The organism is Citrobacter sp. Cpo089 (genome assembly GCF_030332695.1).
Taxonomy (GTDB): Bacteria; Pseudomonadota; Gammaproteobacteria; order Enterobacterales; family Enterobacteriaceae; genus Citrobacter; species Citrobacter portucalensis.
In genome coordinates this window covers 172407-230077 of record NZ_JAOWHJ010000067.1, presented here as the reverse complement: position 1 = coordinate 230077, position 57671 = coordinate 172407, and the positions used below count along the sequence as shown (strand labels likewise).

Here is a 57671-nt window from a genome sequence, read left to right as displayed (position 1 = left end):
TCGTCAATCGCTTCATCAATTAACTTCTGTTCTGAAACAGGCGGTTTGCCTAAAACAAATCCGACAACTTTGTTTTTATCGCCCGGATGGCCAATTCCAACGCGTAAACGATGAAAGTTGGGGTTATTACCTAACTTGCTAATGATGTCTTTCAGGCCATTATGTCCGCCATGACCGCCGCCAAGCTTAAATTTGGCCACGCCAGGTGGCAGGTCTAATTCGTCGTGTGCGACCAAAATTTCATCGGGGTTAATACGATAAAAACTGGCCATCGCACCGACAGCCTTGCCGCTCAGATTCATAAATGTGGTTGGCACCAGCAGACGGACGTCTTCACCTTCAAGCGTAACTCTGGAGGTGTAGCCGAAGAATTTCGGCTCATCGCGCAGGGGAGCGCGTAATCTTTCTGCCAGCAGATCGACATACCATGCGCCTGCATTGTGTCGCGTTGCCGCATACTCTGCGCCGGGGTTCGCCAGGCCGACAATCAATTTAATCGCCACGTGTTTTGTCCTGAGTGTTTCGATAAACGACGTGTAGTTTACTGTCTGACGATGCTGTTGACAAAAAACTGCGTGCTTATCGCCAAAAGCTGAATAATTGCACAAATGGACTATTAGAAAATGAGTATGTTCAGTGGCTTATTTGTAAAGTTATGTTGCATGAGTATTTGTAATTGTGATCGTTCCCGCACTTGCGAACGGCAGTGTTGTCTATACTTTACACATAAGGATTAGGGGTATTCCCTGTAACAACCCAAAGTTCCGGAGGTGACACATGAAACGCAAAAACGCTTCGTTACTCGGTAACGTGCTCATGGCTTTAGGGTTGGTGGTGATGGTGGGTGGTGTTGGTTACTCTATTTTAAACCAACTGCCGCAATTTAATCTGCCACAGTTTTTCGCACATGGTGCCGTGCTCAGTATTTTTGTTGGTGGTGTCCTTTGGTTGGCGGGTGCCAGAGTGGGGGGGCACGAACAAATCAGTGATCGTTACTGGTGGGTGCGCCACTATGACAAACGCTGCCGTCGCGGTGATACCAATCATCGGCATAACTAAATAGCTCTCCCAACTCGGAATGCGGTTGTTTGAACACAAAGTCCTGGTTTAAAAACCAGGGCTCTGCTTTTTCGTCAGTACTGGATTAAACGACTTCTACCTTTGGTGGCATACTACAAAGAAACGTTATTCGAATAACCGATAATGTAACGCTTTGATCGCGCTGTCTGCATTGTCAGCCGGTAACAGGATGCTCAGGTTGTCGTTTGACGCCCCATGGCAAATCATTCGTACCGTATGCTCTTCAAGCCAGGCAAAAACGTCTTTGCAAACTCCCGCAGCCTGTGTGAGTTGATTCCCCACCAAAGTGACCAACGCCAGCCCGGTTTCCACTTCCACACGACAGTGGGAGGACAAGGCGGTAAACAATGCGGTGGTCAGCACATGGTCTTCACCTGAGGTTGCATGAGTGGCGTCCAGCGCCAGCGCAATACTATTCTCTGAGGTTGTAACCAAATCCACCGCGACCGCATGGCGAGCTAAAATGGCGAAGGACTGCGCCAGGAAAGAACAGGAAGGTTGTTTCTCCAGACTGTGTAACCGCAACAGCGTCTGTTTACGACGCACAGCGAGCGCACGATAGCGAGGTGGATTATCGGTGGTGTTGTGCACCAGCGTACCTCCGGCGGCAGTATCCTTACTTGAGCCAACAAAGACCGGAATGCTTTTACGCATTGCCGGGAGCAGTGTCGCCGGGTGGAGGACCTTCGCACCGTAGGCGGCCATATCGCTGGCCTCGGAAAATGAGATATGGTCGATTCGTTTGGCCCGCGGCGCAATGCGTGGGTCGGTGGTGTAGATCCCTGCGACGTCGGTCCAGATGTCAACGCGTGCGGCGTGAAGTGCCTCACCGAGAAGCGTAGCCGTGTAATCACTACCGCCGCGTCCAAGCGTTGTGGTGTGTCCTGCGGCATCACGCCCGATAAATCCCTGAGTCACCATAATCGCTTGCTCAAGACGAGGACGCAGGTGAGTCTCCACCTGGTGGTGCAGTGTGCCAAGCTCGGGTTCGGCACAGCCGAAGTTCGAGTTAGTACGCATCACACTACGGGCGTCAAACCACCCAGCCTCGGCATGCCGTTCACGTAAGACTTCAGTAAAAAGTAGCGAGGACATCAGCTCGCCATGGCTGACTAATTCATCGCTTAACGCATCAGACGGCGAAACCATCGCCGTTTGTGCAAGACGACGTATGTTGTTGAGAAGATTATCGATTTCCGTGCTGATAACGGACGGCTGCTTCAGGCGGGAAATAATGTTGTATTGAATGGCGCGTAAAGTCTCAATCTTATCTAATTGTTGATGTGTTTCCAGACCTTCAGAAAGCTCAACCAGTAAGTTTGTCACGCCTGCTGAAGCAGACAAAACGACTAAACGGACATCTTGATCAGCAAGGACAATGCTGGCGCTTCGATTCATCGCATCAAAATCAGCGACGCTGGTGCCGCCAAATTTGGCAACGACGGATGGTGGATAAATGCGAGTCATAACAATCTCATATCAGGGCGCCATAAAAGTATGGCTAGAAAATTTTCATTCTCGGCATAAGGGAACGAAGTTCGCCTTACGAAATGTCCGCCCGCGAACATTTCTGCTGACAACCCAGGGAATACCTGTTGTCGATAACGCGTGTCGCCTGTACGCGTTATCGGGTGCTGCGCATTAATTTTATCTACATAGCCTGTAAATAAGCGCGCCATACTAAGTGATTTATATTTAGGGATCGACTTTTTTATTCGATTTATCGACAAATAAGTGAAAAATCATGTCATCACAAGATATCGCGAGCATCATTAATGGTAAAAACGTGTAAAAAAATAATAAAAACACGAAAATCTCATGGTTTTTATTAGATTGTCTGCGTTGCAATTAGCTACAACATTGTTAATTAAATAGATATATTTCTTTAGGATTTAGTAATGGCAAATGGTTGTTACGCTTTGAATTTTAAGGGGAAAGTTGTTATTTTTAATGCCGAAAAATAAATGATTGAGTCCTAAGCTAAAACAACATATATTAGCCGCGCTTTTTTACAGGTAATCCTTATAACCATTTATTCAATCAGGTGTTAATCTACACCTGGTTGTAGGAGTGATATGATGACGGATAAAGTCCGTATTGATACTTTAAGTGCTAATTCATTACCACAGAGCAATGATACCTTTTTAGCAAGACAGGCTGAGTTTGAATCTAATGTCCGCAGCTATCCACGTAAACTGCCATTAGCGATCGCTAAAGCGCAGGGCGTCTGGATTACTGATGTAGAAAATAATCAATATCTTGATTGCCTGGCAGGTGCCGGAACCCTGGCGCTTGGTCATAACCATCCTGAAGTGCTGCAGAGCATTCAAAGTGTCATCACAAGCGGCTTACCGTTACATACGCTTGACCTTACCACGCCGTTAAAAGATGAATTCTCATCATATTTACTTTCTTTATTACCGGGTCAGGGCAAAGAATATTGCCTGCAGTTTACCGGTCCCTCCGGCGCAGATGCTGTTGAAGCGGCGCTGAAGCTGGCGAAGAAAGTCACCGGCCGTTCCAGCATCATCAGTTTCTCCGGCGGCTACCACGGGATGACCCACGGCGCGCTGTCCGTGACCGGCAACCTGTCGCCGAAAGAAGCGGTCAGCAACATGATGGCGGAAGTGCAGTTTATGCCGTATCCGCATCAGTACCGTTGCCCGCTGGGTATCGGCGGCGACGCTGGCGTCAAAGCATTAACCTACTACTTCGAAAACCTGATCAACGACGTTGAAAGCGGCGTGCGTAAACCGGCTGCCGTGATCCTCGAAGCGGTGCAGGGTGAAGGTGGCGTGAACCCGGCTCCGGTCGAGTGGCTGCAGCGCATTCGTAAAGTGACGCAGGAGCACGGCATTCTGCTGATCATCGATGAAGTTCAGGCGGGCTTTGCACGTACCGGTAAACTGTTCGCCTTCGAACACGCCGGTATTGAGCCAGATATCATCGTGATGTCCAAAGCGGTTGGCGGCGGTCTGCCACTGGCGGTGCTGGGCATTAAAAAGCAGTTCGATGCGTGGGCTCCGGGCCACCACACTGGTACTTTCCGCGGCAACCAGTTGGCGATGGCGACCGGTCTGACAACGCTGAAGATCCTCAAAGACGACAAGATTGCCGATAAAGTTGCTGCCCAGGGCGAGTGGCTGAAAGGCAAACTGGCTGACCTGCAGAAACGCTACCCGGTTATCGGCCAGGTGCGCGGTCTGGGTCTGATGATCGGCCTGGAAATCGTGAAGCCGAACGAAGCGCAGGATCACATGGGCTGCTACCCGGCCGATGGCGAGCTGTCCGCGTTGTTGCAGAAAAAATGCTTCGAAAATGGGCTGATTCTGGAGCGTGGTGGCCGCAATGGTTGCGTGCTGCGCCTGTTGCCGTCACTGCTGATCACCAACGCTGAGCTGGAAATCTTCCTCGATAAATTCGAAAACGCCCTGCTGGGCGCTGGCGTGAAGCCGGTTTAAACGGAGTTGGATCGAATGTCAGACGTAAACCCGATTCTGTCCGGCTCGGCGCAAAGCATTGCAGCTTATCAGGACGCTATCGAGCAGAGTACGCAAGCGGTCGTTGAATGGTTGAAGCAGCCTGAGATGTATAAGGGTAAAACCGTTGAGCAACTGCGTGAACGTATCAACCTGAATTTTACGTCTCAGGGCCTGGGCAACCAGGCCGCTATTGAGCGTGCGGTTGAATACTTTCTCAAAGACAGCTTGTTGGTTCACCATGCGCAGTGCGTGGCGCATCTGCACTGCCCGAGCCTGGTAATAAGCCAGGCGGCGGAAGTGCTGATCAACGCCACCAACCAGAGTATGGACTCCTGGGACCAGAGCCCGTCGGCCACCATCATAGAGATCAAGCTGATCGAGTGGTTGCGTGAGCAGGTTGGATACCCGGCAGGCGATGCGGGCGTATTCACCAGCGGCGGTACACAGAGTAACCTGATGGGCCTGATGCTGGCGCGTGATGCTTTCTTCGCTCGCCAGGGGCACTCCATTCAGCAGGATGGTCTGACCGGTGATCTGAGTAAAATCAAAGTGTTCTGCTCTGAAAGCGCGCACTTCTCTGTGCAGAAGAACATGGCGCTGATGGGGCTGGGCTACCGTTCCGTCACCCAGGTGAAGACCGATGCGTTTTCACGCATGGATCTGGCTGACCTGAAAGACAAGCTGGCCCAGGCGAAAGCCAACGGCGAGCAGGTGATGGCAATTGTCGCCACTGCCGGTACTACCGATGCGGGCGCAATCGATCCGTTAGCGGATATTGCAGCGCTGGCGGCAGAACATCAGATCTGGATGCACGTGGATGCAGCATGGGGCGGGGCGTTACTGCTTTCTGAGAAGTACCGTGACTTCCTGAACGGCCTTGAGCTGGCCGATTCCGTGACGCTGGATTTCCACAAGCAGTTCTTCCAGACCATCAGCTGCGGTGCGTTCCTGTTAAAAGATGCGCGCCACTACGAGCTGATGCGTTACCAGGCGGCGTATCTGAACTCTGATTTCGATGAAGAGGCTGGCGTACCAAACCTGGTATCGAAGTCGCTGCAGACCACGCGTCGTTTCGATGCGCTTAAGCTGTGGATGGGCCTCGAAGCGCTGGGCAAAAAGCAGTATGCCGAGATCATTGATAACGGTGTGACGCTGGCGCGTGATGTTGCTGAGTTTGTCAAAACCCAGCCGCATCTTGAACTGGTGATGGAACCACAGCTGGCAAGCGTGCTGTTCCGCTTCCGCCCGCAAAGTGACGACGTGGCATTTGTCGCGCTGCTGAACCAGCGTATTGGCGACGTTCTACTGGCTTCTGGTAGCGCCAACGTCGGCGTGACCGAAGCCGATGGTGTCACCTGCCTGAAGCTAACGCTGCTCAATCCGACGGTATGTCTGGAGGATGTCAAAGTCCTGCTGGCAAGCGTGAAGGCAACGGCTGAGCAACTGCTGAACGCGTAAGCAATAAGCTTGTTATAAAAATGGCTCCCACGTACGGGAGCCATTTTTTTGTCTGTCATTTGTAATCCGGCGGCGTTTCGCCTGGCCGGGCTACACGTTAGCGGATATCTGCTAGCGCAGCATCTTTATTCGGGAAGAACGTCAGACGCCCGGCAATCGGCTGAATACCCGCGCGCGCCATGGTACGTAGCGGCTGGAATTCCAGATTACTGATGCGTAATTCACAACCTTCCGGCAGACGTTTTACAAAGCGCTGGAAAGCGTCCAGACCACCGGCATCCAGTACCGGGACCGCGTCCCACTTCAAGACTACGATGCGTTTACCTTCAATACGCGACTCGAGATCGGTAAATAATCCTTCCGCCGCGGCAAAGAACAGCGGACCAATAACGCGCAGCACCAGCACATCGTCCGGTACGTCTACGTTGACCGGCGCCAGACGCGTCATGCGCGCAATACGACGCATAAACAGCAGAGAAGCGAGAACGATACCGACGCTGATGGCAATAACCATGTCGAACAGCACCGTCAGCGACATACACATCAGCATGACAATGATGTCGTCTTTCGGCGCATGACGCAGCAAATCCACCACTTTATGCGCTTCACTCATGTTCCATGCCACCATCAGCAGTAGGGCGGCCATGGCGGAAAGCGGTAACCAGGAAAGCAGCGGTGCAAGTACCAGCAGGGCGAGGATCACCAGAATCGCGTGGATAACCGCAGAGATTGGCGAGGTCGCCCCAGCGCGGACGTTTGCCGCAGAGCGGGCAATTGCTGCTGTGGCGGTGATACCGCCAAAGAACGGTGCCACGATGTTACCCAGCCCCTGGCCAATCAACTCGCTGTTAGCTTTATGCTTGGTGCCGGTCATCCCATCGAGTACGACGGCGCACAGCAGAGATTCAATTGCCCCCAGCATCGCCATCGAGAAGGCTGCCGGTAACAGCGCCTGTAACGAGCTCCAGCTCAGGGTAAAGTTTGATTCCGGCATATTCCACGGCAGAACCAACTGCGGCAGCAGTTGTGGGATACCGTTACCCTGTGAGCCGTCAGCCAGAATGTAGTGGAACTGCGAACCAATGGTGGCGACATGGCCGCCGGTCAGGTTCACGATACCCATTACCGCACAGCCAGCCAGCAGCGCGGGAAGGTGGCCCGGCAGTCGGATCCCCAGGCGCGGCCAGAAAATCAAGATCCCTAGCGTCACTACGCCAATGGCGGCATCACCGAAGTTAATGGTTGGCAAGGCCATAAACAGCGCGCCAACCTTCTGCAGATAGTGCTCCGGGACATGGGCCATCTGCAGGCCAAGAAAATCTTTAATCTGCATGGTACCGATGGTGATACCAATACCCGATGTAAAACCTAACGTTACCGACACGGGGATATATTCGATCAGGCGGCCAAAACGAGCGAGGCCGAAAAGGATCAGGAATATCCCGGACATCAGCGTGGCAACCAGCAGGCCTGCCAGCCCAAACTGTTGCGACACCGGATACAGAATGACCACGAAGGCGGCGGTCGGGCCAGATACGCTAAAGCGTGAACCGCCGGTAAGGGCGATAACAATCCCAGCGACGGCTGAGGTATACAGGCCGTACTGTGGCGCAACGCCACTGCCTATTGCCAGGGCCATCGCCAGCGGAATGGCAATGATCCCAACGGTAATCCCGGCGATCAGGTCGCGGGTAAAGCGAGAAGCGGTATATTTTTCTTTCCAACAAGCGTCGATGAGGGCGCGGAAAGGCATCACATGTGAGGAAAATAATCTGTTCACAATAATGTTTCATCCATGAGCGCATCATCTGTCAACTAAATGGCAGGTGAAGGAGGCATAAGTCATACAAATAAGTATTGCAGATAAAAAAACCCGCCGCAGCGGGTTTTTGAGCCGGGCTCGATTAATGCTCGAACATAGCAGAGATGGATTCTTCGTTGCTGATACGACGAATCGCTTCGGCCAGCATACCCGACAGGGTCAATGTACGCACGTTTGGCAGTGCTTTGATTTCGTCAGTCAGTGGAATAGTGTCACAGACAACGACTTCATCAATCACTGAGTTGCGCAGGTTGTTTGCCGCATTACCTGAGAAGATCGGGTGAGTAGCGTAAGCAAATACGCGTTTAGCACCACGTTCTTTCAGTGCTTCTGCTGCTTTGCACAGCGTACCGCCGGTATCGATCATGTCATCAACCAGAACACAGTCACGACCTGCAACGTCACCAATAATGTGCATCACCTGAGAAACGTTCGCACGCGGGCGACGTTTGTCGATGATAGCCATGTCGGTATCGTTCAGCAGTTTAGCGATAGCGCGGGCACGCACGACGCCACCGATATCCGGAGAAACCACAATCGGGTTATCCAGGTTCAGCTGCAGCATGTCTTCTAACAGGATCGGGCTACCGAATACGTTATCAACCGGTACGTCAAAGAAGCCCTGGATCTGTTCAGCATGCAGGTCAACGGTGAGGACGCGGTCAACGCCAACGCTGGACAGGAAATCAGCGACGACTTTAGCGGTAATCGGTACACGAGCGGAACGTACGCGACGATCCTGACGTGCATAGCCGAAGTAAGGAATAACGGCGGTGATACGGCCTGCGGAAGCACGGCGCAGCGCATCAACCATAACGACCAATTCCATCAGGTTGTCGTTAGTAGGGGCACAAGTGGACTGGATGATGAAAATATCACCACCGCGTACATTTTCATTAATTTGTACGCTGACTTCGCCGTCGCTAAAGCGACCTACAGCGGCGTCGCCGAGTGAAGTGTACAGGCGGTTGGCAATACGTTGTGCTAGTTCCGGGGTGGCGTTACCAGCAAAAAGCTTCATATCAGGCACGAGAAGAACCTCAGGCATGCGTCCATTGGTGGAAAGAATCTGCCGAAAACTGTGCGGGCCAGGCAGTATCCTCTCCATGCGGTGTATTAAAGAGCGCGATGCAACGTCTGGAACAGGGTGACGTTGTCACCGCAACTCAGCTTGCCCGGCTTACTCTTTATCTTTCGCGTTTCATTTGCGCTGGCATCAATTCCTCACACCAGTTACATACTGAAGTTGTATGCACCTGGCGATTCGTCGTTTCGCCATTTTCCTGAAACCCGAAGGATTTAGAGTAACGCTCTGTGCAATGGGGAGAGGTTGACGCCTTTCGCCACAAAGCCTTTGAGCCATTCCGGGGCTTGCTCAAGCACCTGGCGAGCACGAGACTCAGTGTCAAATTCAGCAAAGACACAAGCCCCTGTACCAGTCAGGCGCGACGGCGCGTATTCTAACAGCCAGGAAAGCGCCGCATCAACCTCGCGAAAACGTTTTCTTGCGATAACCTCGCAATCATTGCCGAATTCACATTTTAGTAACGTTTTTATTGACCTTTTTGGCGTGTTGCGGGGGAGGTCGGGATCGTTAAAAATCACCGGTGTCGGAATACTGACTCCCGGATGTGCAACCAGATACCACTTTTCCTCAGGCTCGACCGGCGTCAGAATTTCGCCAACACCTTCGGCAAAGGCCGCATGGCCGCGCACGAATACGGGAACATCCGCCCCCAGCGTTAAGCCGAGTGCCGCCAGTTCATCAACCGAAAGTCCGCACTGCCAGAGATGATTCAGCGCCACCAGAACGGTTGCCGCATTAGACGAACCTCCGCCAAGACCGCCGCCCATCGGCAGGCGTTTGTCGATACTGATGTCCGCACCACTCCCTTTGGGAAGGCGATTGCTTTCAGATGCCGCTTTCATCAGCGAACGTGCCGCACGGACGATCAGATTGTCTTCATGCGCAACGCCTTCCACTGGGGTTAACAGGTGAATTTCGCCGTCGCTACGCGGTGTAATATCTATCGTGTCGCCATAATCAAGAAACTGAAATAAGGTCTGCAGCGTGTGGTAACCGTCCGCACGCTGTCCGGTGATGTATAAAAACAAATTCAGTTTTGCCGGAGAGGGCCAATGGGTCATCATTTCACAATCCAGTTATCCATTTTCAGCTTAATACGCTGGGAACCGTCGGACAGCTCCATGTTTGCTGGCATCGCAGGCTGGGTTTTGCTGTCGTAGGCGCTATAGACCACTTTCCAGTTTTTACCGTCTTTGCTGTAGTTCACTTCACTCAGACGATATTGGTCGTCGAGCTTATAATCGGTGGCGTCACCTGGCAGACCAAGGATCCACTGGCGCAAGCTGTTTAATGGGATAGGCATGCCGGTCAGTTTGCCAATCATCTCTTCAGCGTCGTCGGCGGTGTAATGCTTGCCTTTGTTATCGACCAGTTCGACGTTGCCAGGCTGCGCATTAAGTTCCAGTTCCGTGCTGCCCAGTGGGTTGGTCAGCAGGAGACGATAGCGATCCTGACCGGTTTGCTGCCAGAAAAAGCGGGCATACACTTTCTGTTGATCGGAAATATAGGCAAACGCACCACGCGTCTGATACTGGTTCAGGGCGCGAACTTCCTGTTGGTGCTGGCGCCACTGCGGAGAATCGGGGCTTTTACCGGGACCTTTAGGCGCGTTGAGCGTACAGGCAGTAAGAACCAGGGCCGCCAGCGGCAGCAGGCGAATCAGGCGAAAATCAGGCAGGGTCATAATGATGACAAATCCTTGAGATACGTTGCAGTTATAACTCTTAATGCTAGCGCCGCCATCAGACATCGTCTACGTTCAAGTTATCTTAAATCGCTTAAATTTGTGCACTAAGCTATTACTCCAAAAGGGGTCAGTCTCTTTTATTGACCGCACGCATCCTGTATGATGCACCCAGTCTAACCTTATCAACGCTGGTACTATTCCCGCACACATGACCCTTTTAGCGCTTGGTATTAACCATAAAACGGCACCTGTATCGCTGCGAGAACGCGTAACGTTTTCGCCGGATACGCTCGATCAGGCGCTGGACAGCCTGCTCGCGCAGCCAATGGTGCAGGGCGGGGTAGTGCTGTCGACGTGTAACCGCACGGAGCTGTATCTCAGCGTTGAAGAGCAGGATAACCTGCAAGAAGCGCTGGTTCGCTGGCTGTGTGAATACCATAACCTCAATGAAGAAGATCTGCGCAACAGCTTGTACTGGCACCAGGACAACGACGCAGTCAGTCATTTGATGCGTGTTGCCAGCGGTCTGGATTCACTGGTGCTCGGTGAACCGCAAATTCTGGGGCAGGTGAAAAAAGCGTTTGCGGATTCGCAAAAAGGTCACCTGAACGCCAGTGCGCTGGAACGCATGTTCCAGAAATCATTCTCTGTCGCAAAACGTGTACGTACAGAAACTGACATCGGCGCCAGCGCCGTGTCGGTGGCGTTTGCCGCCTGTACCCTGGCGCGGCAGATATTTGAATCGCTCTCCACGGTAACCGTGCTGTTAGTCGGTGCGGGCGAAACCATTGAGCTGGTAGCGCGACATCTGCGCGAGCACAAAGTCAAGAAGATGATCATCGCCAACCGCACTCGCGAGCGTGCGCAGGTGCTGGCGGATGAAGTCGGCGCCGAGGTGATTTCACTGAGTGATATAGACGCGCGTTTACAGGATGCCGATATCATTATCAGTTCTACCGCCAGTCCGCTGCCGATTATCGGCAAAGGAATGGTGGAACGTGCGCTTAAAAACCGCCGCAATCAGCCTATGTTGCTGGTGGATATCGCCGTACCGCGCGATGTCGAGCCGGAAGTGGGTAAATTGTCTAACGCCTATCTGTACAGCGTTGATGACCTGCAAAGCATTATTTCGCATAACCTGGCCCAGCGCAAAGCGGCGGCGGTGGAAGCCGAAACGATAGTGGAGCAGGAAGCCAGCGAGTTTATGGCCTGGCTACGCGCCCAGGGCGCAAGCGACACTATCCGCGAGTATCGCAGTCAGTCAGAACAGATCCGTGATGAACTGACCGCCAAAGCGTTGGCCGCTCTTCAACAGGGCGGTGATGCGCAAGCCATTATGCAGGATCTGGCCTGGAAACTGACCAATCGCCTGATTCATGCACCAACCAAATCACTTCAACAGGCCGCCCGTGACGGGGATAGTGAACGCCTGAATATTCTGCGCGACAGCCTCGGGCTGGAGTAGCAGCACACCAATCTTATTTTTTACAGGGTGCATTTACGCCTATGAAGCCTTCTATCGTTGCCAAACTGGAAGCCCTGCATGAACGCCATGAAGAAGTTCAGGCGCTGCTCGGTGATGCGGGTACTATCGCAGACCAGGATCGCTTTCGTGCGCTGTCGCGCGAATATGCGCAATTAAGCGATGTATCTCGCTGTTTTACGGACTGGCAACAGGTTCAGGAAGATATCGAGACGGCTCAGATGATGCTCGACGATCCTGAAATGCGTGAAATGGCGCAGGATGAACTGCGCGAAGCAAAAGAGAAATGTGAGCAGCTGGAACAGCATCTGCAGGTCCTGCTATTACCTAAAGATCCCGATGACGAACGTAACGCCTTCCTCGAAGTGCGCGCGGGAACCGGTGGTGATGAAGCGGCGCTGTTTGCCGGCGATCTGTTCCGCATGTACAGCCGCTACGCTGAATCGCGTCGCTGGCGGGTTGAGATCATGAGCGCCAGCGAAGGCGAACATGGCGGGTTTAAAGAAGTCATTGCCAAGATTAGCGGCGAAGGCGTTTACGGGCGACTGAAGTTTGAGTCTGGCGGCCATCGCGTGCAGCGCGTACCTGCGACGGAATCGCAGGGGCGTATTCATACCTCTGCCTGTACGGTCGCGGTTATGCCGGAACTGCCGGATGCCGAACTGCCGGATATCAACCCGGCCGATCTGCGTATTGACACCTTCCGTTCATCAGGCGCGGGCGGTCAGCACGTTAACACCACCGACTCCGCAATCCGTATTACCCACTTACCGACCGGTATTGTAGTGGAATGCCAGGACGAACGTTCACAGCATAAAAACAAAGCCAAAGCGATGTCGGTGCTGGGGGCGCGAATTCGTGCCGCCGAAGTGGCAAGACGTCAACAGGCGGAAGCCTCTGAACGTCGTAACCTGTTGGGCAGTGGCGATCGCAGCGATCGTAACCGTACCTATAACTTCCCGCAGGGTCGTGTGACCGATCACCGCATTAACCTGACGCTCTACCGTCTGGATGAAGCGATGGAAGGCAAACTGGATATGCTCATTGAGCCGATTGTCCAGGAATACCAGGCCGACCAACTGGCGGCGTTGTCCGAGCAGGATTAATGGATTATCAGCACTGGCTGCGTGAAGCAATTAGCCAATTACAGGCAAGCGAAAGCCCGCGCCGTGACGCCGAGATTTTACTCGAGTTTGTTACTGGCAAAGGGCGCACCTTTATTCTGGCTTTCGGCGAAACGGAGTTAACCGAGGCGCAGCGTCAACAGCTTGATACGTTACTGGAGCGGCGTCAGCGGGGAGAGCCGGTGGCGCACTTAACCGGCGTGCGTGAGTTCTGGTCGCTGCCGCTATTTGTGTCTCCAGCCACGCTTATTCCGCGTCCGGATACCGAGTGTCTGGTGGAGCAGGCGCTGGCTCGCCTGCCGGCCTCAGCGTGTCGTATTCTTGATTTAGGAACCGGCACGGGTGCCATTGCGCTGGCGCTGGCAACCGAGCGTCCGGATTGTGCAGTGACTGCTGTAGACCGCATGCCTGATGCCGTGGCACTGGCTATTCGCAACAAGCAGCAACTGGGCATCGACAATGTTTGCGTGCTGCAAAGCAACTGGTTCAGCGCATTGCAGGGACAGCAGTTTGACATGATTGTCAGCAATCCGCCGTATATCGACGAGCAGGATCCGCACCTGGCACAAGGCGACGTTCGCTTTGAACCGCTGTCGGCACTGGTGGCGAGCGATCAGGGGCTGGCGGATATCGTGCATATCATTGACCAGTCTCAGCGCGTATTAACGCCCGGCGGCTATCTGTTGTTGGAACATGGTTGGCAACAGGGCGAGGCCGTCCGTGACGCTTTTACTCGTGCAGGTTACCTGGCGGTTGAAACCTGTCGTGACTATGGCGGCAACGAGCGAATTACGCTTGGACGCATCCCATCATGAGTACCTTCGGTGTGTTACTCAACGTCCATCTCATCAGCATTGCGCTTTCGGTTGGTTTGCTGACGCTGCGATTTTGGTGGCGTTACACCGACTCGCGCCTTGCCTGCGCGCGCTGGACGCGCATCGTGCCGCCGGTTGTCGATACCGTTTTATTACTCAGCGGCGTAGCGTTAATGGTTAAAGCGCACGTCCTGCCATTCACTGAGCACGGGACATGGCTGACTGAAAAGCTGTTTGGGGTTATCATTTACATCGTTTTGGGTTTTATTGCGCTCGATTATCGTCGGGCGCGCAGTCAGCAGGCGCGATTAATCGCTTTTCCGCTGGCGCTGGTGGTGCTGTACATCATCATTAAACTCGCCACCACAAAATACCGTTACTGGGGTAAGCATGAGGTCGTTAGCTGATTTCGAATTTAATAAAGCGCCATTGTGTGATGGGATGATCCTGGCGTCGGAGTCTATCCGTCTGGATTTTCCAACACAAACTGTCTATGACGAACTGGAACGTCTGGTCAGTCTGGCGCAAGAAGAAATTAGCCAGCTCCTGTCTCAGGATGAGCAACTGGAAAAACTGCTGGCACTTTTTTACGGCGAATGGGGGTTTACGGATACCCACGGCGTCTATCGTCTTTCTGATGCACTATGGCTTGATCAGGTACTGAAAAATCGTCAGGGCAGTGCCGTATCCCTGGGCGCGATCTTATTGTGGATTGCCAACCGACTGGAACTGCCGCTGGTGCCGGTGATTTTCCCGACACAACTCATCCTGCGTATTGAATCGCTCGATGGCGAAATGTGGCTAATCAATCCGTTCAATGGCGAAACGTTAAATGAGCACACGCTGGAAGTGTGGCTGAAGGGGAATATCAGCCCGGTCGCGGAGCTGTTTAACGAAGACCTGGATGAGGCGGATAATGCAGAAGTAATTCGAAAGCTGCTCGATACGCTGAAATCATCGCTGATGGAAGAGCGACAAATGGAGCTGGCGCTGCGTGCCAGCGAAGCACTATTACAGTTTAATCCTGAAGATCCGTATGAAATACGCGATCGTGGATTAATTTACGCGCAACTGGAGTGTGAACATGTTGCGCTGACCGATTTAAGTTATTTCGTTGAACAGTGTCCGGAAGACCCGATCAGCGAAATGATTCGTGCGCAGATTAATACTATTTCGCACAAGCAAATTGTATTGCATTGATTAATGACACTTTACCTACCGTTTAAGGCGATCCTATGAAACAAAAAGTGGTTAGCATTGGCGACATCAACGTGGCAAATGACCTGCCGTTCGTGCTGTTTGGCGGAATGAACGTGCTGGAATCCCGCGATCTGGCGATGCGCATTTGTGAGCACTACGTAACCGTTACTCAAAAGCTGGGTATCCCTTACGTGTTCAAAGCCTCCTTTGATAAAGCCAACCGTTCTTCCATCCACTCTTACCGTGGACCGGGCCTTGAAGAAGGGATGAAAATCTTCCAGGAACTGAAGCAGACTTTTGGCGTAAAAGTGATCACCGACGTTCACGAAGCCAGCCAGGCTCAGCCTGTTGCTGACGTGGTGGATGTGATTCAGCTGCCGGCCTTCCTCGCTCGTCAGACCGATCTGGTGGAAGCGATGGCGAAAACCGGTGCCGTTATCAACGTGAAAAAACCGCAGTTCGTAAGCCCGGGCCAGATGGGCAATATCGTGGATAAATTCCATGAAGGCGGCAACGACAAAGTAATTCTGTGCGACCGTGGCGCGAACTTTGGTTATGACAACCTGGTTGTGGATATGCTGGGCTTCAGCGTGATGAAGAAAGTTTCTGGCAACTCGCCGGTGATTTTTGACGTTACCCATGCGCTGCAATGCCGTGACCCGTTTGGAGCAGCAAGCGGCGGTCGTCGTGCGCAGGTTACCGAACTGGCGCGCGCAGGTATGGCGGTAGGTCTGGCCGGTCTGTTTATTGAAGCGCATCCGGATCCAGCCAATGCGAAATGCGATGGTCCATCCGCGCTGCCGCTGGCGAAACTGGAACAGTTCCTGACCCAGATTAAAGCGATTGATGACCTGGTAAAAAGCTTCGACGAGCTGGATACCGAGAACTAAGAAAGTATTGCAGTCCGGAGAGATATCTCTTCGGACTGCTGTTTGAGAAAAGTGTTAAGGGTGACCGTCAGGCGCCAAACGCACCGTCAATTGTATGCATTGCCCCCGTCACAAACCCAGCCTCAGGGCCTGCAAGCCAGGCAACCATTCCCGCAACTTCCTCTGGACGGCCATGTCGTTTTAGCGCCATAAAACTGTGCATCACCTCTTTCAGTGGGCCATCTTCCGGGTTGGCATCGGTATCAATAGGACCCGGTTGAACCACGTTTACCGTAATACCGCGCGGGCCAAAATCACGTGCCAGCCCCCGGGCCAGCCCTTGCAGCGCTGATTTGCTCACTGCATAAGAGGCCAGGCCAGCAAGAGGCATACGGTCGCCATTCACAGAGCCAATAATGATAATGCGTCCGCCGTCAGGCATCTGTCGTGCCGCTTCCACGGCCGCATAGTATGGGGAGTGAATGTTAATTCGGAACAGGCGCTCAACGTCATCCGGATCCTGCTCCAGCGCATCACCAAACAGAATAATGCCTGCATTAACTACCAGCACGTCCAGCGGGCCGCTTTCGCGTACCCGGTTGATGACGGCGTTACGATCGGCGCTATCGGTTTGCGCTGTCTGGGTACCCGTCTCATCAGCAAGCGCTTTGGCAGCGTCAGGGGAGCCTGAATAGGTAAAGGTAACCGATGCGCCATCCGCGGCAAAACGGCGCACGATAGCCGCGCCAATCCCACGACTGCCGCCAAGAACCAGAACTGACTTGCCGTTAAAAGAAGACATGAGGTACTCCTTGAACAATTATGTAGTGATCGATATATAATAGGTGCACAGTTTTCTGTCAATGGATTTGTAATGAGCACTACAAAATGCACTCGTGCACCTGGACGCCCACGTAATTTTGATCCAGAAATGGCCGTTGCCAAAGTACAACCCTTGTTTCACGCACATGGCTATGACGCAGTTAGCGTGGCGGATGTCACCGCGGCGTTGTCGATCAAGCCCCCCAGTTTCTATGCTGCTTTTGGGAACAAAATCGGTCTTTATAAACGTGTTCTTGACCGCTACGTACAAACTGAGGCAATCCCTTTTGATGACATTCTGCGTCCCGACAAACCGGTTTCTGAATGTCTTACCGATCTGCTTGAAGAGGCGGCGCGACGTTATGCCGCAGATCCGCATGCGCCGGGATGTTTGGTCCTGGAGGGCACGCACAGTAACGATCCGCAGGCGAGGAAGGTCGCGCGGAATTTCTACTCGGCTGCCGAATATAAAATTCACGACTTTATCGCACAGCGGCATCCTAAAGAGGCTGACAGCCTGACTGATTACGTCAGTACCACAATGCTTGGCCTGTCGGGAAAAGCGCGTTGCGGGCATTCGTTCGAACGTCTGCTAGCCAGCGCGCGAATCGCCAGCGTAGCGGTGCGGCATCAGCTTTCCAGATGATCATCACATGATAAGGTAGATAAATATGATGGGGAAAATGGGAACTTAATCAGGCAGGGCCTCATTTCAACCCGCATCAGAGCAGGAGGTTATCGTTGTAGGTGGTACTGATGCGACGCGGATTGGCGTTGCAGGAGTATGGCATGCCATTGAATATCATGTAACAGCTAAAGCGCTCGACGGCACGGTACGCCATAATGCGCGTCAGTTAAGCCGAGAAGATGCGTTAAAAATGTATACTCTAAATGCCGCCTGGATAGCTTTTGCAGAACAGCAGAGGGTAGTTTGCGGGTAGGTAAGCTCGCCGATTTTGCGGTGCTTAATCAGGATATTATGGCTATTCCGGCAGATAAATTGCACCAAACGGAGTCGTTATTAATGTTTGTCGATGGCCAACAGGTTTATCCGGAGCAGTGAGCGGTAAAAGAAAACGGCCCTGCGAAGGGCCGTGGGTTCTACCAGAAAAACTAATCAGGCAAATATCGTCATCAGATAGGCGATAAACAGCGCCAGATGCGCCGCACCGTTAAGCACGTTGGTGCGTCCGGTGGAGAAAGAGATGTGGCACAGTACCAGTGATGAAACCATCACAATCATCTCTGGCGCGCCCAGCGCAAAGACCAAATCATTCCCGGTTGCCCATGCGATCAGGGTCACTACCGGAACGGTCAGTGAAATGGTGGCTAATACTGAACCGAAGAACAAATTCATCGCCCGCTGTACCTGGTTGCTCAGAACCGCTTTCAGCGCACCCAGACCTTCAGGGGAGAGGATCAGCAATGCGACCAGGAAACCGGTAAATGCCACTGGGGCATTCAGTTCAGTCAGCAATGTCTCCAGCGGGCTGGCGTTCATTTTGGTCACGGCAATAACAGCGATCAGATGAATGATAAGCCAGGCGGCATGCCACATATTGCTGTGGGCTGACGGTTTACCGTGATGCGGATCGTCATCGTCACCCTCGTCTTCATGCTCATAAATGAACAGGCTCTGATGCGTTTTAGTTTGTATCAGCAAAAATACGCCGTACATCGCCGCAGAAATTAATGCCACTAATAGCGCCTGCGCGGTAGTGAAATTTGCACCCGGTAAAGCCATCGGGAAAACCAGTACAATAATGGCCAGCGGAAACAGGGCGATTAAATACTGCTTAATACCAAACAGATTCATATACTGAGTGGCAAATTTACGGCCACCTAACAGTAATGAAAAACCGACCAGGCCGCCGGTTACGATCATAATGATTGAATATAGCGTATCGCGCATGAGCGTAGGCGCTGCATCGCCGGTCGCCATTAATGCGGAGATTAAGCTGACTTCAAGAATAACAACGGACAGGCTGAGGATCAGCGACCCGTAGGGTTCGCCAAGTCGATGTGCTAATACATCCGCATGACGGACAACGCTGAATGCGCTGCTTAATATACCAATAAGGGCCAGCGCATTAATACCGATGACCACTGGTAGTGACTGACTGCTCCCCCAGAAGAACAGTACTACCAGCGCCAAAATCGGGAAGACGAGAGAGGTCTCCTTGTGGCGGGTTTTTACCGCCTCATGTACGTGTGTCATTGAACTAATTCTCCATCTCTGCAGGTATTTATAATTGTAAAAGTATTAAAGTATGTAAAAAATAACAGAACTTTCGGTATTTCCGATCTGATTTTACGTAATTTTACGGCATGGACCATTTTTTGCATCCGAGCGAATGAAATTGCATATCTTGTTTAGAGAATATTTAAATAACAACACATTAGATTTTAGCATCCACAAAAATTGATGATCGTACTGATACAAATGATAGTGCAGGACGTACCACCGCGAGAGGATATAAAGTGCCGTTGACACTTTGTTCCCTTGCAAGCGAGCGGTGAATTGCCTATTGTCCAGCTATTGGTTTCAAAATGAGCAGTAAAAAAGCCCGGAAGGCGTCAAAAAAGTTGTCGCAGGGAAGCAGCAGTGGCGGAGGTGTAAGGTGTTAACGCGTAATTTTTTATTGAATGCCGACTGTAAGACGGCATTTGGTGCTATTGAAGAATCACTACTCTGGTCAGCGGAACAACGTGCAGCCTCACTGGCTGCCACGCTCGCTTGCCGACCAGATGATGGACCGGTGTGGATCTTCGGTTATGGATCATTGATGTGGAACCCGGCCTTAGAATTTGAAGAGTCTTGTACCGGGACGTTAGTCGGCTGGCACCGTGCCTTTTGCCTGCGTCTGACGGCGGGGCGAGGAACGGCGTGTCAGCCAGGACGTATGCTGGCCCTGAAAGAAGGCGGACGCACCACCGGTGTGGCCTACCGTTTGCCGGACGCGTCCCTGGATCAAGAGCTTTCACTGCTGTGGAAGCGAGAAATGATCACCGGCTGTTATCTGCCGACCTGGTGTCAGTTGGCGCTTGATGACGGCAGGACGGTGAACGCACTGGTCTTTATTATGGATCCGCGTCATCCGCTGTTTGAGTCAGACACGCGCGCGCAGGTGATTGCGCCGCTTATCGCCACGGCGAGCGGACCTTTAGGCACCAACGCCCAGTATCTGTTCTCACTGGAACAAGAGCTGGTCAAGTTGGGGATGCAGGATGATTGTCTTAACGATCTGGTGATCACGGTCAAACGATTGTTGGGAGAGAATCTGCCGGAAGGTGTTATGCGTCCAGGGTTTGCCTGAATCCAGCCAGGAACTGAATGCCCGAAAGCCAGGCGCTTTTCGGGCAATTAACGCTTAGGCTGCAATATAACTTATTGAATGCTCGAGCGACTGGCTATGGCTGTCGATCAGCACATTCCATACGCCGGTATACGGTACGGTTAACCATGCGTTATCACGATCCTGCACGCTTAAAATGTCGGACTGCGTGTCTTTGACGTGATTTTTCTCGCTCATCAGATGGATGTGACAGCGCTCGGAACAGCGCACAACCACCGTATCGCCACCAAATAACTTTAAACTCGCCTTCACTAATGCCATTTTTCACCCCGTTCTTGAAAACAACGTACTTTCTGTCGAAAGTGCTGCGTGATGTTGTTCACATTTCACTCATTGCATAACACCAAAGGGGGAGCAACAGGATGCTGATTTTGATCAAAAAATGGCATAACGATTAAACAAAAGTGACAAAATCCCTCAAAAGGGTTGAAAGGGCGTGCTAACGTTCAACGAAACCGCGCCCATCTACGATTAAATCCGGAAATTATCGACACTTTCAGTGAGCTTGCCTGAAGCGGTGTATCAGAAGGTCAGCACTTTATCTGCAGCCAGCGTCCATTGAGCCAGTTCTACCAGCGTGCCGACGGCTACTCCGTCAATTAACGGCAGCGTCGTGATCCCACGGCCATCGGTGCAGGTTTTGCACAGTTTGACCGGCACATTTTGCGCCGTCAGGATCTCCAGCATTTGCTGAATATTGTATCCTTCTGCAGGTTTCTGACCTCGTAATCCCGCGGTTACCGCGTCCGACATTAAAAACAGACGCAGGTCGAGATCCGCTTCCTGTTCTCGCAGGGCGATGGCCAGACGCAGGCTGTTAAATAACGATTCGCTTCCATAGGCCGCACCGTTCGCGACGATCACTATCTTTTGCATTTTTACTCCTGTTGTCAGGGGGGCATGGATATTGCTTGTCCTCAGGGATAACCCGTTATCGGTGAGGGCAGAGATGATGACAAATGCACAAAATTCCGGCGCGACGCAATGGTTTCGCCATGCCCGCCAGCTTGAGAACACCCAGCTTCGCCAACTGGCACAGTCCGGTAAGTTGGTGATGCGCATTAGCCATCTGGTGCATATGCTACAGTGCGAACGCGGTGCATCCAATATCTGGTTGTGTTCTCAAGGTACGCTTTATGATCGGGAGGTCCGTGCCAGTCGGGCGCTGGTGGATGAAGAGTGTCGGCAACTGCATATCCTTTTCCAGCACATTATGCCGGTGGCGGGCAGTGCGTTGTGCCACCGTATTGCTGGCACCGTCTGGTGCCTCGATCAGCTAACGACGCTGCGTGAGTCTGTCAGCGGGCAGACTATCGATGCACAACAGGCGATGGAGCAGTACAGCCGGACGTTACGCCATCTGCTGGGTATTGTGCCGCAGCTTAACGACAGCATTGATTATCCCCATGTCGCAGGTGGGCTGGTGGCGCTGTACAGTTTTATGCAGGGTAAAGAGCTGGTAGGACAAGAGCGGGCGTTAGGGGCCATTGGCTTTACCCAGGGCGAATTTAACCCTCAAATGCGCCAGGAACTGGTGGACAGAATAGACGGGCAGCTGCCGTGCTTTGATACCTTTATCTCCCTGGCTTCGCCTGTACTGGTGCAGCATTTTCGTCAGCAATGCGAGGCATCGGGCGCCATCGAACAACTACGACGCCAGGCCTGTACGCGACAACCCCAACTCGATAACGGTGAACGCGCGCTACGCTGGTTTACCCTGCAAACGCAGCGGCTTGAACAATTACGACATCTCGAAGAGATGTTGATTACCGAATTGCTGAATGTCGTGGCGCGTCGGCTGGCGGAAGAAACCTACGCTTTGCCGCTCGACAACTGGCTTGACGACCGTGCTGACGAACCCCTCTCGCTGCGCCGGGATAAACAATTATTGCGGGTTGTTCGCCAGCAGGCTCGCCAGCTGGAGCAAATGAGCGCCCAACTTGCCTCATTGCAGGACGCCTTAGAGGAGCGCAAGGTGATTGATAAAGCAAAAAGCATCCTGATGAATCACCAGCAGGTCAGCGAAGAACAGGCGTGGCAGCTATTGCGAAAAATGGCGATGGATAAAAACCAACGGATGGTCGATATCGCCCGGGCATTGCTTACCGTTAAATCCCTGATGCAGGGATAGCGACTGCACAACAGGCGGGCAGTGTCTGCCATATTTGGGTGCACCGCGGCGTCTGGTACGCGTCGAACCCGCTAAAACCGCCAGTGTAATTCTGGCATCTGAATTGCATTCACTCATACAGACAATTTAGCAGCAGGCCAACGGCGGTCTGACTGTTTTGAGGATAAAGGCGTCCCGCAATGCTTAGGCATTGTTGGACGCCTTTTTTTATGGGGAGCATGTATGGGTGACAGAACAGTTTCGTTAACGCGGCGGCGGTTTTTACAGGCAAGTGCCGTGATGGGGGCCAGCTCGCTGATTCCAGGACTGATGTCTTCGGTCTGGGCGGCAGGGTCTGATGCGCCGGAGATGACTACCGTTCGGGTCGGTTTTATTCCGCTAACCGACTGCGCGCCGCTGGTTATCGCCACCTTGAAAGGTTTTGATAAAAAATACGGCATTACGCTGGTGCCGACCAAAGAGGCCAGTTGGGCCGCAGTGCGTGACAAACTGGTCTCTGGAGAGCTGGATGCGGCTCATGTTCTGTACGGCCTGTTGTATGGCCTGGAACTGGGTATTGCCAGTAAAGCGCAGCCCATGGCCAATCTGATGACGCTCAATCAGAACGGTCAAGCGATCACGCTCTCCGCAACGCTGCTGGAGCAGGGCATTACCGATGCGTCTGCGCTGAAGAAACGGATCGTCTCGCAGGCGCCCGGAACCTATACCTTCGCGCACACCTTTCCCACTGGCACACATGCCATGTGGCTCTATTACTGGCTGGCCAGCGCTGACATCAATCCTTTCACCGATGTTCGCACCGTTGTGGTACCGCCTCCGCAAATGGTGATGAACATGCGCATTGGCAATATGAGTGGCTTCTGCGTCGGCGAGCCGTGGAATGCGCGGGCGATCAACGACCGCATGGGTTTTACCGCGGCGACGTCCCAGGATATCTGGCCCGACCATCCGGAAAAAGTACTCGGTACGCGCCGGGAGTGGGTAGAAAAATATCCACATACTGCCCGGGCACTGGTTAGCGCGCTGCTTGAGGCATCGCGCTGGATAGACGCCAGTGAAGCCAATAAACGCGAAACAGCACAAATTCTGGCGCGCCGGGCCTGGCTCAATACCAAAGAAAGCTATCTGACGGGAAGAATGCTGGGTGATTACGACAACGGGGCAGGTCGTCGCTGGCAGGATCCGCATGCCATACGCTTTTTTCGCGACGGCGAGGTGAGTTTTCCCTGGCATTCCGATGGCATGTGGTTTCTGACCCAGTTCCGCCGTTGGGGATTGTTAAAGCAACAACCGGATTATGCAGCCATTGCCGCGCGCATCAACCGGACCGATATCTGGCGCGATGCGGCAGCGGCGGTTGGTGGGATAACACCTCCTGCGAAATTGCTACGAACCAGTACGCTGATGGACGGTTCCGTATGGGATGGCCGCAATCCAGAAGCCTATGCCAACAGTTTTACCCTCCACCGTACAGGAGCCTGAGATGAAACAAAATACGCAGCTTAAATCCCCTGAGCCGGTAGTCGGTGAGGTCATCACGCTATCAACGATGAAGGTCAGAAAGCGCAAAATGCCATGGTCAATGTGGCTTAGTACATGGCTAAGACGCGCCGTACCCGCTCTGCTGGGGATTGCCTTGCTGGTGGTGTGCTGGCAACTTGCCGCCATCAACAGCAAAGGATTTCCGACGCCGCTGAGCACCCTGGATTCAGCCCTGACGTTGTTTGCCGATCCGTTCTATAACGGCGGGCCGAATGATATGGGTATCGGCTGGAACGTGCTGGCGTCGTTGCAACGGGTCGCGATCGGTTTCGGATTAGCGGCGCTGGTGGGGATTCCGCTGGGCTTTCTGATTGGGCGTTTCACCTTCTTTTCGCACATGTTTTCGCCGCTGATTGCGCTGTTGCGCCCGGTCAGTCCGCTGGCCTGGCTGCCGATTGGACTGCTGTTGTTTCAAAAAGCGGAACCCGCATCGAGCTGGACCATCTTTATCTGCTCTATATGGCCGATGGTGATCAACACCGCCGAAGGGGTGCGGAGAATCCCTGACGATTACCTCAACGTAGCTCGCGTATTGCAACTCTCTGAGTGGACGGTGATGCGGCGGATACTTTTCCCCGCCGTGCTTCCGGCGATCCTCACTGGCGTACGCCTGTCGATTGGCATCGCCTGGTTGGTGATTGTGGCAGCAGAAATGCTCACCGGCGGGTTAGGGATTGGTTTTTGGATCTGGAATGAGTGGAACAACCTTAACGTCGAAAACATTCTCATCGCTATCGTCATCATCGGCGTTGTCGGTCTGCTGCTTGAGCAGGGGCTAATGCTGGTGGCACGTCGTTATAGCTGGCAGGAAAAATAAGGAGACAACATGAAACCCATTATTCAGGTCCAGGCGGTCAGCCAACGTTTTTCGACCGCCAGCGGTGAGTTCCTCGCGCTGCACAATGTCTCTTTTGATATCCATGAAGGGGAGACAGTGAGTTTGATTGGTCACTCCGGTTGCGGAAAGTCGACGCTTTTGAATCTGATTGCCGGCATTACGTTACCAACTGAAGGTGGCCTGATTTGCGATAACCGCGAAATCGCCGGGCCGGGGCCTGAGCGGGCGGTCGTTTTCCAAAATCATTCGCTGCTGCCGTGGCTGACCTGTTTCGACAACGTAGCCCTGGCCGTCGATCAGGTATTTCGCCACACCATGAGTAAAGCCGAGCGACGTGAGTGGATCGAACACAACCTGCACCGCGTCCAGATGGGGCACGCGATGCACAAACACCCCGGTGAAGTCTCTGGTGGGATGAAGCAACGCGTGGGTATTGCCCGGGCACTGGCGATGAAACCCAAAGTCCTGCTTATGGATGAACCGTTTGGCGCACTGGATGCGCTCACCAGGGCACATTTGCAGGATACGGTGATGCACATCCAGCAGTCGCTGAATACCACCATTGTGCTGATCACTCACGACGTTGATGAAGCGGTGCTACTTTCCGACCGGGTTCTGATGATGACCAACGGGCCAGCGGCGACGGTGGGCGAGATCTTGACGGTTGATTTACCGCGCCCACGCAATCGGGTCCAGCTTGCCGATGACAGCCGATACCACCACCTGCGACAACGCATTCTCCATTTTCTATATGAGAAACAGCCGAAGGCGGCGTAAGGAGGGGAAGATGACGCGACTGGTCATTGTGGGTCATGGCATGGCGGCAACTCGTCTGATTGAGGCGCTTGTTATGTACAAAAACGGCGGCATTTCCGTCACCGTTATTGGTGAAGAGCCGCAGCTTGCCTACAACCGGATCCAACTTTCACCGGTGCTGGGGGGAGAAAAGCCCTTTGCGCAAACTTTGCTTCATCCGGCGCAGTGGTATCTCGATCACGGCGTGACGGTTCTGAGCGATGAAGCTGTGTTGGCCGTTGATGCCACCAGCCGCAGCCTGACCACCACAAAACGGCTTTTGTTCTGGGATGAGCTGGTATTTTCCACCGGATCGTATCCGTTTATTCCGCCCATTCCAGGCGTCCAACAACCGCATGTTCATGCTTTTCGCACGATGCAGGATGTCGAGGCGATTCTCCAGCAGTCTGGGCCAAAGGTGGTGCTGGGTGGTGGCGTTCTCGGCGTGGAGGCCGCGGCAGCCTTACGTCTTCACGGTGACGATGTCACGTTGATTCATCGCGCGGGAAGGTTGATGGAACAACAGCTTGATCAACAGGCCAGCGATCTGCTGCAGGCGCAACTAACAGGACGTGGTATTCGCTGCGAGCTTAGTTCTGGGCTCGTCAGTATCGAAGCCGACTGCGTAACGTTGCTGGATGGCCAGCGTATTGCGGCGGATGGCGTGGTGATTGCCACGGGGGTTAAACCCAATATCTCCCTGGCGCAGGAGTGCGGTGCTGTTTGTCAGCAGGGGATTGTGGTGGATGAACAGCTTCGCACCTCAATGCCCGGCATTAGCGCCGTCGGGGAATGCTGCGAGATTAACGGCCAGACGTGGGGACTGGTTGCGCCGTGCCTGAAACAGGCTGAGGTGTTGGCTGCGCGACTAGCGGGTTTTATCGGTGCCGGATTTGGTTGGCAGGCGAGTGGAACGCGCCTCAAGGTGACGGGAATTGATCTGTTTAGTGCAGGCGTAACGGACACGACGGCGACGGATGCCACCCTGAGCACATACGATCCGCTCAGCGGGCACTATCGCCGCTTGCTGACGCGTGATGGAAAACTCCATGGTGTGCTGCTGATGGGCGATTGCCATAGCGCAGCGCCATTAACCGATTTGCTGGCCCAGGGGGCGACAGCACACTCCGACTGGCTCTTCGACCGCTTTGATACGCAGCCATCGGCTGCAGGACAGATGACGATGACAAAACCGACACTGGCTGTTGTGGGACACGGTATGGTTGGCCACCATTTTCTTGAGCAATGCGTTAGCCGTAATCTTCATTTGCATTATCACATTGTGGTGTTTGGCGAAGAACGTTATGCCGCCTATGACCGGGTGCATCTGTCAGAGTATTTCGCCGGGCGCAGCGCGCAATCACTTTCGCTTGTCGCTGATGATTTCTTTGCCCGTAATGGCATAGAGCTACGTTTGGGGCAATGCGTGACCGAGATCGATCGTGAGATGCACGTCATCCGCAACGCCGACGGACATGAAACCCACTGGGATTCGCTGGTACTTGCCACCGGATCGTATCCATTTGTCCCCCCTGTGAAAGGTGGGGACTCACCCGCCTGCTTTGTTTATCGTACGTTGGACGATTTAGATGCCATTGCAGCGAAAGCGAAAAGTGCGCGCCGCGGGGTGGTGATCGGCGGAGGCCTGCTTGGTCTGGAGGCGGCGAACGCGCTGCGTCAGCTTGGGCTGGAAACGCATGTTGTTGAGTTTGCCGCTAATCTGATGGCGGTGCAGCTGGATAACGCCGGTGCCGCGATGTTACGAGAAAAGATAGAAGCGCTGGGCGTTGGCGTCCACACCGCGAAATCGACCACGGAAATTGAAAGCACTTCTGACGGACTGGTACTGCACTTTGCCGATGGCGAAAAGCTGGAAACTGAAATGGTGGTCTTTTCTGCAGGGATTCGTCCGCAGGATGCGCTGGCGCGTCGTAGCGGTTTAGATATTGGCGAACGCGGTGGGATTTGTATCGATAACCACTGTCGCACGTCAGATGACGCCATTTTTGCAATCGGCGAATGTGCGCTGTGGGAAGGGCGAGTCTTTGGCCTTGTCGCGCCGGGGTATCAAATGGCGCGGGTGGTCGCCGCACAGCTGGCCGGAGACGATGTCAGCTTTAGCGGCGCGGATATGAGTACCAAACTCAAGCTGCTGGGCGTTGATGTTGCTTCTTTTGGCGATGCGCATGCCCGTACGCCGGGCGCGAAAAGCTATCAATGGACGCATGGTCCTGAGCAGATCTACAAAAAGATCGTCGTCAGCGCAGAGGGCAAAACGCTGTTGGGCGGAGTGCTGGTTGGCGATGCTGGCGATTACGCCACGCTATTGCAAATGATGTTGAATGGGATGCCGCTTCCTGGTCAGCCGGAATCGCTGATCCTGCCCGCGCTGGCGGGCGGTGCGCCAAAAGCGCTTGGGGTTGCGGCATTGCCCGATACAGCGCAAATCTGCTCTTGTCATAACGTCAGTAAGGCCGATATATGCCGGGCGGTAAGTGCTGGTGCGACGGACATTGGCGCCATCAAACAGTGCACTAAAGCAGCGACCGGTTGTGGCGGATGCAGCGCGCTGGTGAAACAAGTGATGGAGCACCAACTTGCGGCCCAGGGCGTTGAGGTCAAAAAGGATATCTGTGAACATTTTCCCTGGTCGCGCCAGGAGATTTATCACCTTGTACGGGTGAACCATATCCATACTTTCGAACAGTTGATTAGCCGTTACGGCCATGGTCACGGCTGCGAAATCTGTAAACCTCTGGTGGGGTCAGTGCTGGCGTCCTGCTGGAATGAGTATCTGCTTAAACCTGCGCACTTACCGCTGCAGGACACGAACGATCGCTATTTTGCCAATATTCAAAAAGACGGTTCCTATTCTGTGGTCCCGCGTATGCCTGCGGGAGAGGTCACACCGGACGGCCTGATCGCCATAGGACAGATTGCGAAACGTTACCAGCTGTACAGCAAAATCACCGGCGGGCAACGGGTGGATCTTTTCGGCGCGCGTCTGGAACAGTTACCTGATATCTGGCGCGAACTGGTGGCTGCGGGGTTTGAAACAGGGCATGCGTACGGGAAGTCGTTGCGAACGGTGAAGTCTTGCGTTGGCTCGACCTGGTGTCGCTACGGCGTACAGGATTCAACGGCAATGGCGGTGATGCTTGAAAATCGCTACAAAGGGTTGCGTGCACCACACAAAATTAAAATGGCGGTGTCCGGTTGTACCCGGGAGTGCGCCGAGGCACAGAGCAAGGATGTGGGCGTCATTGCGACGGATAAAGGCTGGAATCTCTATCTGTGCGGCAATGGAGGAATGAAACCACGCCATGCCGATTTGTTTGCCAGTGATTTAGATGATACCGCGCTGATGCGCACTATCGACCGTTTCCTGATGTTCTACATTCGCACCGCGGATCGTCTGCAACGTACCAGCACCTGGATGGATAACCTGGAAGGGGGCATTGCGTATTTGCGTGAAGTGATCCTCGACGACAGTTTAGGGATTGCCAGTGAACTGGAACAAGAGATGGCGCGGGTTGTGGAAAGCTACCAGTGCGAATGGCAAACCACGCTCAGTAGCCCGCAGCGTCTGGCGCTGTTTCGTTCATATATCAATAGTGATGAGGCGGATGAGACGGTTGCCCGCGCGCCTTTACGCGGGCAACCGCAGTTGGCTAAACCTGCATCCAGGGGCCGTGAGTCATTACCGACAAAACCCTGGCAGGAGATATGCACCCTTGATGCAATCCCTGAGCAGGCGGGTATTGGCGCACGTCTGGGAGATGTGCAAATTGCATTATTCCGCTTTGGGCAGACGATTTATGCCCTTGATAACCTTGAACCCGGTAGTGCTGCGCAGGTGTTATCGCGCGGTATTCTGGGGGATGTGCAGGGTGAGCCGATTGTTATCTCGCCGCTGTATAAACAACGTATTCGTCTGCGCGATGGCCGCCAGTATGACAGCGGAGAACAGGCGGTACGCGCCTGGCCGGTGAAAGTGGAGGCGGGCAAAGTGTGGGTGGGAACTCAGGCGCTGATCCTGCGGGCGGAGGCATCATGAGTGAGACTCGTACAACGTGCCCGTACTGTGGCGTTGGCTGCGGCGTGATTGCGCAGGTAGACAATAATGGCGTCACCGTCAGAGGTGACCCCGAACATCCGGCAAACTTTGGCCGCTTATGCGTCAAAGGCGCGGCGCTGGCTGAAACCACAGGACTTAGCGGCAGGTTGTTGCAACCGATGGTGGATGGCGAAACGGCGAGTTGGTCGCAGGCGCTGGACACCGCCGGCGAACGTCTGCGCGCTATCATCGCTCAGCATGGCCCGCATGCCGTAGCCTTTTATGCCTCCGGGCAACTGCTGACGGAGGATTACTATGCGGCGAATAAGCTGATGAAAGGCTTCATTGGCGCGGCCAATATTGATACCAATTCGCGGCTTTGTATGTCGTCTGCGGTGACCGGATACAAGCGGGCGCTAGGAGCGGATGTCGTGCCCTGCAGTTATGAGGACATCGAATGCAGTGATTTGGTGGTATTGGTGGGATCGAATGCAGCATGGACGCATCCGGTGCTGTATCAGCGTCTGGTGCAGGCGCGTAATGCTAATCCGTCGATGAAAGTCGTGGTTATCGATCCTCGCTGCACCGCAACCTGTGATATCGCCGATCTGCATCTTTCCCTGCTGCCCGGTAGCGATGCTGGGCTGTTTGTTGGCTTACTGAACAGGATTGTGGCTGAGGGTAATGCGCAAAGTGAATTTGATGACGCTGCAGAAACGTTTGCTATTGCGCGCGACTGGAGCCTCGCGCGTGTGGCGCAGTTTTGCGGGCTGGATGTTGCCGATATTGTCACCTTCTATGACTGGTTTATGCGCGCGCCAACAGCCATCACGCTATACACCATGGGCATTAACCAGTCTGCCAGCGGTAGCGATAAGTGTAATGCGATTATTAACGTGCATTTGGCCAGCGGTAAGTTTGGTCGACAGGGGTGCGGCCCATTTTCGCTGACCGGGCAACCCAATGCGATGGGCGGCCGGGAAGTTGGCGGGTTGGCGACGCAGCTGGCGGCGCATATGAATTTTGAACCCCAGGATCTTGCCCGCCTGTCCCGCTTCTGGGGCACTGAAAGGTTGGCGCAGACGCCTGGTTTGATGGCCGTGGATTTGTTTGAGGCGATCGGTAAAGGCGACGTTAAAGCGGTATGGATCATGGGGACAAACCCGGCGGTGTCATTACCGGACAGCCATGCCGTGTGCCAGGCGTTGGCAGCCTGTCCACTGGTGATTGTCTCTGAAGTCGTGGCAGACACGGACACCAGCCGCTACGCGCATATTCGGTTTCCGGCTCAGGCCTGGGGCGAAAAAAACGGTACGGTGACGAACTCAGAACGACGGATCTCGCGCCAGCGCGCATTTTTACCAGCGCCGGGTGAGACGAGGGCGGACTGGTGGATCGTCGCGCAAATAGCGAAACAGTTGGGTTTTGCCCATGCGTTTGGCTGGCAAAGCGCATGGGAGGTATTTTGTGAACATGCGGCGCTTTCCGGTTATGAAAACAGGGGGGAACGTGCATTTGATATCGGCGCGTTAGCGGAGCTGACGCATCAACAGTGGGATGAGATGACGCCGGTTCGCTGGCCAGTGAGTACCGGCTCATCAACGCTAAATTTTTGGCAGGGGTGGCGTGGTAACCAACGTTTACGCCTGGTATCTGTTACGCCACAGGGGATGAAAACTGCCTGTGATGCCCTCTATCCATTGGTGCTAAACAGTGGTCGCATTCGCGATCAGTGGCACACTATGACGCGGACGGGGACGATTTCACGCCTGATGCAGCACATCAATGAACCGCTGGTAGAAATTGCACCAGAGGATGCCTATCGCTTAAAGCTGAATGAAGGTGCGCTATGCCGGGTTAACTCCCCGCGAGGCGTAATGGTTGGTAGGGTGACCATTCACCGTGGGCAGCGGCCAGGGAACGTCTTCACTTCAATGCATTGGAATAATCATTTTGCCCGTCAAGGACGGGTAAATGCATTGGTGGCGCCGATTTGTGACCCTGACTCTGGACAGCCGGAAAGCAAACAGACAGCGGTGCGCATTATGGCATGGCAGCCCCGGTGGCAGGGAGAGCTGTTTTGTCGCTCCGTGCTGACGTTACCGGGGTTCGTTCACTGGTGGCGCAAAAGTGCTGACAATGCCGTGCGTTATACGCTGGCGGGCGACAGCGATATTTCTGCGTGGCTGCAACAATATTGTGTGACGCAAGGCTGGCAACTTCAGCAGGCGAAATGGGAGCAGGGACTGAATCTGTTGGCCTGGCATGAAGGAAAGCTGATGCTTGGGCTCTGGTCAGCGGCAACGCTGCCGCAGATTGATGATGCGGCGATCCTCTGCGCATTCATGCAAACGCCGGAAAACGCTCAGACTCGTCATGCCCTGTTGGGCGGGAAACCCGGTGGTATTACGGCTGATAAGGGCGCGACTATTTGTAGTTGTTACAGCGTAGGAGAAAAGGCCATTACCCAGGCTATCGCTAACGGTTGTGATACGGTTCAGGCATTGGGAAAAGCGTTACGTTGCGGGAGTAATTGCGGCTCGTGTATTCCGGAACTGAAGACATTACTGGCACAAAAAATTACACTCAATGATTAAGGATATTCCTGAAAATTTGAGAAAAAGCTGCAAAGGGGACGTCGGACAGGTAGGATTTACGCTGTGGTCCCCAAATTCAATGATATAAAAGCCAGTAACGATTTGAGCCGTTTTGTTTGCTGCAGATTTTCTCTTCTCCTACTCTTGCCATTGGCAGGCGGTATTGCCAGCGCACGGACATCTTTTATTTACCAGGCCGAAAACCCTTTCGATAACAATAGTGATGGTTTACCCGATCTCGGTCTGGCGCCGGAGTCGCGGGCCGGCGAAAAGCACTTTGCTGAAATGGTCAAAGCGTTTGGTGAAGCCAGCATGACCGATAACGGGCTTGATACGGGTGAACAGGCGAAGCAGTTCGCATTTGGTCAGGTGCGTGACACGGTCAGCGAACAGGTTAATCAGCAACTGGAATCCTGGCTCTCTCCCTGGGGAAACGCCAGCGTTGGATTGCAGGTGGATAACGAAGGCAGCTTTACCGGAAGTCGGGGAAGCTGGTTTATCCCATGGCAGGACAATCCACGTTATCTTACCTGGAGCCAGTTGGGGCTGACGCAACAGGACGAAGGTTTAGTCAGCAATGCGGGGATTGGGCAGCGCTGGGTACGCGACGGCTGGTTTCTGGGTTACAACACCTTTTATGACAACCTGTTGGATGAAAATCTGCCCCGGGGAGGCCTTGGCGCCGAGGCGTGGGGCGAATACTTGCGCTTATCCGCTAACTATTACCAACCGTTGTCCTCCTGGCAGGAGCGTTCCGCAACCCAGGAACAACGGATGGCCCGCGGCTACGACCTGACTGCGCAAATGCGCATGCCGTTCTATCAACACCTCAATACCAGCGTCAGCGTGGAACAGTATTTTGGCGACCGGGTGGATCTGTTTCATTCCGGAACCGGGTACCACAATCCTGTGGCGGTGAATCTGGGATTGAGCTATACGCCGGTGCCGTTGATTACCGTGACGGCACAACATAAGCAGGGCGAAAGCGGAATCAGCCAGAATAACCTCGGCTTAACGCTGAATTACCGATTTGGCGTACCGCTAAAAAAACAGCTGATGGTCAGCGAGGTGGCAAACAGCCGATCGCTGCGCGGCAGTCGTTATGACGATCCGCAGCGTAACAATCTGCCGACGCTGGAATATCGTCAGCGTAAAACATTGTCGGTATTTTTGGCCACGCCGCCCTGGGATCTCAAGTCTGGTGAGTCGGTGGCGCTGAAGCTGCAGGTGCGTAGTTTGCATGGGATCCGCCATTTAACCTGGCAGGGTGATACCCAGGCGTTGAGTTTAACGGCGGGTAGCGATAACCGAAACGTGCAAGGTTGGACGATTATTATGCCGAAGTGGGACAGCAGCGAAGGCGCGACAAACCGCTGGCGGTTGTCTGTGGTGGTAGAAGATGAGCAGGGTCAGCGTGTCTCTTCCAATGAGATCACGCTATCACTGACCGAACCGTTTATTACCGTTTCGGAAAATGATCCTCGTTAGCAATGAAGCATCAACGCGTTATCAGAAAATGCGTTCCTGATGTACCCATACCGCGGCTTCGACGCGTGATTTGAGCTTCATTTTCTTCAACATATGCTTCACATGGACTTTTACCGTACTTTCAGTGATGTCCAGACGACGGGCGATCATCTTGTTCGGCAGCCCCTGGGCAATGAGCTTGAGAATGTCGCGCTCACGCGGTGTCAGTTGGGTGACATCACGGTCCGACGTTGCACGATTAGCACGCAGGCTGGCGGCCAGAACCGGCGTTAAGGCTTCACTCAGCACCATTTCACCGGCCGCTGACTGCTGTAAGGCTTTGAGTAAATCTTCAGGCTCCATATCTTTCAGCAGATAACCGTCAGCACCGCGTTTCAGTGCGGTAACTACGTCTTCTTCATGATTGGATACGCTAAACACAACGATACGGCCCGACAGTGACTTTTCACGCAGCTTATCGAGAGTTTCCAGGCCGTTCATGCCGGGCATGTTGAGATCAAGCAGGATCAGATCGGGATCAAGGGATTCAGCCAGCTCGATACCCTGCTCACCATTGCTGGCTTCGCCGACAACGGTAATATCGGGCGCCATGCTGACAAGCTGTTTTACACCGGTTCGCAGCATCGGATGATCGTCGATCAACAGGATGGTTGCCGGTTCCAGATTACTCATGGGTATCTCCTTGGACTTCTGTGAAGTTTGTTTCGGGAATAAAAGTGACAGCAACTTCAGTACCGCCCGTCTCGCGACGGCGTACGCGGCAATCGCCGCGCAAGCTCTGCGCACGGTCGCGCATTATAATCATGCCGTAGTGGTTACTGCGTTCGGCGTTTTCCGGTACGCCGCAGCCGTTATCTTGCACTGTTAGTTTGACCTGCTTGCCATTTTGCACCACCGTCACGACCACTTCATTGGCCTGAGAGTGTTTAAGTGCATTACTCAGGGCTTCGCGCGCAATTTGTAGCAGGTGAATCGCCTGATGCGAAGGGACCAGGCGTGGCGGTAGCTGATAATCCAGCTTAACCGTAAATCCAAAACGGGCGCTGTACTCCTGACAGCTGGCTTCCAGCGCCGGCCGTAATCCAGGTTCTGTGAGCTGTAAACGGAAGGTGGTTAACAGCTCACGCAGTTGTGCCCACGAAGCATTCAGCTCGTTACGAATCTGGCTGAGCAACTCGCGACAGTTATCTGAAAGCGCATCGCCCTGCATCTGCAAACAGCTAACCTGCATCTTCATACAAGAGAGCGATTGTGCAATAGAATCATGAAGTTCGCGTGCAATGGTGGCACGCTCTTCCATCACGATCAACTGCTGCTGACGCTCCTGATGTCTGTCGAGCGCGAGCGTTGCGGTCAGTTGCTCAACCAGGGTATCAACCAGTTGCTGCTGATCGTGGCTGAGATGGCGTCCGTTCGGCAAGGTGGCGAGCAGAATACCATACTGGGTATGCGCGTCGGTCAGCCGCCATTTCAATGTGATTCCGCCGTCAATCGCGGGCAGCGTTCCGCGAGGACAAAGATGGCAACCTTTCTCATCACAGCTGGCATTGGACTGACAGGTAAATTCCTGATGATTGTCTTCATCTTCCAGGTCGTAAACCCGGAGTTCAATATCATGCAGCAAGGTCAAATTTTGCAGACCATTCAGTACCGGAGAGAGGCGTTCGCACAACGGCACCTGAGAGTGCAGGCGGCGGTTGGCTTGCCACAGAAAAGAAAGGATCTGATTTTTGTGCTCCAGACCCGCCGTTTTCTCCTGTACCCGCTGTTCCAGCACGGCGTAACTTTCGGCCAGTTCTTCCGACATATTATTCAGTGCCGAGCCCAGAGCGGCCATCTCATTACGCCCGCTGATACGCGCGCGTTGGGTAAAATCACGTTGGCTGACGGCTCGCGCCATCGCCAGCAGCTGTTTCCACGGCTCTAACAGGCGCACGCGCAGCCAGATAATGGTGAAAACCAACAGCAATGCCATAAATATGGCCATCAGGCGATGCAGCAGGACGACGCGTTCAATGCGTAATTCAGTGGTATGGTCAAAGGCGGTAACCAGCTTATCCAGACCGCCTACAAAGCGTGTCACATCCTGCGCTACCGCATCAGGCGTTTGCGCATGCGCAAGCCCCGGCGCCAGTTCAGTGTGCCAGTAATCCTGTAGTGCTTTTAACTGCGGCTGTTGTCCGTCTCGCTTTGCGGCACGCGTCAACTCCGGGCTAAACGCCGTTTTCTCCATTTCATCCAGAAGCGGTTGATCGCTAGCGTCCAGCGGTACGGCTGCCAGCAGGCGATAACTCTGCATGCGCAGCGATCCCGCTTTGTTGATTGCATGGGCGCTACCCTGAACGCCCTGAACCAGCCAGCCGGAGACAGCCATACCCGCCACGCCGATGGCTGTGGACAATAAAACAATCAGCGCCACCTGGTTGACCAGCGTAAGCGGGGAGAGACAACGTTTAAACATGGTGACTTGTTCCTTCGGGTTTTCGTCGAACAGAAAACCTTATTGAATGACGATTCTGCTGCAGGCAGTGGCGTTATTCTCGGCGATACACTGGAGTATACCCATACCTCAAACGGGCTACCTCTTAATTGCCAGTGGAGGGAGAGATCCTGGGCGAGGGGGAGTAGGGGGCGACAGAAGCGTGAAAAACCACATCTTTTTTACCGAAGTTATGTACTCATTTAGGGTAATGATAAATTTTAGGCATGAATAATGACACCTTTTCCTTTGATTTATATCAACTTACCTCCAGCTGTAAACCCTAATGTTGCAGGCATCGAAACAAGTATCAGAGGTGTCTATGAGTCACTCATCTGCCCCGGAAAGGGCATCTGGAGCTGTAATTACCGAATGGCGGCCGGAAGATCCCGCCTTCTGGCAGCAGCGTGGTCAACGAATCGCCAGCCGTAACCTGTGGATCTCCGTCCCTTGCTTGCTGCTGGCGTTTTGCGTGTGGATGTTATTTAGCGCCGTGGCGGTGAACTTACCGAAAGTCGGATTTGATTTCACCACTGAACAGCTGTTCATGCTGACGGCATTACCTTCTGTGTCCGGCGCGCTGCTGCGTGTTCCGTACTCCTTTATGGTTCCCCTGTTTGGTGGACGTCGCTGGACAGCGTTTAGCACCGGTATCCTGATTATTCCTTGCGTATGGTTAGGTTTTGCGGTGCAGGATACTTCCACGCCGTTTAGTACCTTTATTATTATCTCTCTGTTGTGCGGTTTCGCCGGTGCGAACTTTGCGTCCAGCATGGCAAACATCAGTTTCTTCTTTCCAAAACAGAAACAGGGTGGTGCGCTGGGTCTGAACGGTGGCCTGGGCAACATGGGCGTCAGCGTGATGCAGTTGGTTGCGCCGCTGGTGGTTTCACTGTCAATCTTTGCCGCATTTGGTAGCCACGGGGTTGAACAACCGGATGGTACGCAGCTGTATCTGGCAAACGCCGCATGGATTTGGGTACCGTTCCTTGCGGTGTTAACGCTGGCTGCATGGTTTGGTATGAATGAACTGGCAACCTCAAAAGCGTCGCTGAAAGAGCAATTGCCGGTGCTGAAACGTGGGCATCTGTGGATTATGAGCCTGCTATATCTGGCAACCTTCGGTTCATTCATCGGTTTCTCTGCCGGTTTTGCCATGTTGTCAAAAACGCAGTTTCCTGAGGTACAGATCCTGCATTACGCCTTCTTTGGACCGTTGATTGGCGCGCTGGCTCGTTCAGCGGGCGGCGCAATCTCTGACCGTCTGGGCGGAACCCGTGTAACGCTGGTGAACTTCGTGCTGATGGCAATTTTCAGTGCCTTACTGTTCCTGACGCTGCCATCAAACGGCGTTGGCGGCAACTTTATCGCCTTCTTCGCGGTGTTCCTGGCATTGTTCCTGACGGCTGGTCTGGGGAGTGGTTCAACCTTCCAGATGATCTCCGTTATCTTCCGCAAGCTGACGATGGACAGAGTGAAAGCTGAAGGCGGTTCAGAAGAGAAAGCAATGCGCGAAGCAGCAACAGACACTGCGGCAGCGTTGGGCTTTATCTCAGCCATTGGTGCGATTGGCGGCTTCTTTATCCCGAAAGCATTTGGTACGTCTCTGGCGTTAACCGGTTCTCCGGTCGATGCGATGAAAGTATTTCTGATCTTCTATGTCGCTTGTGTGGTCATCACCTGGGCGGTGTACGGACGTCATTCTAAAAAGTAAAAAAGCTGTATACACATAATCATTCGAACTGCATCAAGGCGGCAAGTGAGGATTCCCCAGGAGCTTACTGAAGTATGTGACTGGGGAGAACAAGCTCAGCCAACGCAGAAGCCGTTTGAATGATGACGTGTAGGTTGATTATCCATTGCGCGGTGTTAGACCGCGCTTTTTTTTATCTGTAATTAGTTACAACATACTTAGGCATTGTGAAATGACAACAGCCTGTGAGAACGGTACTCGCAATATGCTAAGCAGGGGGGATACCCCTTAATACCCACTTATAAAGAATTTAACATTTGTATGATAAGTGAATTTTTTAAAATCCTTTAAATTCAAAATATTACGTTAAAAAACAATATCCCACTTTGGGGGTATGTAAAAACCAACCTTCATTTTTCATCCCTGCATGCCTTGATCGTTATCAATTCTCACGCCCTTTCAGAGCGTTACCTTCGCTCTCAATCAAGCAATGTCGATTTATCAGAGAGCCGTCAGGCTCCTACAGGAGAAAACCGATGAGTAAATTCCTGGACCGGTTTCGCTACTTCAAACAGAAGGGCGAAACCTTTGCCGATGGGCATGGCCAGCTTCTCAATACCAACAGGGACTGGGAGGACGGATACCGCCAGCGTTGGCAGCATGACAAAATCGTGCGTTCAACCCACGGGGTAAACTGCACGGGCTCATGCAGCTGGAAAATCTATGTGAAAAATGGTCTGGTGACCTGGGAGACCCAGCAAACTGACTACCCACGCACGCGTCCAGATATGCCTAACCACGAGCCTCGCGGCTGCCCACGTGGTGCAAGCTATTCCTGGTATCTCTACAGCGCTAACCGTCTGAAATACCCGCTGATGCGCAAACGTCTGATGAAGATGTGGCGTGAAGCAAAAAGACTGCACAGCGATCCGGTAGACGCATGGGCATCCATCATCGAAGACGCCGACAAAGCAAAAAGCTTCAAACAAGCGCGCGGTCGTGGTGGGTTTGTTCGTTCTTCCTGGCAGGAAGTGAATGAACTGATTGCTGCATCTAACGTTTACACCATCAAAACCTATGGCCCTGACCGCGTTGCAGGCTTCTCTCCGATCCCAGCGATGTCGATGGTTTCTTATGCTTCCGGCGCACGCTATATGTCGCTGATTGGCGGTACCTGCCTGAGCTTCTACGACTGGTACTGTGACCTGCCGCCGGCTTCCCCGCAAACCTGGGGCGAGCAAACCGACGTACCGGAATCTGCCGACTGGTATAACTCCAGCTACATTCTTGCATGGGGCTCTAACGTACCGCAGACCCGTACTCCGGATGCACACTTCTTTACTGAAGTTCGCTATAAAGGCACCAAAACGGTAGCTATTACTCCGGACTACGCAGAAATTGCCAAACTTTGCGACCTGTGGCTGGCACCGAAGCAGGGAACCGATGCGGCGATGGCAATGGCGATGGGCCATGTCATGCTGCGCGAGTTCCACCTCGATAACCCGAGCCAGTACTTCACCGACTATGTTCGTCGTTATACCGACATGCCAATGCTGGTGATGCTCGAAGAGCGTGACGGCTACTATGCTGCTGGTCGTATGCTGCGTGCGGCGGATCTGGTCGACTCTCTGGGCCAGGAAAATAACCCAGAATGGAAAACCGTCGCTATCAACAGCAACGGCGAAATGGTTGCGCCAAACGGTTCAATTGGCTTCCGTTGGGGCGAAAAGGGCAAATGGAACCTTGAGCAACGCGACGGTACGTCCGGTGATGAAACTGAACTGCAGCTCAGCCTGCTGGGTAGCCAAGACGATATCGCTGAAGTGGGCTTCCCGTACTTTGGCGGCGAAGGCACCGAGCACTTCAGTAAAGTAGAGCTGGAAAATATTCTGTTGCACAAACTGCCGGTTAAACGCCTGCAGTTGGCCGATGGCTCTACCGCGCTGGTGACCACCGTTTACGACCTGACCATGGCTAACTATGGCCTGGAACGTGGTCTGAACGACGAAAACTGCGCGACCAGCTACGATGACGTGAAAGCGTACACGCCGGCATGGGCAGAAAAAATCACTGGCGTATCTCGCTCTCAGATCGTGCGCATTGCCCGTGAATTTGCGGATAACGCCGATAAAACACACGGTCGTTCGATGATCATCGTCGGTGCGGGCCTGAACCACTGGTACCACCTCGATATGAACTATCGTGGCTTGATCAATATGCTGGTGTTCTGCGGTTGTATCGGTCAGAGCGGCGGCGGTTGGGCCCACTATGTCGGCCAGGAAAAACTGCGTCCGCAAACCGGCTGGCAGCCGCTGGCGTTTGCTCTTGACTGGCAGCGTCCGCCTCGTCATATGAACAGCACTTCCTACTTCTATAACCACTCCAGCCAATGGCGCTATGAGACGGTTACTGCGCAGGAACTGCTTTCCCCGATGGCAGACAAATCCCGCTACAGCGGTCATTTGATTGATTTTAACGTTCGCGCTGAACGTATGGGCTGGTTGCCATCTGCGCCGCAGTTAGGGACTAACCCGCTGCGTATCGCCGAAGAAGCGCAGAAAGCAGGTATGACGCCGGTAGATTACACCGTTAAATCCCTGAAAGAAGGTTCAATTCGCTTTGCGGCAGAGCAGCCGGAAAACGGTAAAAACCATCCGCGTAACCTGTTTATCTGGCGTTCTAACCTGCTCGGTTCTTCCGGTAAAGGCCACGAGTACATGCTCAAGTATCTGCTGGGTACTGAACATGGTATTCAGGGCAAAGATCTCGGCCAGCAGAGCGGCGTGAAGCCTGAAGAAGTGGAATGGCAGGATAACGGCCTGGACGGCAAACTGGATCTGGTTGTCACGCTGGACTTCCGTCTGTCGAGCACCTGTCTGTATTCCGACATCGTGCTGCCGACCGCAACCTGGTATGAAAAAGACGATATGAATACCTCGGACATGCATCCGTTTATTCATCCTCTGTCTGCGGCCGTTGACCCGGCCTGGGAATCAAAGAGCGACTGGGAAATCTACAAAGCCATCGCCAAGAAATTCTCTGAAGTTTGCGTGGGTCATCTCGGTAAAGAAACCGACGTCGTTACGCTGCCAATTCAGCACGACTCTGCCGCAGAACTGGCACAACCGCTGGACGTGAAGGACTGGAAAAAAGGTGAATGTGACCTGATTCCTGGTGTTACCGCACCGCACATCATGACCGTTGAGCGTGATTATCCAGCAACCTACGAGCGTTTCACCTCCATCGGCCCGCTGATGGAAAAAATCGGTAACGGCGGTAAAGGGATTGCCTGGAATACCCAGAGCGAAATGGATCTGCTGCGTAAGCTCAATTACACCAAGGCTGAAGGTCCGGCAAAAGGCCAGCCTTGGCTTAATACCGCAATTGATGCAGCCGAGATGATCCTGACGCTGGCGCCGGAAACTAACGGTCAGGTAGCCGTTAAAGCCTGGGCTGCGCTGAGTGAATTTACCGGTCGTGACCATACGCATCTGGCGCTGAATAAAGAAGACGAAAAAATTCGCTTCCGCGATATTCAGGCGCAGCCGCGCAAAATTATCTCCAGCCCGACCTGGTCAGGACTGGAAGATGAACACGTGTCTTATAACGCCGGCTATACCAACGTTCACGAGCTGATCCCATGGCGTACGCTGTCTGGTCGCCAGCAGTTGTATCAGGATCATCAGTGGATGCGTGACTTTGGTGAAAGCCTGCTGGTTTACCGTCCGCCAATCGACACCCGTTCGGTGAAAGCGGTGATCGGCGAGAAATCTAACGGTAACCCGGAAAAAGCGCTCAACTTCCTGACGCCGCACCAGAAATGGGGTATCCACTCCACTTACAGCGACAACTTGCTGATGCTGACGCTGTCACGCGGTGGCCCGATTGTGTGGATGAGCGAAGTCGATGCGAAGGATCTGGGAATCGAAGATAACGACTGGATCGAAGTCTTCAACAGCAACGGTGCGCTGACGGCACGTGCAGTTGTCAGCCAGCGTGTACCGGCCGGGATGACCATGATGTACCACGCGCAGGAACGTATCGTTAACCTGCCGGGTTCAGAAATCACCCAGCAGCGTGGTGGGATCCACAACTCGGTGACCCGTATTACGCCGAAACCGACCCATATGATCGGCGGCTATGCGCAGCTGGCCTACGGCTTTAACTACTACGGTACCGTCGGTTCAAACCGTGATGAGTTCGTAGTTGTACGTAAGATGAAGAACATTAACTGGTTGGATGGCGAAGGCAATGACCAGGTACAGGAGAGCGTAAAATGAAAATTCGTTCACAAGTCGGCATGGTGCTGAATCTCGATAAGTGCATCGGCTGCCACACCTGTTCAGTGACCTGTAAAAACGTCTGGACCAGCCGTGAAGGTATGGAGTATGCCTGGTTCAACAACGTCGAAAGTAAGCCTGGCGTTGGCTTCCCGAACGACTGGGAAAACCAGGAAAAATGGAAGGGCGGTTGGATCCGTAAAATCAACGGCAAACTGCAGCCGCGCATGGGTAACAAAGCGCTGCTGTTGGGTAAAATCTTTGCTAACCCGCATCTGCCGGGCATGGATGATTACTACGAGCCGTTTGATTTTGACTACCAGACGTTGCATAACGCCCCGGCAGACAGCAAAGCACAGCCAATTGCTCGTCCACGCTCGCTGATCACCGGTCAGCGAATGGATAAAATCACCAGCGGTCCGAACTGGGAAGAAATTCTGGGCGGTGAGTTTGAAAAACGCGCCAAAGACCAGAACTTCGAAAACATGCAGAAGGCGATGTACGGTCAGTTCGAAAACACCTTCATGATGTACCTGCCGCGTCTGTGTGAGCACTGCCTTAATCCGGCGTGTGTGGCGACCTGTCCGAGCGGCGCTATCTACAAGCGTGAAGAAGATGGCATCGTGCTGATCGACCAGGACAAGTGCCGCGGCTGGCGTATGTGTATCACCGGCTGCCCGTACAAGAAGATCTACTTCAACTGGAAGAGCGGGAAATCTGAGAAGTGCATCTTCTGCTACCCGCGTATCGAAGCCGGTCAGCCGACCGTTTGCTCCGAAACCTGTGTAGGTCGTATCCGTTACCTCGGCGTACTGCTGTATGACGCAGATGCGATCGAAAGTGCAGCAAGCACCGAGCACGAGAAAGATCTGTACCAGCGTCAACTGGACGTGTTCCTCGATCCAAACGATCCGGCTGTTATTGAACAGGCGCTGAAAGATGGTATTCCGCTGAGCGTCATTGATGCCGCACAGCAGTCTCCGGTTTACAAAATGGCGATGGACTGGAAGCTGGCGCTGCCGCTGCATCCGGAATACCGCACACTGCCGATGGTCTGGTACGTGCCGCCATTGTCACCGATTCAGTCAGCTGCTGATGCGGGCGAGCTGGGCAGCAACGGTATTCTGCCGGATGTTGACAGCCTGCGTATTCCGGTTCAGTACCTGGCGAACCTGCTGACCGCAGGTGACACCCAACCAGTACTGTTGGCGCTGAAACGTATGCTGGCAATGCGTCACTACAAACGTGCGGAAACTGTTGACGGCAAAGTTGATACCCGTGCACTGGAAGAGGTGGGCTTAAGCGAAGCACAGGCACAGGAAATGTATCGTTACCTGGCAATCGCGAACTACGAAGATCGTTTCGTGGTACCGAGCAGCCATCGTGAACTGGCGCGTGACGCGTTCCCGGAGAAAAGCGGTTGTGGCTTTACCTTCGGCGACGGTTGCCACGGTTCTGATACTAAATTCAATCTGTTCAACAGCCGCCGCATCGACGCTGTCGATGTGACCAGCAAAACGGAGCCGCACCAATGATTGAACTCGTCATTGTTTCGCGTCTGCTCGAGTACCCGGATGCTGCCTTGTGGCAGCATCAGCAGGAACTTTTCGATGCACTCGCGTCATCTGAGAACCTGGATAAAGAGGATGCCCAGTCCCTGGGCGTTTTCCTGCGCGATCTAACCGCGCAGGACATGCTGGATGTGCAGGCCGCCTACAGCGAACTGTTTGACCGTGGCCGCGCGACATCGCTGCTGCTGTTTGAACATGTTCACGGTGAATCCCGCGATCGCGGTCAGGCTATGGTTGACCTGATGGCACAGTATGAGCAGCACGGTTTGCAGCTCGACAGCCGCGAACTTCCCGATCATCTGCCGCTGTATCTGGAATACCTTGCGCAACTGCCGAAAAGCGAAGCGCTAGGTGGCTTACAGGATATTGCGCCGATTCTGGCGCTGCTCAGCGCTCGTTTGCAACAGCGTGAAAGCCGTTATGCGGTGCTGTTCGATCTGCTGTTAAAACTGGCGAATACCGTTATCGACAGCGATAAAGTGGCTGAAAAAATTGCGGATGAAGCCCGTGACGATACACCACAAGCGCTGGATGCGGTCTGGGAAGAAGAGCAGGTGAAATTCTTCGCCGATCAGGGGTGTGGCGAGTCGGAAATCTCCGCTCACCAGCGTCGTTTTGCCGGGGCCGTTGCGCCGCAGTATCTGAATATCACCACCGGAGGACAGCAATAATGCACTTCCTGAATACGTTCTTCTTTGACATCTATCCGTACATCGCGGGTTCTGTCTTTCTGATCGGCAGTTGGCTGCGTTATGACTATGGGCAATATACATGGCGTGCGGCTTCCAGTCAGATGCTGGATCGCAAAGGGATGAATCTGGCGTCAAACCTGTTTCACATCGGGATCCTGGGTATCTTTGCAGGGCACTTCCTTGGCATGTTGACGCCGCACTGGATGTATGAAGCCTGGCTACCGCTTGAAGTGAAACAAAAGATGGCAATGTTTGCGGGCGGTGCCAGTGGCCTGATGTGTCTGATTGGTGGCGTACTGCTGCTGAAACGTCGTCTGTTCAGCCCACGCGTGCGGGCCACCACCACCGGAGCGGATATTCTGATCCTCTCACTGCTGGTGATCCAGTGTGCGCTGGGCCTGCTGACCATTCCGTTCTCCGCCCAGCATATGGACGGTAGTGAGATGATGAAGCTGGTGAACTGGGCGCAGACAGTGGTGACCTTCCAGGGCGGAGCGTCTCAATATCTGGATGGTGTTGCGTTCATTTTCCGTATGCACCTGGTGCTGGGTATGACGCTGTTCCTGTTGTTCCCATTCTCGCGTCTGGTACACATCTGGAGCGTCCCGGTCGAATATCTGACACGCAAATACCAGATTGTTCGCGCGCGTCACTAATTGTATATTTGAGAATGACAAAACCCTGCTTCGGCGGGGTTTTTTTATGCCTGTTTGCCGGATGGCGGCGCAAGCGCCTTATCCGACCTACGAAGGTATCAGCGAGTGCTGTAGGCCTGATAAGCGTAGCGCAGCAGACAAATAGCGGGCACGTATCGAGTTTGTAGGCCTGATAAGCGTAGCGCAGCAGACAAATAGCGGGCACGTATCGAGTTTGTAGGCCTGATAAGCGCAGCGCAGCAGACAAATTGGGGGCACGTGTCGAGTTCGTAGGCCTGATAAGCATAGCGCATCAGGCAAATAAAGGGCATTGCAGAGGAATTGAGTGTGTTGCTTTATGAAGTGATGGTGGTGGGGGAAGGATTACTCAGCGCAGTGCGCTTCGCCCTTCGGGTCGTTGCCTGCGGCAACGCTTTCTCGCTACGCTCGAATCGAACCTTAGTCGAAGCTTCTCATCCTTCCCGCATGGGCAGAATATGGGGCATTAGAGATTGATTTGCTGTTGGTGCTTTATGAAGTGATGGTGGTGGGGGAAGGATTCGAACCTTCGAAGTCGATGACGGCAGATTTACAGTCTGCTCCCTTTGGCCGCTCGGGAACCCCACCAGGGGTAATTCAAATTGTAGGCAGTGCTAGAAGATGGTGGTGGGGGAAGGATTCGAACCTTCGAAGTCGATGACGGCAGATTTACAGTCTGCTCCCTTTGGCCGCTCGGGAACCCCACCACGGGGTAATGCTAATTACTGGCCTGCTTCCGTTGGAAGCGGGGCGCATCATATCAAATGATGCGCCCCTGTAAAGCATTCCGTTGATAAAAAAGAACTGGTTGCCTGATTTTTACACGTAAAGATGTAAAGGTAACCAATTAACTTATCAATCGATTACAGAATAATCGTTCGGTTACCGTAAACAAAGACGCGTTGAGCCAGAACCTGATACAGCGCACGGCTTAATACATTTTTTTCAACGTCGCGACCCGCGCGCATCATATCTTCGGCAGTATAGGTGTGATCAACATGGATCACGTCCTGCATAATGATTGGGCCTTCATCGAGGTTATCATTCACGTAGTGGGCCGTCGCGCCGATGATCTTCACGCCACGCTCATAAGCTTGATGGTACGGACGAGCACCAATGAATGCTGGCAGGAATGAATGGTGAATATTGATAATTTTATTCGGAAAGCGTGAAACAAATGTCGGGGTCAGAACGCGCATGTATTTAGCCAGCACGACATAGTCCGGCTGGTGGGCGTCGATAGCATCAGCCATTTTCTGATCATGTTCGTCACGTGTTAAACCTTCATGGCTCACCAGCTCAAACGGAATATCAAACCGTTCAACCAGAGGACGCAAGGTCTCGTGATTGCCGATCACCGCGGCGATTTCAACATCCAGCCCGCCATAATTGGCCTTCATTAATAAATCGCCCAGGCAATGCGCTTCCTTGGTGACCAAAATGACGATGCGGCGGCGGCCTGCTGGGGTTAATTCACGAATCGAGCCTTCAGGTAAGGCGCTGTCCAGATCGGCAAGCAGCGTGACGTCGTTAAAAATGCCCTCCAGTTCGGTGCGCATAAAAAAGCGTCCGGTACGGTGGTCCACAAACTCATTGTTCTGCACGATGTTCAGTTCATGCTTGTAACAGATATTCGTAATGCGCGCGATCAGACCTTTTTGGTCCGGGCAAATAGTACGCAGCACTTTTCGTTGTAATGAATGCATTTGCAGCGGTGATCCTGTTGAGAATGTTTGCAAAATTGATACTGTCGGGCGTTGATTAGCCGCAGCACTTTTTAAATTTTTTACCTGAGCCACAAGGGCAGGTATCGTTTCGTCCAATTTGAGGGCGTGTACCATCTATATAGTACCACTGACCGTTTTCTTTTAAAAAACGAGAGCGCTCGATAATTGCACCTGTTTTACCTTGTTCAGAAAACCGTGCGACAAAACTGACATAGCCGATATTTTCTGTGTCTGCCGTCTCTTGTTCAAAAACGGTCAGTCCAAGCCATTCGGTATGAGTAAATCCTGCGATAATGTCGTCGCGAAACTCGGCCGCATGACAATTCGGATGCCAGGTCCTGATAAGGTAATCTGCGTCTTTCATCACAAAAGCACAGTAACGAGAACGCATGAGGTGTGACGGCGTAGGTGCTACTTGCGCGCCGGACACATAACGGTAGCAACATAGGCTATACTCGACAGCGCTACCACAGGGACAAAGCTGAGACACAAAGTACTCCCTGGAATATAAAAACGGCGTAAAAACGCCAGAGTGGCACTATGTTAACTGAGCGGTAGCGATGTTGCTACGTCTGCAAGCCAGGGGAAGTTTGTACGTATAATGAGAAAAATAAAAATTGGGCTGGCGCTAGGTTCCGGCGCGGCGCGAGGTTGGTCGCATATTGGCGTTATTAAAGCCCTTAAGCATATGGGTATTGATGTTGATATCGTGGCAGGGTGCTCCATCGGTTCGTTGGTTGGCGCTGCCTACGCCTGCAATAAGCTGCCTGCTCTCGAAAAGTGGGTCTGTTCTTTCAGCTATTGGGATGTTTTACGGTTGATGGATCTCTCGTGGCGCAGGGGAGGTTTATTGCGCGGTGAACGGGTATTCAATCAGTACCGTAATGTGATGCCGGTAGAAGCAATTGAGCAATGTACTCGCCGTTTCGCAACAGTGGCCACCAATCTGAGTACGGGTCGGGAACTTTGGTTCACCGAAGGTGATTTACATCTGGCTGTCCGGGCCTCCTGCAGTATTCCTGGCCTGATGTCACCTGTGGCGCACAATGGTTACTGGCTGGTCGATGGTGCGGTGGTGAATCCTGTCCCTGTCTCCCTGACTCGCGCGTTGGGGGCCGATATTGTTATTGCGGTCGACCTGCAACATGATGCGCATCTCATGCAACAAGATTTACTCTCCTTCAACGTCAATAGCGATGCCGAATCGGGTGATGATGGTGACGAACTCTCATGGCATGCCCGTCTGAAAGAACGCTTGAGCAACATTACGGCCAGGCGTGCAGTAACTGCGCCCACGGCGATGGAGATTATGACGACGTCTATTCAGGTTCTGGAAAACCGACTGAAACGTAACCGCATGGCCGGTGACCCTCCAGACATTCTGATTCAGCCGTTTTGTCCACAAATATCCACGCTGGATTTTCACCGCGCCAGTGCGGCAATTGCTGCCGGGCAGTTAGCGGTCGAGAAGAAAATGGATGAGCTTCTACCCCTGGTGAAAACCAACGTCTAACGCATTTTTTATCAACACTTAAGCTAATTCTGACAGGCGTGAGTGGCAATAGCATGCCACTATTTATTAAAGCCAGTCAGGGGGGAGAATATGACGCAGCCATTGGTCGGAAAACAGATTCTTATCGTTGAGGATGAGCCGGTATTTCGCTCACTCATGGACTCATGGTTTTCCTCTTTGGGAGCGACAACGGCGGTAGCTGGTGACGGACTTGAAGCACTGGACTTGCTTGGGCATTTTAAACCCGACCTGATGATCTGCGACCTGGCTATGCCAAGAATGAACGGTCTCAAACTGGTTGAGTATTTACGCAATCGTGGCGATCAGACCCCGATACTGGTGATTTCTGCGACGGAAAACATGTCCGACATAGCCAAAGCGCTACGACTCGGTGTGGATGATGTCCTGTTGAAGCCGGTGAAAGACCTTAATCGCTTGCGAGAAACCGTCTTTGCCTGTCTTTATCCCAACATGTTTAATTCACGCGTGGAAGAAGAAGAACGGCTGTTTCGCGACTGGGATGCGATGGTGGACGATCCTGCTGCTGCTGCGAAGTTGCTAAAAGAATTACAGCCTCCAGTGTCGCAAGTGCTCTCGCACTGTCGCATTAACTATCGACAATTGGTGGCAGCCGACCAACCGGGGCTGGTGTTGGATATTGCGCCGCTGTCGGATCATGACCTTGCATTCTATTGCCTTGATGTGACGCGGGCAGGGGATAATGGCGTGCTGGCTGCATTATTACTGCGAGCGCTATTTAATGGTTTACTGCAGGAGCAACTGACACAACAAAATCAACGGTTGCCAGAGCTAGGTACGTTATTGAAACAGGTAAATCATTTGTTGCGGCAAGCCAATTTACCAGGGCAGTTTCCCTTGCTGGTAGGGTATTACCACAGCGGATTAAAAAATCTAATTCTGGTATCAGCAGGGCTGAATGCGACATTAAATACCGGTTCCCACCAAGTGCAAATCAGCAATGGCGTTCCGCTGGGTACCTTAGGTAATACGTATCTTAATCAGCTGAGCCAACATTGTGAGTCATGGCAATGCCAGATTTGGGGGGCGGGAGGTCGCCTGCGCTTGATGTTGTCTGCGGAATGAACAATTGAGAGGCGTGCAAATGAAATTGGTTCACCCTCCCCATGTTGTGAGTGCTACTATCAGCGCCAGATTTATTCGTATTTATCTTAATTATACCGACGCGCGTCCTTTTCAGACCAGAAGCTTGTCGCTGTACTGATATACTCGGATGCGATACAGAATGATGAACACGTTCAATACATGAACAGTCCAGGAGAGTTTTAAATGGCTGCCCTTAATTCAAAAGTCAAAAAAGCCGTTATCCCAGTTGCGGGATTAGGAACCAGGATGTTACCGGCTACGAAAGCAATCCCGAAAGAGATGCTACCGTTGGTTGATAAGCCATTAATTCAGTACGTCGTAAACGAATGTATTGCTGCGGGCATCACTGAAATTGTACTTGTAACTCACTCGTCTAAAAATTCCATTGAAAACCACTTCGACACCAGTTTTGAACTTGAAGCGATGCTGGAAAAACGTGTAAAACGTCAGCTGCTGGAAGAAGTGCAATCTATTTGTCCGCCACATGTGACTATTATGCAGGTGCGTCAGGGGCTGGCTAAAGGTCTGGGCCACGCGGTATTGTGCGCGCACCCTGTGGTTGGCGATGAACCGGTAGCTGTAATCCTGCCGGACGTAATTCTTGACGAATACGAATCTGATTTATCCCGCGACAACCTTGCCGAAATGATTCATCGTTTTGATGAAACAGGTAGCAGCCAGATTATGGTTGAACCGGTAGAAGATGTTACGGCTTATGGCGTTGTGGATTGTAAAGGCGTTGAATTATCCCCGGGCGAAAGCGTCCCGATGGTTGGCGTGGTTGAAAAACCAAAAGCTGATGTTGCGCCTTCTAATCTGGCCGTTGTGGGTCGTTACGTTCTTAGTGCCGATATCTGGCCTCTGCTGGCTAAAACCCCTCCGGGAGCGGGTGATGAAATTCAGCTGACAGATGCTATCGATATGCTGATTGAAAAAGAGACGGTTGAAGCTTATCACATGAAGGGCAAAAGCCACGACTGTGGTAATAAACTGGGCTATATGCAGGCGTTCGTTGAATATGGTATTCGCCATAATACTCTCGGCGCCGAATTTAAAGCCTGGCTGGAAGACGAGATGGGTATTAAGAAGTAACCTTCTGGTATTATCTGGTCAGAACGGCGCTGTATTAACAGCGCCGTTTTTTTATACCTAATCCGGGTAGGTTTGAGCGAAGTACCGGTAAAAAAAATCCCGCCAGTGGCGGGATTTTAAACAAACTATTTCTGAATTATTCCTTGATCAGGAAATCGTCCAGTTGTTTACCTTGTTCTTCCATCGCTTTTTTGATCACTGCCGGTGTACGACCCTGGCCAGTCCAGGTTTTAGTTTCACCGTTTTCGTCAACATAGCTATATTTAGCCGGACGTGCAGCGCGCTTAGCTTTGGTGCCAGATTTAACAGCAGCCATGCTATTCAGCAATTCGTTCGGATCAATGCCGTCAGCGATCAGCATTTCACGATATTGTTGCAGTTTACGAGTACGTTCTTCAACTTCAGCAGCAGCAGCGCTTTCTTCTTCGCGACGCTCGCTAACTACAACTTCTAATTTTTCCAGCATTTCTTCAAGCGTTTCCAGAGTGCATTCTCTTGCCTGCGCACGAAGAGTACGGATGTTGTTCAGAATTTTAAGTGCTTCGCTCATTGTAGTAATCTCAAACTTATATTGGGGTGGTTTGTTGAGCTAATAATAGAGCGATAAATTCAGTTGTGCAATAGCCAGGAATGTAAGGAATTCAAAATTGCGCTTTATTTAGTATCAGAATTAATTCTCCTGTCTTAAATTCCCCATGATGTTGGGCATAAAAAAGGCTTATTGGCGAGGGGGCTTCACAGCGGCTGAGAGTAAAAATTCAAGATTCAGGTCACATTTTATGGTGTACAAATAGTATCTCTTTGCAGTGATTTCAACCTTTTGTATTAGTTTTGCTTACGTGAATTCGCTAATACATGGCGACAGTAGGTAGATTCAATAACAATATGGGAAGGGGTTCTTTATTGCCGTATGATGATAAGTGACATTGATAAATTTCATGAGCACTATTTGTGAAAGAGTGTGTATATACGCGTCCGAGCTCAGGCTGTTTGGTCGATGGTTGTATGCTCTCTCACTACCCGTTACTTAAATTCAGGTGGCACTGTGCGAGCTTGCCCGCTCATTTATACGCCTTGGCGGCCAACGCTACACCGACATGTTCGTGAAATATGATACAATCCAGCCCATATTTATTTCCCCGGGTGAGGGCCTTCGGTCAATGGCACAACTATATTTTTACTATTCTGCAATGAACGCAGGTAAGTCGACTGCATTGTTGCAATCTTCGTACAATTATCAGGAACGTGGGATGCGTGTCGTTGTATATACAGCGGAAATTGATGACCGTTTTGGTGCTGGAAAAGTAAGTTCACGTATAGGTCTGTCGTCACCTGCAAAATTGTTTAACCAAAATTCATCATTGTTCGAAGAGATTCGCGCCGAGAATGCGCAGCAAAGAATTCACTGTGTACTGGTCGATGAGTCTCAGTTTCTGACCCGACAACAGGTTTATGAATTATCTGAAGTTGTCGATCAACTGGATATTCCTGTTTTGTGTTACGGCTTACGCACTGATTTTCGTGGTGAGTTATTTGGTGGCAGCGAATACCTGCTTGCGTGGTCAGATAAACTGGTTGAATTAAAGACCATTTGTTTCTGTGGCCGTAAGGCCAGCATGGTATTACGCCTTGATCAGGCTGGAAGACCTTATAACGAGGGCGAGCAGGTGGTTATCGGCGGGAATGAACGCTATGTGTCGGTATGTCGTAAACACTACAAACAAGCGCAGTCTGAGGGCTCTCTGACGGCGATACAAGAACGACACAGCCACGATTAACCCTGTACGCTTCTGAGCGCTTATAAACACAGGGTAGGCCGGAACCTTCGTCAATGTTCTCTACCCTGTCAGACTCTCTTCTGACGGCTAGTCTCACATCTTCCTGAATACATCTCTTACACTGCCATTCTATTCACATGGTTAAATTGTGTATTCCCCGATTTTCATAACACAAGACGAAAAAAAACGGCCCCAATTCAATTGGGACCGTTTATGATGAAACTAAAACTTATCTGAGCAAATTAAGCGGATTTCTTCGCTTTCTTTTCTGCTTTCGGTGCAGCTACTGCTTCAGTCTTAGCGGCGGTTTGACCTTCGCTATACTCACGACCGTAGTAGGTATCCAGCAGGATCTGTTTCAGTTCAGAAATCAGCGGGTAACGTGGGTTAGCACCAGTACACTGGTCGTCAAACGCATCTTCAGACAGTTTGTCCACGTGTGCCAGGAAGTCAGCTTCCTGAACGCCAGCTTCACGGATAGACTTAGGAATACCCAATTCAGCTTTGATTTCTTCCAGCCAGCCCAGCAGTTTCTGGATTTTCGCGGCAGTACGGTCGCCCGGTGCGCTCAGACCCAGATGGTCTGCGATTTCAGCGTAGCGACGGCGTGCCTGCGGACGGTCGTACTGGCTGAATGCAGTCTGTTTAGTCGGGTTGTCGTTCGCGTTATAACGAATAACGTTGCTGATCAGCAGGGCGTTCGCCAGACCGTGAGGAATGTGGAACTGAGAACCCAGTTTGTGCGCCATTGAGTGACATACACCCAGGAAGGCGTTAGCAAACGCGATACCGGCGATAGTTGCTGCACTGTGTACACGCTCACGCGCTACCGGGTTCTTAGAACCTTCATGGTAAGACGCTGGCAGGTTTTCTTTCAGCAATTTCAGCGCTTGCAGAGCCTGACCATCAGAGAACTCAGAAGCCAGTACTGAAACGTAAGCTTCCAGAGCGTGAGTGACGGCATCCAGACCACCGAACGCACACAGTGACTTCGGCATATCCATAACCAGGTTGGCGTCAACAATCGCCATATCCGGAGTCAGCGCGTAGTCTGCCAGCGGGTATTTCTGCCCAGTTGCATCGTCGGTAACGACCGCAAACGGAGTCACTTCAGAACCGGTACCGGAAGTGGTGGTAACTGCAATCATCTTCGCTTTTACGCCCATTTTCGGGAACTTGTAGATACGTTTACGGATGTCCATAAAGCGCAGTGCCAGTTCTTCGAAGTGAGTTTCCGGGTGCTCGTACATAACCCACATGATTTTCGCGGCGTCCATCGGGGAACCACCACCCAGTGCGATGATTACGTCTGGTTTGAAGGAGTTAGCCAGCTCAGCACCTTTGCGAACAACGGTCAGAGTCGGGTCAGCTTCAACTTCAAAGAACACTTCGGTTTCAACGCCAGCAGCTTTCAGAACGGAGGTGATCTGGTCTGCATAACCGTTGTTGAACAGGAAGCGGTCGGTCACGATCAGCGCACGTTTGTGACCATCGGTAATCACTTCATCCAGTGCGATTGGCAGAGAGCCACGACGGAAGTAGATAGATTTCGGAAGTTTGTGCCACAACATGTTTTCAGCTCGCTTAGCAACGGTTTTCTTGTTGATCAGGTGCTTAGGACCAACGTTTTCAGAGATGGAGTTACCACCCCAGGAACCACAACCCAGAGTCAGGGAAGGTGCGAGTTTGAAGTTGTACAGGTCACCGATACCACCCTGAGAAGCTGGGGTGTTGATCAGAATACGTGCGGTTTTCATCATCTGACCGAAGTAAGCAACACGCTCTGGCTGGTTGTCCTGGTCAGTGTACAGGCAAGAGGTATGACCGATACCACCCATCGCAACCAGTTTTTCAGCTTTGATGACTGCGTCTTCGAAGTCCTTCGCACGGTACATTGCCAGCGTCGGAGACAGTTTCTCGTGAGCAAACGGTTCGCTTTCGTCAACAACCTTCACTTCACCGATCAGAATCTTAGTGGTTTCTGGTACGGAGAAGCCTGCCAGTTCAGCAATCTTGTATGCCGGCTGACCAACGATAGCTGCGTTCAGCGCGCCATTTTTCAGGATAACGTCCTGGACTGCTTTCAGCTCTTTGCCCTGCAGCATGTAGCCGCCGTGAGTCGCAAAACGCTCACGTACTGCATCATATACGGAGTCAACCACGACGACAGACTGCTCAGAAGCACAGATTACGCCGTTATCGAAGGTTTTAGACATCAGAACAGATGCAACAGCACGTTTGATATCAGCGGTTTCGTCGATAACAACAGGGGTGTTACCTGCGCCTACGCCGATAGCCGGTTTACCGGAGCTGTATGCCGCTTTAACCATGCCTGGACCACCGGTCGCAAGGATCAGGTTGATGTCCGGGTGGTGCATCAGCGCGTTAGACAGTTCAACGGAAGGTTGATCGATCCAGCCGATCAGATCTTTCGGTGCGCCAGCAGCGATAGCGGCTTGCAGAACGATGTCAGCTGCTTTGTTAGTTGCATCTTTTGCGCGCGGATGCGGAGAGAAGATGATGGCGTTACGGGTCTTCAGGCTGATCAGTGATTTGAAGATCGCAGTAGAGGTAGGGTTAGTGGTTGGAACGATACCGCAGATGATACCAATCGGTTCAGCAATGGTAATGGTACCAAAAGTGTCGTCTTCAGACAGCACACCACAGGTTTTTTCATCTTTGTAAGCGTTGTAAATGTATTCAGAAGCGAAGTGGTTTTTAATCACTTTATCTTCGACAATACCCATGCCGGATTCGGCAACGGCCATTTTCGCGAGAGGAATTCGAGCGTCTGCGGCAGCCAGAGCGGCGGCACGGAAGATTTTGTCAACCTGTTCTTGAGTGAAACTGGCATATTCACGCTGGGCTTTTTTTACGCGCTCTACAAGTGCGTTAAGTTCAGCGACATTAGTAACAGCCATGATGCTCTCCTGATAATGTTAAACTTTTTTAGTAAATCATCTGCTCGATACGAGAGTATAGACAGACCGACGAAAATTTGTGTAATGGTTTGAAAATCAAACGGTTAATTAACGTCCACTTTACTTTGATTTACTAAAAGAGCTTATACGCTAGCGCCTGTTAACTCTAACGCGTTACCTCCAGGTGGCGTAAGCAAGATTACTCACTTCTGAGTAGTAATTGCGTGATCTGGATCAAAAATTCGCAAAGCTGACACCTTTCAGCAGGCCCTTTTAGCGTTTCTCGTTAAGTGTTAATAAATTGGCGTGATGAATGCTAATAACATTAGCATATTTAATACATATTAATAACACTGAGTATTGGTAGCGTATTTACATTGATATACGCAGATAGAAGGTGAAGTATGCTGACAAAAGGCGTATCTTCAGCGCGGATTTTATCAATTTTTATGACTCATTTTATCCGGCTAACGCTTCGGAGCTAACCGTGATCCAAACGCTATTTGATTTTCCTGTCTATTTTAAATTTTTCATTGGGTTATTTGCGTTGGTCAACCCGGTAGGGATCATCCCCGTCTTTATCAGTATGACCAGCTATCAAACTGCCGCAGCACGAAACAAAACCAACCTCACGGCAAACCTTTCTGTCGCAATCATCCTGTGGACTTCGCTGTTTCTTGGTGATGGTATTCTGCAACTCTTTGGCATCTCAATTGACTCGTTCAGGATCGCTGGCGGCATTCTGGTTGTGACTATCGCGATGTCAATGATTAGCGGAAAACTAGGGGAAGATAAACAAAACAAACAGGAAAAATCAGAAACCGCAATTCGTGAAAGTATCGGCGTTGTGCCGTTGGCATTGCCGTTGATGGCGGGGCCGGGGGCGATAAGCTCAACTATTGTTTGGGGTACGCGATATCATAGCGCGATTAACCTGTTTGGCTTTTTTGTAGCGATTGCGTTGTTTGCCCTGTGCTGCTGGGGGCTGTTCCGCATGGCACCATGGTTAGTGCGCCTGTTGGGCCAAACCGGTATCAACGTCATTACGCGTATTATGGGGCTGCTGTTAATGGCTTTGGGTATCGAATTTATCGTTACAGGCATCAAATCCATTTTCCCTGGTTTGCTGGCCTGAAACCTCTCTTCTGTGCAAACGGAGTCGTGTCCGGCTCCGTTTCATTTCATTATCAGTAAAACTTCTCACTAAAGTTGAAAATCAGCAGAGCAATAATAAAAAATGCTGATGATTAACTCTCCTGTTAGTCATTGATTCTAAAGATATAATACGTCTCAGTGCGCCCAGTGAAGACCGATACTGCTGTTATTTTATTAACATCATACTCTGGGGCTTGCTGAAGGATTATCGAAATGTTATTAGTTATTTCAGCCTTTATTTCAGATGAATGTGCTAATTAATAACCAATTGTTAAATTTATGTGCATTTTGACATGGCGTTGACTTCGGACAGGATGGTTAACACCATAGTCGACATAATGTATTGATTTTTGTGAATTTTCCATAACGAATCTTCATTCGTAAGACTTTTTAAGTGAGATTTATTTCCAATAAAAGAGAATTGGTTAACAAATTTGTAAAATGTATTGGCGGTTAAGAAACGCATTTGATACTTTCCGGCCAGATAATATGCAGAAGAATTCACGTTGATGAGAATCATTTGCAGTTAGTTTCTCTCAACAGGGTAATAGCGTGTTTCCGGCAGGGGAGGCACGTAGAGAATCGACGCAAGGCGGTCATACGAATCGCCAGAATAAATAAAGTCGGTGATAGCAAGCAGTAAAACAATAAACCACCTGACGGCAGAAAATCTCCGGTGCCGTACAGGGATCCTGACAGGATTAACAGTCTGGTTAAAAAACCAGCCATAATAATGAGGGAGTACAACACAATGACTAACATCACTAAAAAAAGTTTAGTAGCTGCGGGGATCTTAACTGCGCTAGTCGCTGGAAATGTTGCCACGGCAGCAGTCGTGCCAGCGGGTGTGCAGCTTGCTGAAAAGCAGACTCTGGTGCGCAATAACGGTTCGGAAGTGCAGTCACTCGATCCCCACAAAATCGAAGGTGTACCTGAATCCAACATTAACCGTGACCTGTTTGAAGGTTTATTAATCAGTGATGTCGATGGCAAACCATCGCCTGGCGTGGCTGAAAAATGGGAGAATAAAGATTTTAAAGTCTGGACATTCCATCTGCGTAAAGATGCAAAGTGGTCTGACGGCACGCCTGTTACCGCGCAAGATTTCGTGTATAGCTGGCAACGACTGGCTAACCCAAATACCGCTTCACCGTATGCCAGTTATTTGCAGTACGGTCATATTGTCAATATTGATGATATTATCGCCGGTAAAAAACCGGTCACCGATCTGGGTGTAA

General features: G+C 52.2%; 45 protein-coding genes, 2 tRNA genes, 1 other RNA gene and 1 pseudogene (2 of these 49 cut by a window edge). 30 read left to right on the top strand and 19 right to left on the bottom strand.

The genetic code is table 11. The features are described from left to right. Positions 1 to 503 carry the 5' portion of an aminoacyl-tRNA hydrolase gene (pth, locus tag OGX92_RS16870; protein ID WP_003020814.1) on the bottom strand. 82 nt of this gene lie to the left of the window's left edge, so only the first 503 of its 585 coding nucleotides appear in the window; the start codon lies at positions 501 to 503; its stop codon lies beyond the left edge, outside the window. 274 nt (positions 504 to 777) lie between these two features. Here pth and ychH point away from each other — a divergent pair, with 274 nt between their 5' ends. Continuing rightward, positions 778 to 1059 (top strand): stress-induced protein YchH, encoded by a 282-nt coding sequence (gene ychH / locus OGX92_RS16865; protein WP_003833480.1) that lies wholly within the window; start codon positions 778 to 780, stop codon positions 1057 to 1059. 126 nt (positions 1060 to 1185) lie between these two features. Here ychH and lysC read toward each other — a convergent pair whose 3' ends face one another. Continuing rightward, the gene (lysC, locus tag OGX92_RS16860) at positions 1186 to 2547 is read right to left on the bottom strand and encodes a lysine-sensitive aspartokinase 3 (RefSeq protein WP_126957261.1); all 1362 of its coding nucleotides are present in this window, start codon (positions 2545 to 2547) and stop codon (positions 1186 to 1188) included. Between the two features lie 608 nt (positions 2548 to 3155). Here lysC and OGX92_RS16855 point away from each other — a divergent pair. Together OGX92_RS16855 and OGX92_RS16850 are read left to right on the top strand one after the other, a co-directional pair. Further along, positions 3156 to 4541 (top strand): diaminobutyrate--2-oxoglutarate transaminase, encoded by a 1386-nt coding sequence (locus OGX92_RS16855; protein WP_008784983.1) that lies wholly within the window; start codon positions 3156 to 3158, stop codon positions 4539 to 4541. Positions 4542 to 4556: 15 nt separating this feature from the next. Next, positions 4557 to 6020 (top strand): pyridoxal phosphate-dependent decarboxylase family protein, encoded by a 1464-nt coding sequence (locus OGX92_RS16850; protein WP_063940840.1) that lies wholly within the window; start codon positions 4557 to 4559, stop codon positions 6018 to 6020. A 97-nt stretch (positions 6021 to 6117) separates the two neighbouring features. On the opposite strand, the gene dauA is transcribed toward OGX92_RS16850, so the two are convergent. The 4 genes from dauA to lolB all read right to left on the bottom strand — a co-directional run bounded on the left by dauA (position 6118) and on the right by lolB (position 10613). Continuing rightward, on the bottom strand, positions 6118 to 7800 hold the full coding sequence (gene dauA / locus OGX92_RS16845) for a C4-dicarboxylic acid transporter DauA (protein ID WP_071692414.1): 1683 nt from the start codon (positions 7798 to 7800) through the stop codon (positions 6118 to 6120). A 124-nt stretch (positions 7801 to 7924) separates the two neighbouring features. Then, positions 7925 to 8872, bottom strand: a complete 948-nt coding sequence (gene prs, locus OGX92_RS16840) for a ribose-phosphate diphosphokinase (protein WP_001518537.1) — start codon at positions 8870 to 8872, stop codon at positions 7925 to 7927. 269 nt (positions 8873 to 9141) lie between these two features. Next, positions 9142 to 9993, bottom strand: a complete 852-nt coding sequence (ispE, locus tag OGX92_RS16835; protein WP_003833423.1) for a 4-(cytidine 5'-diphospho)-2-C-methyl-D-erythritol kinase — start codon at positions 9991 to 9993, stop codon at positions 9142 to 9144. Further along, the gene (lolB, locus tag OGX92_RS16830) at positions 9990 to 10613 is read right to left on the bottom strand and encodes a lipoprotein insertase outer membrane protein LolB (protein WP_003833422.1); all 624 of its coding nucleotides are present in this window, start codon (positions 10611 to 10613) and stop codon (positions 9990 to 9992) included. Before lolB ends, ispE begins: the two co-directional genes overlap by 4 nt. 211 nt (positions 10614 to 10824) lie before the next feature. Here lolB and hemA point away from each other — a divergent pair, with 211 nt between their 5' ends. The 6 genes from hemA to kdsA are packed head-to-tail and all read left to right on the top strand — an operon-like array spanning position 10825 to position 16128. After that, positions 10825 to 12081 (top strand): glutamyl-tRNA reductase, encoded by a 1257-nt coding sequence (gene hemA, locus OGX92_RS16825; protein ID WP_003833420.1) that lies wholly within the window; start codon positions 10825 to 10827, stop codon positions 12079 to 12081. A 41-nt stretch (positions 12082 to 12122) separates the two neighbouring features. Next, positions 12123 to 13205, top strand: a complete 1083-nt coding sequence (gene prfA, locus OGX92_RS16820; protein WP_003020786.1) for a peptide chain release factor 1 — start codon at positions 12123 to 12125, stop codon at positions 13203 to 13205. Beyond that, complete coding sequence (gene prmC / locus OGX92_RS16815) at positions 13205 to 14038, top strand: peptide chain release factor N(5)-glutamine methyltransferase (protein WP_003833416.1); 834 nt, start codon at positions 13205 to 13207, stop codon at positions 14036 to 14038. Before prfA ends, prmC begins: the two co-directional genes overlap by 1 nt. Further along, positions 14035 to 14445, top strand: a complete 411-nt coding sequence (gene sirB2, locus OGX92_RS16810; RefSeq protein WP_286586854.1) for an invasion regulator SirB2 — start codon at positions 14035 to 14037, stop codon at positions 14443 to 14445. The genes prmC and sirB2 overlap by 4 nt, the downstream gene beginning before the upstream one ends. Then, positions 14429 to 15238 carry an invasion regulator SirB1 gene (gene sirB1, locus OGX92_RS16805; RefSeq protein ID WP_003020775.1) on the top strand — a complete coding sequence of 270 codons (810 nt, stop codon included), beginning with the start codon at positions 14429 to 14431 and terminating at the stop codon, positions 15236 to 15238. Before sirB2 ends, sirB1 begins: the two co-directional genes overlap by 17 nt. A gap of 35 nt (positions 15239 to 15273) precedes the next feature. Then, a complete protein-coding gene (gene kdsA, locus OGX92_RS16800) occupies positions 15274 to 16128 on the top strand; it encodes a 3-deoxy-8-phosphooctulonate synthase (protein WP_003020772.1) in 855 nt (284 codons plus the stop codon). A gap of 67 nt (positions 16129 to 16195) precedes the next feature. On the opposite strand, the gene bdcA is transcribed toward kdsA, so the two are convergent. Beyond that, a complete protein-coding gene (gene bdcA, locus OGX92_RS16795) occupies positions 16196 to 16909 on the bottom strand; it encodes an SDR family oxidoreductase (protein WP_048216243.1) in 714 nt (237 codons plus the stop codon). A 72-nt stretch (positions 16910 to 16981) separates the two neighbouring features. On the opposite strand from bdcA, the gene OGX92_RS16790 reads away from it, so the two are divergent. Further along, positions 16982 to 17575 (top strand): TetR/AcrR family transcriptional regulator, encoded by a 594-nt coding sequence (locus tag OGX92_RS16790; protein ID WP_003833409.1) that lies wholly within the window; start codon positions 16982 to 16984, stop codon positions 17573 to 17575. A 91-nt stretch (positions 17576 to 17666) separates the two neighbouring features. After that, positions 17667 to 17992 (top strand): annotated as a pseudogene (locus tag OGX92_RS16785) (amidohydrolase family protein). A 54-nt stretch (positions 17993 to 18046) separates the two neighbouring features. Here the strand turns inward: OGX92_RS16785 and chaA are convergent. After that, positions 18047 to 19147, bottom strand: a complete 1101-nt coding sequence (gene chaA / locus OGX92_RS16780; RefSeq protein WP_003833407.1) for a sodium-potassium/proton antiporter ChaA — start codon at positions 19145 to 19147, stop codon at positions 18047 to 18049. 403 nt (positions 19148 to 19550) lie between these two features. Between chaA and OGX92_RS16775 the strand changes: the two genes are divergently transcribed. Continuing rightward, positions 19551 to 20246 carry a gamma-glutamylcyclotransferase gene (locus OGX92_RS16775; protein ID WP_286586853.1) on the top strand — a complete coding sequence of 232 codons (696 nt, stop codon included), beginning with the start codon at positions 19551 to 19553 and terminating at the stop codon, positions 20244 to 20246. Between the two features lie 54 nt (positions 20247 to 20300). Here OGX92_RS16775 and OGX92_RS16770 read toward each other — a convergent pair whose 3' ends face one another. Beyond that, positions 20301 to 20546, bottom strand: a complete 246-nt coding sequence (locus tag OGX92_RS16770; protein ID WP_003833405.1) for a DUF1883 domain-containing protein — start codon at positions 20544 to 20546, stop codon at positions 20301 to 20303. A 261-nt stretch (positions 20547 to 20807) separates the two neighbouring features. Then, positions 20808 to 21161, bottom strand: a complete 354-nt coding sequence (locus tag OGX92_RS16765) for a DsrE/DsrF/TusD sulfur relay family protein (protein WP_003833402.1) — start codon at positions 21159 to 21161, stop codon at positions 20808 to 20810. Between the two features lie 73 nt (positions 21162 to 21234). Here OGX92_RS16765 and nasR point away from each other — a divergent pair, with 73 nt between their 5' ends. The 7 genes from nasR (at position 21235) to OGX92_RS16730 (ending at position 33733) form a co-directional block, all read left to right on the top strand. After that, complete coding sequence (gene nasR, locus OGX92_RS16760) at positions 21235 to 22416, top strand: nitrate regulatory protein NasR (RefSeq protein ID WP_003833400.1); 1182 nt, start codon at positions 21235 to 21237, stop codon at positions 22414 to 22416. A 222-nt stretch (positions 22417 to 22638) separates the two neighbouring features. Beyond that, on the top strand, positions 22639 to 23898 hold the full coding sequence (locus OGX92_RS16755; RefSeq protein ID WP_286586851.1) for a CmpA/NrtA family ABC transporter substrate-binding protein: 1260 nt from the start codon (positions 22639 to 22641) through the stop codon (positions 23896 to 23898). Position 23899: 1 nt separating this feature from the next. Further along, positions 23900 to 24775, top strand: a complete 876-nt coding sequence (ntrB, locus tag OGX92_RS16750; RefSeq protein ID WP_008784966.1) for a nitrate ABC transporter permease — start codon at positions 23900 to 23902, stop codon at positions 24773 to 24775. A gap of 9 nt (positions 24776 to 24784) precedes the next feature. Then, positions 24785 to 25573, top strand: a complete 789-nt coding sequence (locus tag OGX92_RS16745) for an ABC transporter ATP-binding protein (RefSeq protein ID WP_003833396.1) — start codon at positions 24785 to 24787, stop codon at positions 25571 to 25573. A 10-nt stretch (positions 25574 to 25583) separates the two neighbouring features. Further along, positions 25584 to 29648 carry a nitrite reductase large subunit NirB gene (gene nirB / locus OGX92_RS16740; RefSeq protein ID WP_286586850.1) on the top strand — a complete coding sequence of 1355 codons (4065 nt, stop codon included), beginning with the start codon at positions 25584 to 25586 and terminating at the stop codon, positions 29646 to 29648. Continuing rightward, positions 29645 to 32245: a nitrate reductase gene (locus OGX92_RS16735; RefSeq protein WP_240389417.1), complete on the top strand. Its 2601-nt coding sequence runs from the start codon at positions 29645 to 29647 to the stop codon at positions 32243 to 32245. Before nirB ends, OGX92_RS16735 begins: the two co-directional genes overlap by 4 nt. A 102-nt stretch (positions 32246 to 32347) precedes the next feature. After that, the gene (locus OGX92_RS16730; RefSeq protein WP_200921596.1) at positions 32348 to 33733 is read left to right on the top strand and encodes a YchO/YchP family invasin; all 1386 of its coding nucleotides are present in this window, start codon (positions 32348 to 32350) and stop codon (positions 33731 to 33733) included. A gap of 21 nt (positions 33734 to 33754) precedes the next feature. Here the strand turns inward: OGX92_RS16730 and narL are convergent, their stop codons facing one another. Beyond that, entirely contained in the window at positions 33755 to 34405 is a 651-nt protein-coding gene (gene narL, locus OGX92_RS16725; RefSeq protein WP_003833392.1) for a two-component system response regulator NarL, read from the bottom strand. Further along, entirely contained in the window at positions 34398 to 36194 is a 1797-nt protein-coding gene (gene narX, locus OGX92_RS16720; RefSeq protein ID WP_286586849.1) for a nitrate/nitrite two-component system sensor histidine kinase NarX, read from the bottom strand. The genes narL and narX overlap by 8 nt, the downstream gene beginning before the upstream one ends. Before the next feature lie 340 nt (positions 36195 to 36534). Between narX and OGX92_RS16715 the strand changes: the two genes are divergently transcribed. The 5 genes from OGX92_RS16715 (at position 36535) to narI (ending at position 45104) form a co-directional block, all read left to right on the top strand. Then, complete coding sequence (locus OGX92_RS16715) at positions 36535 to 37926, top strand: NarK family nitrate/nitrite MFS transporter (RefSeq protein ID WP_003833390.1); 1392 nt, start codon at positions 36535 to 36537, stop codon at positions 37924 to 37926. Between the two features lie 515 nt (positions 37927 to 38441). After that, positions 38442 to 42185, top strand: a complete 3744-nt coding sequence (locus OGX92_RS16710) for a nitrate reductase subunit alpha (RefSeq protein ID WP_008784960.1) — start codon at positions 38442 to 38444, stop codon at positions 42183 to 42185. Beyond that, the gene (gene narH / locus OGX92_RS16705) at positions 42182 to 43720 is read left to right on the top strand and encodes a nitrate reductase subunit beta (protein WP_003833388.1); all 1539 of its coding nucleotides are present in this window, start codon (positions 42182 to 42184) and stop codon (positions 43718 to 43720) included. The genes OGX92_RS16710 and narH overlap by 4 nt, the downstream gene beginning before the upstream one ends. Then, positions 43717 to 44427, top strand: coding sequence for a nitrate reductase molybdenum cofactor assembly chaperone (gene narJ / locus OGX92_RS16700; protein ID WP_003833387.1), 711 nt, complete (start codon positions 43717 to 43719; stop codon positions 44425 to 44427). The genes narH and narJ overlap by 4 nt, the downstream gene beginning before the upstream one ends. Then, on the top strand, positions 44427 to 45104 hold the full coding sequence (narI, locus tag OGX92_RS16695) for a respiratory nitrate reductase subunit gamma (RefSeq protein WP_003833386.1): 678 nt from the start codon (positions 44427 to 44429) through the stop codon (positions 45102 to 45104). Before narJ ends, narI begins: the two co-directional genes overlap by 1 nt. A 346-nt stretch (positions 45105 to 45450) precedes the next feature. Here narI and OGX92_RS16690 read toward each other — a convergent pair. From OGX92_RS16690 to OGX92_RS16670, 5 genes are all read right to left on the bottom strand, one after another. Then, positions 45451 to 45581, bottom strand: a non-coding RNA gene (locus OGX92_RS16690) — RtT sRNA. A 44-nt stretch (positions 45582 to 45625) separates the two neighbouring features. Continuing rightward, a tRNA-Tyr gene (locus tag OGX92_RS16685) sits at positions 45626 to 45710 on the bottom strand. 34 nt (positions 45711 to 45744) lie between these two features. Continuing rightward, positions 45745 to 45829, bottom strand: a tRNA-Tyr gene (locus OGX92_RS16680). 156 nt (positions 45830 to 45985) lie between these two features. Further along, positions 45986 to 46828 carry a formyltetrahydrofolate deformylase gene (gene purU, locus OGX92_RS16675; RefSeq protein WP_003020737.1) on the bottom strand — a complete coding sequence of 281 codons (843 nt, stop codon included), beginning with the start codon at positions 46826 to 46828 and terminating at the stop codon, positions 45986 to 45988. Positions 46829 to 46883: 55 nt separating this feature from the next. After that, entirely contained in the window at positions 46884 to 47339 is a 456-nt protein-coding gene (locus OGX92_RS16670) for a YchJ family protein (RefSeq protein ID WP_003833385.1), read from the bottom strand. Between the two features lie 111 nt (positions 47340 to 47450). Here OGX92_RS16670 and rssA point away from each other — a divergent pair, with 111 nt between their 5' ends. The 3 genes from rssA to galU all read left to right on the top strand — a co-directional run bounded on the left by rssA (position 47451) and on the right by galU (position 50579). After that, positions 47451 to 48362 (top strand): patatin-like phospholipase RssA, encoded by a 912-nt coding sequence (rssA, locus tag OGX92_RS16665; protein ID WP_003833384.1) that lies wholly within the window; start codon positions 47451 to 47453, stop codon positions 48360 to 48362. A gap of 90 nt (positions 48363 to 48452) precedes the next feature. Further along, positions 48453 to 49466, top strand: coding sequence for a two-component system response regulator RssB (gene rssB / locus OGX92_RS16660; RefSeq protein WP_003833382.1), 1014 nt, complete (start codon positions 48453 to 48455; stop codon positions 49464 to 49466). Positions 49467 to 49670: 204 nt separating this feature from the next. Further along, positions 49671 to 50579, top strand: coding sequence for a UTP--glucose-1-phosphate uridylyltransferase GalU (gene galU, locus OGX92_RS16655; RefSeq protein ID WP_003020727.1), 909 nt, complete (start codon positions 49671 to 49673; stop codon positions 50577 to 50579). A 136-nt stretch (positions 50580 to 50715) separates the two neighbouring features. On the opposite strand, the gene hns is transcribed toward galU, so the two are convergent. Then, on the bottom strand, positions 50716 to 51129 hold the full coding sequence (gene hns, locus OGX92_RS16650) for a histone-like nucleoid-structuring protein H-NS (RefSeq protein ID WP_003020723.1): 414 nt from the start codon (positions 51127 to 51129) through the stop codon (positions 50716 to 50718). A 610-nt stretch (positions 51130 to 51739) separates the two neighbouring features. On the opposite strand from hns, the gene tdk reads away from it, so the two are divergent. Next, on the top strand, positions 51740 to 52357 hold the full coding sequence (tdk, locus tag OGX92_RS16645) for a thymidine kinase (protein ID WP_286586848.1): 618 nt from the start codon (positions 51740 to 51742) through the stop codon (positions 52355 to 52357). Between the two features lie 242 nt (positions 52358 to 52599). On the opposite strand, the gene adhE is transcribed toward tdk, so the two are convergent. Continuing rightward, entirely contained in the window at positions 52600 to 55278 is a 2679-nt protein-coding gene (adhE, locus tag OGX92_RS16640) for a bifunctional acetaldehyde-CoA/alcohol dehydrogenase (RefSeq protein WP_003833375.1), read from the bottom strand. Positions 55279 to 55765: 487 nt separating this feature from the next. Between adhE and ychE the strand changes: the two genes are divergently transcribed. Together ychE and oppA are read left to right on the top strand one after the other, a co-directional pair. Further along, positions 55766 to 56413: an NAAT family transporter YchE gene (gene ychE, locus OGX92_RS16635; RefSeq protein WP_003020714.1), complete on the top strand. Its 648-nt coding sequence runs from the start codon at positions 55766 to 55768 to the stop codon at positions 56411 to 56413. A gap of 771 nt (positions 56414 to 57184) precedes the next feature. After that, on the top strand, positions 57185 to 57671 hold the start of the coding sequence (gene oppA / locus OGX92_RS16630) for an oligopeptide ABC transporter substrate-binding protein OppA (protein ID WP_191215717.1). It continues 1145 nt past the right edge of the window; 487 of the gene's 1632 nt are visible here — the first part of the coding sequence; its start codon is at positions 57185 to 57187; its stop codon lies off the right edge, out of view.

What these genes read in the sequence shown, in the direction of transcription:
- ychH (WP_003833480.1), top strand. Translation starts at nt 778, where the DNA reads ATGAAACGCAAAAACGCTTCGTTACTCGGTAACGTGCTCATGGCTTTA.
- lysC (WP_126957261.1), bottom strand. Translation starts at nt 2,547, where the DNA reads ATGACTCGCATTTATCCACCATCCGTCGTTGCCAAATTTGGCGGCACC.
- OGX92_RS16855 (WP_008784983.1), top strand. Translation starts at nt 3,156, where the DNA reads ATGATGACGGATAAAGTCCGTATTGATACTTTAAGTGCTAATTCATTA.
- OGX92_RS16850 (WP_063940840.1), top strand. Translation starts at nt 4,557, where the DNA reads ATGTCAGACGTAAACCCGATTCTGTCCGGCTCGGCGCAAAGCATTGCA.
- ispE (WP_003833423.1), bottom strand. Translation starts at nt 9,993, where the DNA reads ATGATGACCCATTGGCCCTCTCCGGCAAAACTGAATTTGTTTTTATAC.
- lolB (WP_003833422.1), bottom strand. Translation starts at nt 10,613, where the DNA reads ATGACCCTGCCTGATTTTCGCCTGATTCGCCTGCTGCCGCTGGCGGCC.
- hemA (WP_003833420.1), top strand. Translation starts at nt 10,825, where the DNA reads ATGACCCTTTTAGCGCTTGGTATTAACCATAAAACGGCACCTGTATCG.
- prfA (WP_003020786.1), top strand. Translation starts at nt 12,123, where the DNA reads ATGAAGCCTTCTATCGTTGCCAAACTGGAAGCCCTGCATGAACGCCAT.
- prmC (WP_003833416.1), top strand. Translation starts at nt 13,205, where the DNA reads ATGGATTATCAGCACTGGCTGCGTGAAGCAATTAGCCAATTACAGGCA.
- sirB2 (WP_286586854.1), top strand. Translation starts at nt 14,035, where the DNA reads ATGAGTACCTTCGGTGTGTTACTCAACGTCCATCTCATCAGCATTGCG.
- sirB1 (WP_003020775.1), top strand. Translation starts at nt 14,429, where the DNA reads ATGAGGTCGTTAGCTGATTTCGAATTTAATAAAGCGCCATTGTGTGAT.
- kdsA (WP_003020772.1), top strand. Translation starts at nt 15,274, where the DNA reads ATGAAACAAAAAGTGGTTAGCATTGGCGACATCAACGTGGCAAATGAC.
- bdcA (WP_048216243.1), bottom strand. Translation starts at nt 16,909, where the DNA reads ATGTCTTCTTTTAACGGCAAGTCAGTTCTGGTTCTTGGCGGCAGTCGT.
- OGX92_RS16790 (WP_003833409.1), top strand. Translation starts at nt 16,982, where the DNA reads ATGAGCACTACAAAATGCACTCGTGCACCTGGACGCCCACGTAATTTT.
- chaA (WP_003833407.1), bottom strand. Translation starts at nt 19,147, where the DNA reads ATGACACACGTACATGAGGCGGTAAAAACCCGCCACAAGGAGACCTCT.
- OGX92_RS16770 (WP_003833405.1), bottom strand. Translation starts at nt 20,546, where the DNA reads ATGGCATTAGTGAAGGCGAGTTTAAAGTTATTTGGTGGCGATACGGTG.
- OGX92_RS16765 (WP_003833402.1), bottom strand. Translation starts at nt 21,161, where the DNA reads ATGCAAAAGATAGTGATCGTCGCGAACGGTGCGGCCTATGGAAGCGAA.
- nasR (WP_003833400.1), top strand. Translation starts at nt 21,235, where the DNA reads ATGATGACAAATGCACAAAATTCCGGCGCGACGCAATGGTTTCGCCAT.
- OGX92_RS16755 (WP_286586851.1), top strand. Translation starts at nt 22,639, where the DNA reads ATGGGTGACAGAACAGTTTCGTTAACGCGGCGGCGGTTTTTACAGGCA.
- ntrB (WP_008784966.1), top strand. Translation starts at nt 23,900, where the DNA reads ATGAAACAAAATACGCAGCTTAAATCCCCTGAGCCGGTAGTCGGTGAG.
- OGX92_RS16745 (WP_003833396.1), top strand. Translation starts at nt 24,785, where the DNA reads ATGAAACCCATTATTCAGGTCCAGGCGGTCAGCCAACGTTTTTCGACC.
- nirB (WP_286586850.1), top strand. Translation starts at nt 25,584, where the DNA reads ATGACGCGACTGGTCATTGTGGGTCATGGCATGGCGGCAACTCGTCTG.
- OGX92_RS16735 (WP_240389417.1), top strand. Translation starts at nt 29,645, where the DNA reads ATGAGTGAGACTCGTACAACGTGCCCGTACTGTGGCGTTGGCTGCGGC.
- narL (WP_003833392.1), bottom strand. Translation starts at nt 34,405, where the DNA reads ATGAGTAATCTGGAACCGGCAACCATCCTGTTGATCGACGATCATCCG.
- narX (WP_286586849.1), bottom strand. Translation starts at nt 36,194, where the DNA reads ATGTTTAAACGTTGTCTCTCCCCGCTTACGCTGGTCAACCAGGTGGCG.
- OGX92_RS16715 (WP_003833390.1), top strand. Translation starts at nt 36,535, where the DNA reads ATGAGTCACTCATCTGCCCCGGAAAGGGCATCTGGAGCTGTAATTACC.
- OGX92_RS16710 (WP_008784960.1), top strand. Translation starts at nt 38,442, where the DNA reads ATGAGTAAATTCCTGGACCGGTTTCGCTACTTCAAACAGAAGGGCGAA.
- narH (WP_003833388.1), top strand. Translation starts at nt 42,182, where the DNA reads ATGAAAATTCGTTCACAAGTCGGCATGGTGCTGAATCTCGATAAGTGC.
- narJ (WP_003833387.1), top strand. Translation starts at nt 43,717, where the DNA reads ATGATTGAACTCGTCATTGTTTCGCGTCTGCTCGAGTACCCGGATGCT.
- narI (WP_003833386.1), top strand. Translation starts at nt 44,427, where the DNA reads ATGCACTTCCTGAATACGTTCTTCTTTGACATCTATCCGTACATCGCG.
- purU (WP_003020737.1), bottom strand. Translation starts at nt 46,828, where the DNA reads ATGCATTCATTACAACGAAAAGTGCTGCGTACTATTTGCCCGGACCAA.
- rssA (WP_003833384.1), top strand. Translation starts at nt 47,451, where the DNA reads ATGAGAAAAATAAAAATTGGGCTGGCGCTAGGTTCCGGCGCGGCGCGA.
- rssB (WP_003833382.1), top strand. Translation starts at nt 48,453, where the DNA reads ATGACGCAGCCATTGGTCGGAAAACAGATTCTTATCGTTGAGGATGAG.
- galU (WP_003020727.1), top strand. Translation starts at nt 49,671, where the DNA reads ATGGCTGCCCTTAATTCAAAAGTCAAAAAAGCCGTTATCCCAGTTGCG.
- hns (WP_003020723.1), bottom strand. Translation starts at nt 51,129, where the DNA reads ATGAGCGAAGCACTTAAAATTCTGAACAACATCCGTACTCTTCGTGCG.
- tdk (WP_286586848.1), top strand. Translation starts at nt 51,740, where the DNA reads ATGGCACAACTATATTTTTACTATTCTGCAATGAACGCAGGTAAGTCG.
- adhE (WP_003833375.1), bottom strand. Translation starts at nt 55,278, where the DNA reads ATGGCTGTTACTAATGTCGCTGAACTTAACGCACTTGTAGAGCGCGTA.